Below are 56,980 nucleotides of genomic sequence, written 5' to 3'. Positions count from 1 at the left end.
GCCCGAATGGCTCCCGGGCTGCTCCTGATCCGGCCCTGCTCTGGCGGTTCGCGGCGCGCAACCGGGTCACCTTCTTCGGGTCGGGGGCGCAATTCTATACGATGTGCGCAAAGCAGCCGGTGGATTTCAGGGCGGTTGGCGACCTGTCGACCCTCCGGGCCCTTGGCAGCACCGCCTCGCCGCTGCCCGCTTCGGTTCAAATGGCGATCTCCGACCGTTTGGCGGGGGCTGGAAAGGCCGGCATCTGGTGGTTCAACAGTTCCGGGGGGACCGATATATGCGGTGCGTTCTGCACCGGGAACCGCGAGCTGCCGGAGGTGGCGGGGAAGATCCAGTGCCGCCAGCTCGGCGCCGCCGTCGAGGCGTGGAACGAGGAGGGCATGCCGGTGACGGGCGAGGTCGGCGAACTCGTCGTTACCAAGCCCATGCCGAACATGCCGCTGTTCCTCTGGGGTGACGAAGATGGCTCGCGGTACAGGGAATCCTATTTCGAACATTTCGAAGGGTGCTGGCGGCACGGCGACTGGCTGAAGATCGATCCCGACGGAACATGCGAGATATTCGGGCGAAGTGACGCCACCATCAACCGCGCCGGCCATCGCATGGGGACAAGCGAAATCTATGCGGCCATCGAGCAGATGGACGGCGTCGTGGACTCACTGGTCGTCGATGTCCGTGTGCATGACGCGGACAGCCGACTGCTGCTGTTCGTCGTGCCGGCCGGGGGGCGGGACGCCGGCGATGCGCTGGTCTCGCGCATTCGCGACGCGATCCGGACGTCGCTTTCGCCCCGGTTCGTGCCCGACGAGGTGATCTTCGTGTCGGCGGTGCCGCGGACCTTGTCATCCAAGAAACTCGAGCTACCCGTAAAACGGCTTTTCGAAGGTGCCTCCGTAGGCCGCGTCGTTGAGCCGGCCGCGATGGCTAATCCCGAGTGTCTGGAGGAGTATGTCACTCTGGCGGCCCGCTTTCGCGGATGACCGGCTTCCGACCATGGTGTCGATCACATCGCAATCATCTCGAATAAAGAATTTTTTCAAACTAATAAAATAGAGTTTGAAAAAAAGAATATTTTCTGACAAAACTGAACCTTAAGAGTGTGCGAAACAGCGCACCGGACAAGGGAGGAACAAGATGCCAGTGAAGTGGCTTTGGTCGGTGGCGCCCCTGGCCCTGCTGATCGGAAGTGGCGTGCAGGCGCAAACAACAGTGGGAACGGCACCTGCGCCTGATGGTGCATCTACGGTGCTGCTTGACGAAATCGTTGTAACCGCACGCAAAAGGGTCGAAACGGCGCAATCCGTTGCGGCAACGATCACTGTGGTGGACGAGGCGCGGCTGGCTGCGGCCGGGATCGTGAATTTCTCGGATATCTCCAAGGTCGTGCCGGCTCTGAACATCGCGGACTCACCGGACTCCAACCAGTTCGCGGTCACCATCCGTGGTCTGGGCTCGGCACCGGGCAACCCGTCCTTCGACAGTTCGGTCGCGACCTATATCGACGGGGCGTTCGTGTCCAGGGATCGCGAGTTCGGCGCTTCTCTGTTCGACATGAGCAGCCTGGAGGCGATCAGTGGTACGCAGGCCACCCTGCTGGGCAAGAATAGCAGTCTCGGCGCTGTCAACCTGGTGACCACCAAGCCGGGCACCGATGTGGCCTTCAATACCCGCTATAGTCACGAGTTCGAACTGAAGTCGGATCGGATCGAAGCGGGCATCGATGTGCCGCTAGCGCCCACATTGACGATGAGGATCGCCGGCTTCTATGACAGTCAGGGCGGCCCGCTGCGAGATGTAATCAGCGGCGAGAAATACCGCGACAGGAAGGGTGGCGGGCGCCTCACGGCAGTCTGGACGCCGTCCGATCTGGTCGATGTCACGGCATCCGCGCAGGTGACCCGGAACGTCTCCAAGGGGCCCAACGCGTCGGTCCAGCTCTATGGCGACGCGCCGGGGCGCCTGGCGGCCGCCTTCGGCTATCCGGGTACGCCCGTCAGTGCCTATGACCAGATCGCGGTCTACTCGCCGTCCATCGGCGGCGTCCGGCGCAACAGCCTGAATTCCGAACGGGGGGCCGTTACCGCGAATTTCCATCTCGGGGAAGGCACATTGACCTCGCAGACAGCCTATTCGGCTTCGCGTGGCGGCGTCGACCTGAACGGTGCCTATCTTCCGGGAGACGCGCACACCGCTTTCATCCACGACAACTCCAAACAGTTCACCCAGGAACTGCGCTATACGGGGGAGATCGGTCCACGGTTCGATTATGTGGCCGGCATCTTCTATCTTTACGGCACGTTCAAGCAGAAGGACGCGGAATATTTCGACTTTCCGGTCGGCACGACGCCGCTGCCGTTCCCCGTCGACGGCGCCAACAACACCGATTTCAAACAGACGAACAAGGCCTATTCAGGTTTCACCCAGGCGAACTTCAAAATCCTGGACCCCCTGACGCTGACGGGTGGCATACGCTATACAAAAGAGAGCAAGGACGCCGACTTTGCACGGACACTGCTTGTGCCTGGGATCTATTCCACGCTTCTCAGCCCGCCGGTCGCGCCGTTCTCGCTGTCGAACGACAAGGGCAGCATCGATGGAACGGTCGGTCTGAACTACGCCCTGACCAAGGATTTCCTGCTATATGTCACCTGGGGGCAGGGGACGAAGGCCGGCGGGTATGCCTCGGCCGTCAGCGACCTTTCGAAGTCCTTCTACAAGCCGGAGGTTGCGCAAACGGCGGAAGTCGGCTTCAAGTCACAATGGTTCGACCGCACGCTGACGCTGAACGGCGGCTATTTCGACACGAACGTCGACAATTTTCAGGTCGTTATCTATGACGGAACCGGGTTCGTCGTCTTCAACCAGAACGTCAAGACGAACGGCCTGGAAAGTCAGGTTTCGTTGAGGCCCGTCAACGGACTGCGGCTCTCCTGGAACAACATCTATTCCAACGCCCGCGATGCCGGCAACGGAACGAGAGTGCCACTTGCGCCACGCTGGTCGGGCGTGGTCGGGGCGGCGTACCAGTTCGACCTTTCCGCAGAGCTGGATGCCGATCTGGACGTCAATATGGACTACCGGTCCAAAGCGAATTCCCAGACGATCATCACCGGTACGCCCTATCTGTTGCCCAAGCTCGCCTCGTTGCACCGGCTGAACGCCAGTGTTGGTGTCGGGGACCGGGAGCAGGGCTGGGAGGTGCGGCTCATCGGCCAGAACCTTACAAACCAGCAGGTGTACGGTTTCAATTTCCCTCTGCCCTTCGTGACCTCGCCCCCCGGAACCCAGAGCGTCGTGCGATTCCCGATAAACCCGCGAACGGTGAAGCTTCAACTGAGCTTCAAGATGTGAAACCGTGTGGTCAGGAGAGAATAGATGTGGCTGATCCAGGCAATGGACGTTTGTAACTGTCTGGCAGGTTCCGGCATTCCTAGTGACGGCACCGGACCTTTCACCGTCCGTCATCAAGAGCGCGGGGGGATGTGACCGATGCCGCAGCAGACATCGGATCGCCCGGTGCTTGACGTCGATCTCTTCAGCGAGGCCAGCCTGCGCGATCCCTACGAGGATTATAAGGCGATCCGGGATGCTGGGCCTGCCGTCTGGTTGCCAGGCCTGTCAGTCTACGCCATCGGTCGCTTTGCCGATGTGCAGCGGGCGCTTCGGGCACCGGAACAACTGGTCAGTGGCCAGGGTAATGGCTTCAGTGACGTCTGGAATGCCGGCCGTGGCATGAACGTGCTTCAGATGGATGGCAGGCCGCATTCGCGGCTGCGCAATACCATCATGCGGCCCCTTTCACCGGCAAAGCTGCGCGAGGCCCGTCAGGACCTCAAACAGTTGGTCGTCAAGCGCGTGCAGTCCTTGCTGGGAGGTGACAGCTTCAATGCCATGCTGTCGTTGGCCGCTTTCCTGCCGGTGGAGGCGGTGTCGCATCTGGTTGGTTTGCCCGAGATCGGCCGCGAGCGCATGCTCGCCTGGGCGGCGGCAACCTTCAATCTCATCGGACCGGATCCGCATGCGGATGATCTTGCCGTCAGTGCCGAGGCGCGGGCCTTCATGAGCAGCCTCAGCGCGGATTCCGTTCGCGCCGGAAGCTGGGCCGGGGAACTTTTCGCGGCCGTGGACACCGGCCGGCTGACGCAGACCGAGGTTCTGCAGGCGATCAGCGCCTATGTGATACCCAGCCTCGACACCACCATCCTCGCCAAGGGACATTTGCTGCATGACCTTGCCGCCAATCCGGGCCAATGGGCGGCACTGCGGCAGAATCCGGGGAAGATTCCGGCGGCCGTCCTTGAAAGTGCCCGCCGGAACTCCGTGCTGCGCTTCTTCTCACGGGTTGCCATGGAGGATTATGATGTCAGCGGCGTTACGATCCCCAAGGGGGCGCGGGTGATGATCCTCTATGCCTGCGCCAATCGGGATGAACGGCGCTATCCCGATCCCGACCTTTACGACATCGACCGCGACCAGCGCGACCTGCTTGCCTGGGGCACGGGCCCGCACATGTGCGCAGGCATGAATCTCGCCAAGCTTGAGATGGAGGTCCTGCTGGAAGCCTTGGTCGAGGCCGACGCCGAACTTGTCGCCGGAACGCCGACCATGGGTCTAAACCGGGGTCTCTACGGCTATGCCGACCTTCCGTTCCAGATACGGCGGGCGGCTCGTGGGGTCCCGGCCTGACGGGGATCGATGGGACGGGGATGCGAGTGTAGGGTCAATCTATACGGCGGGCATTGGCGCGCGCGCCAGATGCTTTCAGGCCGATCGGATGGCGTGACCATAATCTGGGAAAGGATGTGTTGATGGACATTCACTATGAATCGGCCGACCCCTCCGCGGTCACGCCTGAATCTCCGCCGGCGATCGAAGTGGGGCGCAATCGTACTCCGCTGCCCGGCTCACTGCCCCCGTTGCAGCCGAAGGTTGACTACGAGACGTTGCGTCAACGCAGGCTGGCCGAGGTCGATGAAGAGACGCGGCTCATCAATCTGCCCTACGGCGCGCCGCCTCCCGACCTGATCCCCGCGCCCTTGCCCGATCCGCAAGTGCTGGCGCCCGGTCTCAAGGCCTGGAACGTGGAAATTCCGGGCCCCGCTGGGCCGCTGACGATGCGGATCTACAGACCCGAGCACCATGAGGGCCCTCTGGGCCTCTATCTCCATACCCATGGCGGCGGCTGGTGCATCTTCGGCGGTCTCGACGATATCGACACCCAGAACAGCAGCTATGCGATCGATTGGGGCTGTGCCGTGGCCCATGTCGATTTCCGCCTGTCCTGGCAGGCAAAATTTCCCGCGGCGGTTGAAGATTGCTTTGCCGCCTACAAATACATTGTCGATAATGCCGACGATCTCGGCATCGACAAGACACGGATCGGGATCGGTGGCGGATGCACCGGTGCCAATCTGGCAACTGTCGTTTCCCTTATGGCGCGGGACGCCGGCATTCAGAAGCCGGCCGTCCAATGGCTGTGGACGCCGTGCTTCGATGCAAGAAACAATACCGGCTCCTACGAGGAGTTCGCGAATTACAGTCTGACGCGCGACATCGCCGATGCGGTGACGCGACTTTACCTGAGATCGAAAGAGGACACGTTCGACTGGCGCGCCTCTCCATTGCTTGCTCCCAGCCTGAAGGGGCTGTCGCCAGCAATCATCTGGACGGGTGAGTGGGAAATACTGCGCGATGAAGCCCGTGCCTTCAGGAACCGTCTGGAGGAGGCGGGCGTGGAGGTGAACTTTATCGAGGGCCCACAGCAGCCCCACGCCGGTATCTACGCCATCAACCCCAGGACCGGCCAACTCACCCGCTATGCGCAGGAAACACTGCCAAAGATCAACGCGCTGATGCGCCGCTATATCGGGCCCGTATCCTGACATGGCTATATGTACGCCCGGGAAGAACGCCTCGGCCGGAACTGCAGGGGATGGACAGGAAGATACGGGGGCGGGAGGACGCCAGGCCGTGCCGCACCGCGGAGGGGGCTGCCCTTTCGCAGGGTGTCAATCGGCGCTGCCCGAGGTTTTCATCAGCTCCTGCCTTCCGCGCCTGAGCTCTCGCCCGTGATCATCTTCTTCCAGAAATGGAAAAGACTTCAATCTCATGTTTGCTGGTGAACAATGCCTGTTTTGACTGTCACCTCTCGCGACGGCACTGTCCGCGACATCGTTGGGGAGGCGGGCCTTTCTGTCATGGAAGTGGTCCGCAACGCCGGCCTCGACGAGCTGTTGGCTCTATGTGGAGGCTGCTGTTCTTGCGCGACCTGCCATGTCCATGTCGAAACCGCTTGGCTTTCCCGCCTTCCGCCGATCGATGAAGATGAAAATGCTCTGCTCGACAGTTCATCGAGCCGTACTGCTAATTCGCGGCTCGCCTGCCAGCTGTTCTTCACGGATGCGCTGGACGGGCTGAACATCACTGTTGCGGCAGAGGACTGACGCCGGACACATCGACTTCCCCTATGCCCTGGGCTTGCGGCGGGAGTACCCGCCGGTGCTGGACCTGCCGCCAGCGGATCAGCAGCCGCTGGACGCGCTCCAGAAAGAGCAGGACGCCCTGTCCCTGGCCCATGAGAGGCTGGATGAACTGCCGGCCGATGTCGAGGCCCTGCTGGCGGAACTGGATGGCGAGATCGACCGGCTGACGGCCCGCCAGCAGGCCTATGATCCCGACACCATCGCGCGCGGTGGCGCTTTCGTTGTGCTGGGTCACGACGGGCAGGCCCGCATCGAGCGGGGCTTCATCCGGCCGGACGATGAGAAGCCGGCGGAGCCGGAACCCGCAGCGGCCAGCGGAGAGGATGAAGCCGTCTCCCATTCGGGCGATGGCCGCGCGGAGGCCGCGCCGGCTCCCGATGGCGAGGATGAGGACATGGGCGAAGGCAAGCCGCACGGCCTCCAGGGCGACGGGGGAGATTTCCGGTGCCTTGGCATCGCGGCCGGCCTTGGTGGCGATATCGGCCAAGCCAAACACGCACATCCGGACGCAACCGGGATCATGAGCACCGCCAAGGAGCCGCCAAGGCCTTCAGCACGCTGACCGCCAATGCCGGATCAACAACGCCCTGCATTCGAACACACGTGCCGCCAGCCAGCGTGACCTCCAGTGTCGCGGGCACCGCCGGCACCGGCGGGTCCTGATCAACCGTTGGCTCCTTGCTGATGGACGGCGGCGGAACTGACGGTGCCGGGCTATCATCCAGCGCAACAGTCACGGGCAGAAAGCCCGTATCGTCAACCACCGCCTCCACCGGAACCGAAAGCCCTCGCCGCCAACGGTACAGCAGGCTTTCATGAATACCCAGCCGCCGTGCCGCCGCCGTAACCATAACGCCCGGACGGAAAGCCTCGTCCACAAGCCGGGCCTTTTCATCTCAGCTGTAAAACCGGCGACGCTCCGTGCCCGTCAGAAATTCCACACGCTGGTAAGACATGACGTTTGCTATTCGTTTGCGTCCGCGCGATGACGCGCCACACAAACATCAGCACATCCAGCAGGCCCTACAAGGCGGCCCTCACCGTAGGCTTACCACAAGATGGGCGATGTCCGCAGAACGCTCACAGGCACGCCACCACATGATCACCGGGCCGGACCGATCGCACGCTACCCACGGCGGCGACGATCCCAGCGGCCTCCTGTCCAAGTATAGTCGGTAAAGGACAGGGAACGTGTCCTTCTGCAAAGTGTAGATAAGAATGACAAGCCCCGATTGCCAGGTTGGCGTTGCGCACCTCCCGCGAACCCAAAGTGCTGAGGGTCACGTTCTCGATGGTCATCGGCTTGGCGATTTCACGCAGAATGACGGCTTTCATGGTCGATCAACCGTTTCCCTGGCTTGGGGGGTGTGGTTACACAACGTTAGTCAACAGGCGATGGCTTCCGGTCCGGTGAGGAGCCGACGCAGATCCTGGACAGCTCGGTAGGCATCACGAACCGCCTCTCCAATGCGTGCCACCTGGACGGCATCGCCGATGCGGATGATCGGAATGTCGAGCCCGACAAGACTGTCCGCAAGGCCGGTATCGGGCACCAACCCATGGGCCAGGAGCAGGGCGCAGGCCGGCTGGCGGATGGCTTGCCCGTCCCTGACCAACTCAATGTAATCGTCTGCCACGGCTTGCAGGACAGTCTTGTCCAGGATGCGGATGGCGTCATTCTCCCGCAGCCGCTGCAGCAGATGCATGCGGTATAGCGGCTCGGCATTGCGGGCGAGCTGGGCAGCCGCCGACCGGCTGACCAGCAGCACCTGGTGTCCGGCCTTGGCGAGGTATTCCGCGGTTTCCGTACCCGTCTCTCCGCCGCCGAAGATCACCACCGGGCGATCGGGACAGGACGGGGGCAGGGTAATGTCACCGATCAGGGCCGCATGTGCGGGTGCCGTCGGAAGGTTGCCCCGGCTTTTCAGTGGCAGTGCTGCCGGTCGCGAGCCATTGGCCAGGATCAGCACGTCGGGTGGATTGGCGGACAGCATTGCAGCATCGACCGTGATACCCGTGCGCACCGACACCCGGCTCCTGGCGATGCGACGCTGGAGGAAGTCATTATACCAGAACAGTTTTTCCTTGTTGGGCGGCGTGGCCGACGTGATGAGATTGCCGCCCAGCGTTGATCGCCTTTCATAGAGCGTCACCTCGAAGCCTGCCTGGTCCAGCATCAGTGCCGCCGCCATGCCGCCGGGGCCGGCGCCAACGACTGCCGCCCGGCGTCCGGCGCCGTAGGGGGCAATTTCCGGATCGGTCTCGTGACCGCAACGTGGGTTCTCAGCACAGGACACACCGCGGTTGGCCCCCGTTTCCTTGATGCACCAGTTGCAGGAGGTGCAGGGACGGATATCGTCAGCTTGACCGCGCTGGGCCTTGATCGGCCACATCGGATCGGCCAGCAGCGCCCGGCCGAGCGACACGCAATCGGTATCACCGTCGATAATGGCCTGCTCAGCTTTGTCGGGCCAGCGCATGACGCCCGCAGAAATGACTGGCTTGCCTGTTGCCTCCCGGATCCGCCGCGCCATCGGGAGACGCCATCCTTCCGGTACCGACATCGGCTCAACAATCACATCGACCCTGTCGAGTGACCCGCAGGAAATGTCGATGCCGTCCACCCCGGCCTCACACAAGCGCGGGGCGATGCGCTCGGAATCCTCCACCGTAAGGCCGCCTTCAATGAAATCCGCCACCGACATTCGGTAAAGCAGTGTCCGATCCTGAAGCACCGCCTTCACCGCCTTCACCACCGCTAGGGGGAATTGCAAGCGCCGTTCAAAGTCACCACCCCATGCGTCGTCTCGATGATTGACCAGGGGTGAGAGGAATTGCTGGAGCAGATAGCCATGGGCGCCATGAAGCATGACTGCATCATAGCCGGCGCTAACGGCCAGCCGGGCAGCATTGGCGTAGCTGGCGACGATGCGGCGGATCTCATGATCGTCCAGCGCGCGTGGAATTGTACTGAGATACGGACTGTTGAGTGGCACAGCGCTGGGAGCCACAGGCGTACGGCCCAGCACACTTTCGCGGGATTGCCGGCCGGCGTGCGAAAGCTGCAGACAGGCTTTGGCACCTGCGCCTTGAATTGCGGCCGCCAGTTTTCCGTGACCGGCGCGGTATCGTTCATTGTCGAGGCGCAGTTGCGGGGCCATTGAACTGAACCCATCGTGGCCATCGACACAGGTGAACTCGACCACGATCAGGCCGGTGCCACCGCGCGCCCGCTCACGATAATAGGCGATCTGTTCAGGACTGACCGATCCGTCTGCGTTCCCGAGATGGCTCTCCATTGGCGCCATCACCAGCCGGTTCTTCAGTTGGAGATTTCCGATCCGAAGTGGATCGAATAGGCGTGGATAGGCCATGTCCCTCTCCCATGCGACGATTGTGATTCTTGCTAGTGGTATAACTCATCCTGTTTGTCGGATAATCATTTCATATCGATACTCATTATACGTTGATGGTGGATAATCATGGATCGACTGGCCAGTTTCGAAGTGTTAGTGGCGATCGTTGATTGTGGGGGATTTGCCCGAGCGGCGGAGCGGCTCGGCATGTCACCCACGATGGTGTCCACACATCTCGCTCGGTTGGAAACACGCCTTGGCACTCGCCTGATTCACCGCAGTACCCGTCGTTTTGCGCTGACACCAGAAGGTCATCTGTTCGCCGACGAGACCCGGGCAATCTTGGAAGCGATCCGGATGGCGGAGAGTTCCATCCGAGGCGGGACTGCGGGGCCGAGCGGCAGGGTCGCCATCGATGCACCTGGGGCGATCGGTTTGCGCTTTGTGGTTCCTGCCTTACCCGAATTCAGGGCGCTGCACTCCCGGATCGCAATTGACCTGAATGTGGGGGATCGGAATTCGGCTTTCCATCCTCAGGGATTCGACATGCTTTTGCGTGTTGGTGTGTCGCCGGAAGGGAAGGGCGAGCTTGTCAAGCTCGGGCAAACACGGTTCGTTCAGGTTGCGTCACCGGACTATCTCGCGCGGCGGGGGTGCCCTTCCACGCCCGACGAACTGCATGACCATGACACCATCCTTTATGCCACGATGGAGCGGCCAATCGGCCAATGGCGGTTCTGGCGCGACGAAGTCAAGCGGACGCTGCGGCCGAGCAGCGTGGCCACGTTCAATCATGGCGATGCCATCGCCACCGCAGCGGCGGCGGGTGTCGGGATCGCACAAACCCTGGAGATGCTTGTCGCATCGGAACTCGCGGCCGGCACGCTCGTCCCGATCATGACGGACTGGAACCGGGACCCTGTCGATGTCCAGTTGTTCATCCCACAAGATCGAGCGCGTCGTCCGGCTGTCCGCGTCACCGCTGAATTTCTACGCGATCAGGTGAATTGGCAGAGCCTTATCTGAAAACGTCGCGCCAACAAGCGGTCAGAAAATTGTCCTGTCCATCGTCGCATCGATCGAGATCAGGATCTTACCGCGGGCATGGCCATCCTGGCTGTGTATATGGGCGCAAGCCGCTTCTTCCATCGCGAAAACACGGTCGATGGGAACCCGCAGTCTTCCTGTCGCCAGCAGATGGACCAGATGCAGAAGACGGCCGCCATCAGGCGCCACGGCGACGGTGGCCACCCGAACCTGTTGGGTCAGGGTCGGTTCCGGTGGGGTGGGGTCCAGTGTAACCAGCGTGCCGCCTGGGCGCAGTACGGCGATTGATCGCTGCCGAACGGTACCGCCGATGGTATCCAGCACCAGATCGACTTCCCCCAATCCATCGGCAAAATCCCCGACCCGATAATCGATGATTTTGTCGGCGCCCAGGGCCGCCACCATCTCCTTGTTGTCGGCAGAGCAGGTGGCAATCACATAGGCCCCGGCGATCTTCGCCAGTTGCACCGCCAGGCTTCCCACGCCGCCGGCCGCAGCATGGATCAGCACTTTCTGACCGGGCCGTAGCAGCCCCAGATCGAACAGGGCGGTCCAGGCTGTCAGTCCGGCCAGGGGCAGGCCGGCGGCTTCCTGCATCGATACGGTATCCGACAGGCGGGTCAGGGCGGGTGCTTTGACCGGGACCAGTTCCGCCCAGGCCCCGCCCTGCTGTACCGGGACCATGCCGGCGACACGCATGCCAGGTGCGAACCCAGCGGCCAGCGGACCGGCCGCGACAACGGTACCGGTGATGTCGGCCCCGGGGATGAATGGAAAAATCTGCGGCACCCATTCATTGAACCACCCGGCCCGAAGCTTCCAGTCGGCGGGGTTGACCGAACTGAACGCCTGACGGACCAGCACCTCATCCGGGCACAGTGTAGGGAGCGGAGCCTCTTCCAGCCGAAGCTGTTCCGGCCCGCCATGGGCTTGGTAGCGGATGGCACGCATCACTCACTCCTTCTCAACCGACGTCCCGGAAAAGCGCCTCCTGGCTGGTGGTTGCCACCAGCCGGCCCGACTGGTCATACAACAGCCCGCGCGCCAGACCGCGCCCGTCGCCGCCGGACGGCGTGTCGCAGAAATAAAGCAGCCATTCATCGGCCCGTGCCGGGCGGTGGAACCATATGGCGTGGTCCAGGCTGTTGATGGACAATTGCTGGCTGTTTGTGGACAAGCGTCCCGGGCCCACGGCGATGCCGGCAAGCCAATAATCGGAAAGGAAGGCCAGAAGTGCGTTCTGGTCGCGGTCTGCGGTGCCGGCGGCACTGGGCAGGCGTACCCAGAAGGCCCGTCTGGGGGCCTGCCCTGCTGCGAAGAAATAGGTTTCCGGTGCCACCAGCCGCAGTTCCAGGGGGAAGGGAGCCGTATAGTTCGCCACCGTTGCGTCGGGGAGCCGATCCGCATGCGATGCGACATAGGTGTCCAGCGGAAGCAGCGCCTCCGGTCCCGGCAGGTCGTCGGGCATGGGCTGGTGATGTGAATTGCCGGGTTCAGGGTCGTGGAAGGAACAATGCAGGTGGAAGATGACTCGCCCGTCCTGGCTGGCCCTGACCGTCCGCGCGGCGAAGCGCCGCCCGTCCCGAAGCCGTTCGACCTGATAGTCCACGGGCAGTTTCGCGTCACCGGCCCGCAGGAAATAGCCATGCAGCGAATGGGCGGGCCAGCCGGGCACCGTCCGCGTGGCAGCCGCCAGTCCCTGTGCCAGCACTTGCCCGCCGAACAGCGCGCCGGCGGGGTTGGCCTGGGTGTGGTGGCTGCGAAACAGATCGGGCTCGACGGTTTGCAGGTCCAGAAGCTGCGCCGCCGTGATGGGGGGCGGGCGCGTCACGCCAGGCCCAGCCGGCGTTGCGCCGCGATCACCGTGTCCATTTCTTCCAACCCGCTGCGTGGCACGTCATAGCGCGTGCGATCATCGATCTGCGCCAGATGGGCGGCGACATCCTCCACCGCGGGCGCCACGCTGCCGGGCTGATACCAGCCCTCCGTCAGGCCCACGAATATCCGGGAATATTTGCCCCCCAGGACGGAGTACATGTTCTGTGAACTGTCACAGGCACGGCTGGCCATGTAGCAGCCCATGGCAGCCACGAAGTCCGGCTGCATACCCTGAATGTAATGGCGGGACCGCTGGCCGGCGGCGGCCAGGAATTCCGCATCGGGCCGCACATCACCAGGCTTGCCGCCCAACCGGCCGCCAGTGGCGTTGGGGAACAGGCAGTTGACCGTGACGCCCGGCGGCGCTTCCTGAGCAATGACGTTCATCAGCCCGATCATGGCGGTCTTGGCGGAGCCGTAGTTGGCGCGGATGGGATTGCCAAAGATGCCCGACTGCGAACTGACCAGCACGATGCGGCCGTAGCCTTGTTTGACCATCTGTCGGTAGGCGGGCTGGGTGACGAAGAAGGTGCCCTTCACGTGCACGTTATAGACGGCGTCGATGTCCGCCTCCGTCAATTCCCCGAAGCGGCCGTTGCGCTGGTTACCGGCATTGGAGATGACGGCATCGACCCTGCCGAACTGGCGCAATGCCGTTTCGATAATGGCGGCCCCACCCGCCTCCGTCGCTACACTGTCGTAATTGGCGACGGCCTGTCCGCCAGCGGCGCGGATTTCATCGACAACGGCGTCGGCGAAGGTGGCGGACGATCCTTCCCCCGTAGTGCTGCCCCCCAGGTCGTTGACCACGACTGCCGCCCCCCGTCGCGCCAGTTCCAGACAGAAGGCCTTGCCCAGCCCGCCGCCGGCCCCCGTGACCACTGCGACTTGTCCGTTGAAATCGATCCTGTCCATCTTGATGTTCCCATGCGGCCTGGATGTTCATCCGGCCTGGACAGTAATGCCGCCCCCCGGCGGCGCCCGCGGTAAATGCATGCGGGGGGCACATTGTTCAAATCCGTGATGTTTGCACGGGCAGTTCCCAGGCCGATTGCCCTTGCGGCCGGCATTGGCTGAGAACAAGGCAATGCGTTCATGAACATGGAGAGGCCTTTCATGCTGCGGAAGAATATGCGCGTCGCCACCGGCGTCGACGGTACCCGGTCGGTCAGCCTGACTGTCTATGCGCCGGAAGATCCGGCCCGGTTCAGCGGGCGGGTGATCTACGCCTCGCCCGGCGGCGGCTATGGTCGCCTCTACTATGACATGCATTTCACCGGGCACGAGGGCTACAGCCAGGCCGCGCACCATGTGGAGGCAGGGCACATCCTCGTCGCCTATGACCATCTGGGCGTGGGTGAGAGCGACGTTTCGGAACTGTCAACGCTTACAATCGAGGATATCGCCGACGCCGACCACGCCGCCGTGCAACAGGTGCGCGACGGGTTGATTGCCGGGACACTGTTGGCGACCTATCCCCCGTTGCCCGACGCGGTGCATATCGGCATCGGCCAGTCCATGGGTGGCGGGGTCACCATCATCATGCAGGCCCGCCATCGCAGTTTTGATGCCATCGGCGTGCTGGGTTACAGCGCCATCCATACCGTGCTGCCGCAGCGCACGGAAGAACAGGCCGCCGCCGCCAAGGCGCAATACCAGTTCGACCGCCATACCGACCCGGCCGCCCTGTCCGTGGCCGCGACCGCCGCCGGGGTCGCGGATTTCATCTATCCGTTCCATTGGGAGGATGTGCCGGCCGACATCCTGAAGGCCGATATGGAGGGGGGCTATCCCATCCGCCGGACCGCCCCGCCGTTCGGCAGCCTGACTATCCCCAACTGTGTTGTGGCCATGATGGGACCGGGTTTTGTGGCACGGGATGCGGCTGTCGTGGATGTGCCGGTGTTCCTGGGCTTTGGCGAGCGCGATACCAGCGCTGATTTCCGTGAGGAACCCTCAGCCTACACCAACGCCGGCGACATCACGCTGGTGATCGTGCCAACCATGGCGCACATGCATAATTTCGCCTCCACCCGCGCCCGGCTTTGGGATCGGCTCAGCCATTGGGCGCTGGGTGTCGGTCGGCGCTGAATCAGGGCTGAATGCGCCCGTCTGCCAGGGGGCGGGCGTAGGAGATGTCCTGGCGATCACGACGGCAGGGACCAGTGGCGGCCAGGGCAGCAGCCCATTCCGGTGGCAGGGGCACTGCGTTGAAGGTTCCGACCTTTTCATTCACGCAAACCCGATGGGCGATGGCCCAGCGTCCGTTCCGTTTCTCGAACCGGTCGACATAGCGACCGAAGGCCAGACTGGGCGGCCCCTCCCGGTTCTCACCCCAGAAGATGTAATAGGTCTCGCCATGGGCCACGTCGCCATCCAGTTCGATCGTCTGGTTGGCGATGATGTGCTGATGGCGGGTCTGGAACTCCCCGTGCCAGCCGATGGCCCAGTCAACGAAGTCTGCGGCTACGCCTTCCGCAACCCCGTGCTGATCGATGGCGTCGGGATGATAGGCCGACAGCATCAGTTCCCGGTCGAAACGGTCCACGCCCCGTGTGTAGCGATGCAGGCAGTCCAGTATCTCCTGCCGGTCCTTCTGTTGCCGGATGAACGCCAGCGTCTCGGCATCGATGGTCAGTGCCCGGTCCATGTTCCTGTCCTCCCCTTTTTTGCTGTAGCGGATGCCCAGGCTCCAAGGGGATGCGCCGCCGGACAAGCCGGGATGCCAATTGTTCATGAATGCGATATCGCGCCCTCCGCCGCCGCCTTCCTGCGCCATGCCGTCGGGCTCAATCCGCAATGGGCCAGAAAGACCAGCCGGAAGGACCGGGGGTCACGGTAACCGACCATGGCGGCGATCTGCTCGATGGACCGGCCTGTGCGGGCCAACAGGCGCTGTGCCGTGCGGATGCGCAGGCGCTGGACATAGTCCTTGGGGCCTATGCCGATGGCGCGCGTAAAGCGTCGGGTCAGGGTCTGGTGGCTGGTGGCAAGGGCGTCGACAAGGTCGGCAATCCGCACATCCTGTGCAAAGTTCATTTCAAGCCAGATCTGGGCGTTGGCCACCATCGGGTCGGTGGAGAGGCCTTCTGCCACCACCCGGTCCACGCCGGTGACCGACGCCAACCAGCGCCCGGCCTCCGCATTGAAGATGCGTTCGATCAGGCGGACCATCAGGGCCGCCTCCGCCGCCGGCCCCGCGCCAAGAATCATCCCGCCCTCTTCGATCACGCCGCGCCGTTCGTCGATGGCCAGACGCGGGAACCGCTCCCGGCATAGCGGTGTCAGTGGCCGGGACAGCGGGATGGCCATGCCATCGACAAGGCCGGCGGCAGCCAGCAGGAACAGGGCCGATCCGCTGGCGGAAATCAGGGCCCCATCCTCCTTCTGCTGACGCAGCCAGACGCCGAAGGGGCCGCTTGCCGCCAACCTTTCATCCAGGGCGACGGCGGACCCGACGCGGAAATTGGCGACATGGATCAGGCTGAAGGGCTGTCGCCAGCCCCAGGGGCCATCGCAGGGCAACCGCCGTCCATCCGCCAGCCGCACCGCCTGCCCATCGGCGGTGAGCAGCCGCAGCCGGGTTTCCATGGTCAGTCCTTCAGCCGGGGCGAACATCTGTTCCACCTTCGCCCGCACGACGACAAAGGCGTCCATGCAGGCGCCCAGGCTGGCCAGGAAGGCGCCATCCGGCGCAACCAGGGCAATGTCTGCCATAGGATCTCCCATTTGTTCAAAATGACCATGCTTGTTGTTGAAAAGGACCATGGCTGTCATCTGCCAAGCTGTCCATCATGATCATGGACCGGGACCAACCCGGCAGCAGGCCCGGATACCGCCGATGCGGCCGGAGCCAGACAGGGAAGAAACGGGCATGAACATGCAGGCAAGGCCCCCCATGCCGGAAATGGGCGAACTGAACGTCTCCAACCACCTGTTGGGCGATCCGGCGGCCTTGGCGGCCACCTGGGACCGCGACGGCTACTGGTTCTTTCGCGACGTACTGGACAAGGCGGTGATCGCCGATATCCGACGGACCTATATCGATTACCTGATCGATATGGGTGTCACGGACCCCAATGATCCGTTTCATCGCTATAACGGCGCCGATTATTCGGCCCTGCCGATCAATTCAAACATGACGAGGATGAACGAACAGAAGGTCCATCGCCTGCTGCATGAGGCACCGACCATCAATGACTTCTTTCGGTGTCTCTTTGGATGTGAGCCTTTCTGGGTGCCGTTCACCGTCCACCGCACCAATCCGCCGGTGCAGGATGTCAGCCGCCCGCGTTTCGACTTCATTCATGATGACGGTTCCTACAATGAAGGGCTGGACTTCCTGATCTGCTGGGTGCCCATCGATGAGATTGACGCCGATGTCGGCGGATTGGCCGTGGTCGAAGGGCTGAACAAGCAGCCCAGCCTGCATCGCCGCGACGGTGCCCGCATCCTTCCCATCCAGGCAGAGGATGTGCCGCCAGGTACCTGGCGGCGCACGGACTATCGCCCCGGCGATGTGCTGTTGATGAGCTTGGCGACGCCGCATAGCGGCCTGTCCAACATCTCCCGTGACCGGTTCCGGCTATCGATGGACACGCGGATCATGCCCGGCGCCAGCCGTCTTCCCATTGCAGGTACCTTGGTGGAGGTCGGTGCCGACCGGGTTGGCGTCGCCGATGCGGCAGGGCGGCACGACCTGCGTGTCGATCCGCAGAGCTTTGTTCGCGGACATCGCGGCGACCGGCTGTCCATGGCCGATATTCCGGTGCGGTACAGTCCCGGCGATGCCGTGATCGTGGCCCATGCCGACGGGCGCGTCGTCAATATGCGTCCGCAGCACTGAACATGCCGGAACCGATCCTGACCGGCCGGCGGCTGTCCGGTCTTGCCGCCATCGTCACCGGCGCCGGGGCCGAGGGTGCAGAAATCGGCATCGGCCGGGCCGTGGCCCTGGTCCTGGCCGGAGAGGGCGCGCGCGTCGCCTGCATTGATCTTGACCTGGAGCGCGCGCAGGCGACTGCTGACATGATCCGTGAACGTGGCGGTGATGCCGTCGCCATTGCCGCCGATGTCAGCTTGCGTCCCGCCTGTGCCGAAGCCGTCTCCGCCGCACTGGACTGGATGGGACGGTTGGACATCCTGGTCAATAATGTGGGCATTTCCCCACCCTCCAGCCTGTCCGGGTTGGATGAGGGGCAATGGTCCCGCGTCATGGCGGTCAATCTGGACAGCGCCTTGTGGATGTGCCAGCGCTCTGTACCGGCCATGGTGACTGGTGGCGGTGGCTCCATCGTCAATATCGCTTCCATCGCCGGCATGCGCGCCCATGGCTCCCTGGCCTATGGCACGTCGAAGGCCGGTATGGTGCAGTTGGCGCGGGAGATCGCGGTGGCCCATGGCCGTGACGGCATCCGCGCCAACGCTGTCGCACCAGGTCACGTCATGACATCCCATATCGCCCGGCGCATGCCGCCCGGTATGCGGGAGGATCGTCGCAAGGTGGGGCCGCTAGGGATCGAGGGGGATGCCTGGGACGTGGCCATGGCCGTCTGCTTTCTGGCCAGCCCGGAGGCACGGTTCATTACCGGCGTGCTGCTGCCCGTGGATGGCGGGGTGACGCAGATCGGGCCGTTGCCAGCCCATGCCTTGATCCTGGGAGATTGACGGGGGCCACCGTCAATCCTCCAGCGCGATGGCGCGCAGGTCGGTTTCCCGGTCCAGCGCACGGCGCGTGTCCAAACGACGGCGGGCGGCGATCAGGGCCTTTGCCTGCATGAAATCCTTGGGATTGTTGATGCAGTCGATGGCGACCAGCCGGCTGTCCCGCAGATAAAGGACGGAGAAGGGGGCCTGACCGACTTCACCCCGGATCATGATCGTGTCCTGGCCCAGCGCCAACCCGGCCGACTGCATCTTCACGTCATACTGGTCGGACCAGAACCAGGGCAGGGCGGCATAAGGCCTGTCGCGGCCCAGCAGCGTATCGGCGGCAACCTTGGCCTGGTCGATAGCGTTCTGTACCGATTCCAGCCGGATATCGCTACCGGCGAACGGGTTGGGATGGCGGGCACAGTCGCCGATGCCCAGGATATGGGGATCTGACGTCCGGCAGAAGGCATCCACCTGCACCCCGTTGGGGCAGGCAAGACCAGCCGCCGCCAGCGGCTCCACATTCGGGATGATCCCGACGCCGACGATCACGATGTCGGCGGGCAGCTCACGGCCATCCACCAGCCTTACACCCGTGACACGCCCCTGGCCGGTCAAGGCCTCCACCTGCGCGCAGAGTTGTACATCCACCCCGTGCGACTGGTGCAGTTTCAAAAAGAACTGCGATACCGGCGGTGATGTGACACGGGCCAACAGTCGTCCCTGCGCCTCCAGAACCGTCACGGCCATGCCCATACCACGCAGGACAGCCGCCGTTTCCAGCCCGATATAGCCTCCCCCAATGATGACGGCACGGGCACCCGGCGCCACCTCGGCCTTCAGACCGTCGATATCGGCGATGGTGCGGATGGCATGGACGCCGCGCAGGTCGGCGCCGGAGCAGGGAAGCGGGCGCGGGCGTCCCCCGGTGGCCCAGACCAGATGACCATAGGACAGATGGCTGCCGCCGGCAAGGGTCACGCGCCGGGCGGCGGCATCGACGCCGGTGATACGGCAGCCGGTGCGCAGGTCGATCCCCTTTTCTGCCCAGAATTCCGGTTTGCGCAGCAGCAACCTGTCGGCATCGCGCTTTCCGCCCAGATAATCCTTGGACAGGGGCGGGCGTTCATAGGGGCCGACCGGTTCTTCCCCAAGCAGGGCGATGGTGCCGGCAAATCCCCCCTGACGCAGCGATTGCGCGCATTGCGCGCCGGCTTGGCCGGCACCGGCGATGATGATGTCGTAATGGTCTGATGGTGGCATAAGCGGCCCCCGTTCAGGATTGAAGCTGGGCGCGCAAGGCGAACTTCACCACCTTGCCCGTGCTGTTCATCGGCAGGGCATCGATGAAGGTAATGCCGCGCGGCACCTTGTAATTGGCGAGATTGGCCTTGCTCCAGGCCAGGACTTCCGCTTCGGTGAGGGATGAGCCGGCACTGCGCACGATAAAGGCGTGCCCGACCTCACCCAGCCTTGCATCGGGCACCCCGACCACAGCACAGGCCTTCAGGCCGGGCAAGGCGCCCATCTGGCGCTCGATCTCCGCCGGATAGACGTTGAAGCCGCCGACGATATACATGTCCTTCAACCTGTCGGTGATGCGCAGATAGCCCTGCGTGTCCAGGGTTCCGACATCGCCGCTGTGCAGCCAGCCATCGGCATCCAGCGCCGAATGCGTCGCCTGATCATTGTCCAGGTAATGCAGCAGCAGCTTTTCATCGCGGATCAGCACTTCGCCGGCCTCTCCCGGTGGCAGTATCTTCCCATCGGGGCCGGCGATGCGGATTTCCGTGCCGGGAATGGCGCAGCCAACGGTCTCTACGACCCTTTCAATCGGGTCGCCCGGTAGCGTCTGGGTCGCGGAACCGCAGCATTCCGTCATGCCATAGCCGGTGGACAGCACCTGGATCGGTGTTTCGTCACGCAGGCGCCGCATCAACTGGATGGGAATGGTGGTGGCACCTGTGGACAGGAACCGCAGGCAGCCAATATCCCAATCCGCCTTGTTAGGATGGTCCAGCACCTCTTGCCAGACGGTGGGTGGGGCCGGCATCACCGTGATGCGGTTGCCGGCGATCAGATCCAGGATGGCCGTACCATCATAAGCGTCCGGCCAATAAATGGTGGCCCCCGACATCAGGCCCGCCACCCAGCCCGCCTTGTAAGAGGCATTGTGGGAGAAGGGGCCGAAGACGCAATAGCGGTCATCGGGTCCGAGGCTGGAGATGCCGCACCAGGCCCGGCCGCCGCCCAGCGACCGTTTATGATCGAACACCGCCCCCTTCGGCAGCCCTGTCGTCCCGGAGGTGAACATGATGTCCGCCAGATCATCCGGCCCGACATCCTCGGCCCGCGCCGCCAGTTGTTCCGCACTGATGGCGCTGCCCAGTGCCAGGAAACTGTCCCAGCCCTGTTCAATGCCACGCAACTTCGTACTGTCGGGCCGCAGAACGATGGTTCGGCGCAGGTCTGGCACCGCCTCCCCCCGCAACATATCGGGATAGTGACGGCCCAGGAAATCGCCGATGCTGAACAGATGGGTGATGCGGGCGCGGCGGACGATATCCGCCACCTCTCCACCACGCAACCGCGTGTTCAGCGGCACCAGCACGCCGCCGATACGCTGGGCGCCGACAGCGGCAGCCACCCATTCCCACAGGTTGGGCGCCCAGATGCCGACCCTGTCGCCCTTCCTCAATCCGTCAGCCAGCAGCGCGCGGGCGACGCGGTCGGCCCAGGCATCCAGCGCCGCGAATCCGATGGCGCCATCCTGGGTGCTGCTCAAGGCGGATTTGTCACCGAAGCGGCGGGCGGCCTGCCTTAACAGGGCTGGGATGGTAATCGTCATGGGTCAATGCTGGCTGGCGGGGATGCGGATGACAATGCCGTCAAGGGCGGCGCTGACCTTGATCTGACAGGACAGGCGGGAGGTTTCCTGTGGATCGACGGTGTAGGTCAGCATCTCCTTTTCCTCGTCGCCGGGATTTCCGGCCGCTGCCGACCAGATCGGATCGACATAGACGTGGCAGGTCGCGCAGGCGCAAGCGCCGCCGCAATCCGCCTCAATCCCAGGCACGCCGTTCTGGACGGCGACCTTCATCACAGACTGACCATCGTCGGCCTCCAGCACATGGGTCTGACCGTCGGGATCGATGAAGGTGATCTTGGGCATTTACCCTTCTCCGCTGTTCTCGGGCACGGCGTTGTTGCCGCCATTCGCCTTCCTTATGCCTGTGCCGGACGGCCCCTGTCGCGGCCCTGATCAATCTTATCAAGCATACGATCCCTTTGATGGAACCTCGTCCCGCCTTTGGACGCGGTGGGTTCCACGCTCCTAATCTCTCGCATATCCCCATTCAACACACCGGACACGCGCGCGAAAGCTGCGTGCCGGCAGGAGGTCGCCTCATGCCCGCCTATGCCATGAATATGACGGTTCCCGATCATGTCCCGGCAGAACTGGTCTTTGACTATGATGTCTACGCACCCGGTCCGGCCGGGTCCGATTTCTTCGCGGAGCTGTACAGGCTGAAGCACGCGGCTCCGCCGATTTTCTGGACGCGGCACAATGAAGGTCATTGGTACGTCAATGACGCCAAGCTGGCTGCGCGGGTGCTGAAGGACAGCGACAATTTCTCTTCCCGCGCCCTGGTGGTGCCGAAGTCGAACAACCCGACGGGGGAAGGGTTCACACCCATCCATCTCGACCCGCCTGAACATACCAAATACCGCCATCACCTCTCCGTCGCTCTGTCGCGCAAGGGTGTGGCGGAACTGACGCCCGGCGTGCGCCAGTTGGCCATAGACCTGATCGAGGGGCTGAAGGAAAAGGGAAGCTGCGAATTCATGGCCGATTTCGCCTTCCAGCTTCCCATCATCGTCTTCCTGCGGCTGGTCGACCTACCGGAAAGCCATCGGCTGGGCCTGCTGGAGGAGGTGGCGAAGATCATCCGGCCCGGCAGCAACAAGGCCGACGTGATCCGGGGGCTCGCCGCCTATCTGGCCCCCATCATCAAGGAACGACGGGCCAACCCCGGCAGCGACCTCATTAGCTGGCTGTCACAGCAGGAGGTGGATGGCGAGCGCATGCGTGAGGACAAGCTGCACTCCATGTGTACGCTGTTGCTCATTGGCGGCCTGGATTCCGTGGCCAACACGCTGGGCTTTTTTGCCCGCTTCCTGGCGGAGAATCCTGACCACCGCCGCCAGATCATCGAGAACCCGGCCATCATCAGCGCCGCGGTGGAAGAATTGTTGCGCCGCTTCCCCACCGTCACCACCGGCACGGGCCGCATGTGCGTGAATGACAGCCAGGTGGGTCCTGCCCTGATCAAGGCGGGGGAGATCATCATGTCACCCCCGGCCATGATGAACCTGGATGACGAGGCCTATCCTGATCCGCTGAAGGTCGATTTCTCCCGCCGCATTGCCAGTGTCGGCACCTTCGGCCAGGGGCCGCACCGCTGCGTGGGGGCCAATCTGGCCCGTTCCGAACTGACCATCTTCCTGGAGGAATGGCTGAAGCGTATCCCCGATTTCCGTCTGGCCGATGACAGGCTGACCTTTCAGGCCGGTGTGAACATCTCCTACGGGTCGGTGCCGCTGGTCTGGGATGTGGCGGCCTGAGACTGCGTCTGCTGACAGGGAACAGGCCCGGACGGGGATACCATCCGGGCCTGTTCCCTGTCAGCGGTTGGTGAAGGTGGGGCGGCGTTTCTCGACGAAGGCTTTGCGCTTTTCCGCCGTATCCTCGGTCGACTGGCTGATGAAAATGGCGCGGCTTTCCATCTCTATGGCGGCTTCCAGGCTGGGTGCCGTTTCATTGAGCCACAGGGACTGTTTGGTCAGCGATGTGCCGATGGGGCTGTTGGCCTGGATGGTCCCGGCCATGGACAGGGCTTCGTCCATCAGGGCTTCGTCCGGCACTGATTTCAAAATCAGGCCGATGGCGGCGGCTTCCTCCGCCATGACGGCCCGGCCCGTCAGCAACAGTTCGGCTGCCCTTGCGGCCCCGACACGCCGGGGCAGCAGGTAGGACAGGCCCATCTCATGCCCGGTACCGGCATTGTGGAAGGCGTTGACGAACTTGGCCGATCGCGCTGCGATGGTGATGTCGGCAGCCACGGCCAGCGGATAGCCGGCCCCGGCCGTCACGCCATTGATGGCGGCGATGATGGGTTGCGGCAGGGACCGCATCAGGGGGGTGATCGCCCCCAGTTTCGCCATCACGGCCCGCATCTTCTGTGCCTTGCCCAGGTTGGGTGCCACCCAGGAAGGCTCCCCCGCCGCCCGCAGGTCGTGGCCTGCGCAGAAAGCGCGGCCGGCGCCGGTCAGGATCACAACCTGGGTGGACGGATCATAGCGGATATCCGTCAGCAGCCTGACAATATCCTCATACATCGCATAGGTCAGGGCGTTGAGCGCATCGGGCCGGTTCAGGGTCAGGCGGCAAATGCCGGGTGCCGGTTCATCGCGCAGGATCTCTGTCATTGGCTCCTCCCATCCTTTTCCTGATCACCCTCTATGCCCGCCTGTGCCGCCGGACCAGACCAGCGGGCACCTGAACCCCCTTCCATCAGGTCTGTGATGGAAGGGGGCCGATGGGTTCCCGTCGTCGCTCCCGTGCGGGCCGCCACCTATCATGCGAGCGCAAAACCAATGGAGGGGAGGAAGGGATGGATCATCCCGGCAAGTGGCTGAAATCCACGACATGCATCCGGTTCGAGGTTGCCGAAGGGGTGGCCGTGCTGACATTGAACCGCCCCGACAAGCGCAATGCCCTGTCGGCGGCGATGCTGCGCGAAATCCATGATGCGCTGCTGGAGGCGGATGACCGCCGGGACGTGAATGCGATCCTGTTGCAGGGCGAGGGGCGGGATTTCTGCGCCGGCTATGATCTGGGTGACAGCTATGGCGGGGGCGGGGCTGCCCCGGTCGATCATGATCCGGCCCTGTATCGGAGCCGCAGCGCCACGCTGGATGACGATATCTGGCACCTGGAACGCCAGCAGGACCTGACCTTGCTGATGCTGGACCTGCACAAGCCCATCATCGCCAAGGTCCAGGGCAATTGCCTGGCTGGCGGGACTGATCTGGCTTTCTGCGCCGATATCGTCCTGGCCGCCGATGAAGCGAAGATCGGTTTCCCCGCCGCCCGCGCCAATGGCACGCCGCCCACCAATCTCTGGCTCTATCATTGCGGCCCGCAATGGGCCAAACGCATGCTGTTCACGGGCGACACGATCAGCGGCCTGGATGCCGCCCGTATCGGCCTGGTGCTGGAAGCCTATCCGGCGGCGGCGATCGATGCCCAGGCGCTCGATCTGGCCCGCCGCATCGCCCATGTCGACGCGGAAATCCTGTCCGCCCATAAAAGGGTGATCAACATGCAGATGGAACTGGCCGGCGCCAAGCTGTCTCAGCGCTATGCCGCTGAACTGGACGCGCGCGCGCACCTGTCCCAGGGGCCGCGCCGCAGCCGGTTCAAGCAGGACATGGCGGAAGCCGGCCTGAAGGAGGCGCTGGGCAACCGCGACGCCCCGTTCGGGGAAGGGCGCATCCGCCTGCGCGCGCGCCGTCCCGACTGACCCCGATCAGGAGAGCATGTGATGGAATTGCTGACAAACGAGGCCCGCGCCGAATGGCGGGCCCATTGGCGGGTGGTGGTGGGTACCGGCATCGGCATGGCCAGTTGCTATGCGGTCTTTTCCTTTGTGGCCAGCCTGTTCGTCCAGCCTTTGCAGGACGAGTTCGGCTGGACGCGGGGCCAGCAGGCATTGTCGCATAATGCCAATCTGGTGGCGGCCTTCCTGGCCCCGTTCATTGGCGCCTATATCGACCGGGTAGGGGTTCGCAAGGTGCTGCTGCCCGCGATCCTGCTGGTTGTCCTGTGCTATGTGGCGCTGGCCAACCTCACGGCGTCGCTGGTTCATTTCTATGTGGCGATGAGCGCCCTGGTCCTGATCGGCATCGCCACCACGGGCCTGTCCTTCACCCGCGCGGTGACAAGCTGGTTTGACAAGTCGCGGGGGCTGGCGCTGGCGGTGTCGCGGGCCGGACTGACCATCGCGGGCGCCCTGTTACCCATCCTGCTGTACGCAGCCATTGAACGCCACGGCTCACGCGGTGGGTTCTATGTGCTGGCGGCCGTCGCCTTGTTCATCAGTTTCCCCGTCACCTGGGCCCTGGTGCATGATCGCCGGCCTGACGCGGGGGAGGTGGTGCGGTCAAAGGCTGTCGCGGGCTGGCGTCTCTGGCCCCGCCTGCTGCGCGATCGCCGCATCCTGTTGCTCTGCGTGGCGGCCGGTTTTACCTATGGCCCGGCGGTGGGACTGTTATCGCAGCTACAGCCGCTGCTGGTTTCAAAGGCGTTGGAACCGAAGATGGCGGCGGGGCTGGTCAGCTTGCTGGCCGTTTCCACCTTCGCCGGTACCGCCATCACCGGCCTGCTGATCGACCGGGTCTGGGCGCCGGCCCTGGGGTTTCTGTTCACCATCGGGCCGGTGGTTGGCTGTGCCGTACTTTATGCTCTGGACGCGCCCGGCGTGCCGCTGGCGGCCGTCTGTATCGTGCTGATCGGATTGGCGCAGGGCGCGGAGATCGACCTGGCCGGATTTATCATCGCCCGCTATTTCGGGATGCGGGCCTTTGCCGCCATCTATGGTCTGACCGTGCTGGCCATCGGCAGTTGCGCTGCTGTTGGCGCCATCCTGGTGGGGCTGGTTCATGACTGGTTCGGCAGCTACGACATCGCGCTGCTGTCAGCGGGGGGCTGTTTTCTTGTGGCGGCGCTGGCCTATCCGTTCCTCGGGCGCTACCCCGACCGACCGGATATCGATCTGGACTGAAGGAGGGGGCGCTGCTGAGCGCCCCCTGCCATTTCAATCAATCGACCAGCCGCTTGACCTTGCGGTCCCGGTCCAGCGCCGGGTCAAGGTAGCGGCCGACCTTGTAATCGCCCATGATGGTCGTGCGCATGGCCCTGCGCCGGCAATGCAGCGGCACGCCGCGTGCAGAATGGATCACGCGCCAGTTGTCCCAGACCAGCATGTCGTCCCGGCCCCAGGAATGGTAGTAGGCGAACCGATCCTCTACCAGGTGATCGGCCAGTTCCGTCAGCAAGGCATCGCTTTCCGCCCGGTCCATGCCGAGGATGTAGCGGGCGTGCATGGGGGACAGTTTCAGCACTTTGCGCCCCGTTTCCTGCTGCGTGATGACCAGCGGATGCACCACGGGCGGGAAATCGTACATCTTGCCCGATGTCGGCGGCGACCCGCCATAAACGGAAATGTCCCTGGGAAAGCCGAACTGGCCCGACACGAAATCGGGATTGAACTCGTAAACGACCTCCAGCCCCTCGATCCGGGCTTTCATGGCATCGGACAGGCGATCATAGGCGCCGATGGCATCAATGAACCCGGTTTCTCCCATTTCCGCCGCCGGATGGGTCATGCGCAGTACGGCGCCCCGGACGATGGTGGGCATGAAACTCTGGTCCCAATGCCAGCCCAGCCAGCCGGCCCGCGTGATGCCGTCAACCACATAATGGCGGTTGAACCGCGCCTTTGTATCGTCAGGGTCATAGGCCAGGACCATCAGATAGGGATTGTCGGGACTGTTCATGTCGGCCGTGGCCGCCGGTTCCATGTCGCCGAAGATGCGCGACACCCGCATCTGGATATCGTCGCTGGTGCCGGCACCCCGGAACAGCAGCAGGCCGCTGTCGATCCAGGCATCCCTGATGGCGGTCTGTGTTGCCGGGTCGATGTCGCGCGACAGATCGACGCCCAGCACTTCCAGGCCCAGATCAGGTGACAGCGGACGGGTTTCTAATCCCATGATGCATCCTCCCAATGATTTTTGTGGATGGAGAAGCGATAGCACCAGTGGGATCGTCGAATAATATGCTTTGATGTGAAGTTATGATTCCGGATTATTGAAGAATGATGCCATCCCTGATCGAATTGCAGGTGTTTGCCGCCATCGTCGACGCCGGTTCCCTGGCCCGCGCCGCGGCTCATCTGCGAATGTCGCCCTCCATGGTGACCACGCATCTGGCGCGACTGGAGGAGGGGTTGGGGGCTTGCCTGCTGAAACGCAGCACAAGGCGGTTGGACCTGACCGACAGTGGTCGCGTGTTCCTGGAGCATGCGCGCGCCATTCTGGAAGCCGTCAACCGGGCACAGGAAGCGGTGCAGCGTGGCGACGGTCAGCCGGTGGGTCATGTCCGTATCGACGCGCCGGCGGGTGTCGGAACCGTGCTGGTGTTGCCACTGCTGTCCGAGTGCCGCGACCGGTTTCCGGGCATCGTCATCGATCTGGGGCTGGGTGACCGTGGTACGCTATACCGGGCGGATGGGGCGGATATTCTGATCCGCGTTGGTGCCGCACCGGCGGATGCCGGCCGGATTGTAACCTTGGGCACGGCTCATCATTTTCTGGTCGCGGCCCCCGCCTATCTGTCGCGCCGGGGCATCCCACTGGTGCCCCGGGACCTGGAGGGGCACGACGGCATTCTCTACGCCAGCCGGGAAACACCCGATGGGCGGCGCTGGCAGTTCGTCAGGGATGGGGAGACGCAGTGGCTGCGTCCCCGCCCGGCCCTGACCTTCAATGACGGGCTGGCCCTGACATCGGCCTGTGCCGCCGGCGCAGGGCTGGCGCAGACGCTGGACATTCTGGCGGCACCCTTTCTGGCAAATGGGGGTCTGGTCCGGTTATTGGCGGACTGGACACCCTTGTCCACGCCCATCACGATGACCTGCCCCGGCGTGCGGGCGGGGGATGCCGCCGTGAAGGCTGTAGCGGGTTTCCTGTCGGAACGGGTGCCGGCCATCTGGCCAGATATCGCATCCGTGTAGAGATGACATGGTAGGGCGATGACACGGCTCCGGCATGGTGCGCTGGCGGGCGCAGCGGCTATGATGGGCCGAATTTATCGCTCGCCCGTTGCGGCATGATCGCCGTCCGCCCCTTCGGGTCCAGGGCCGACAGGCTTTGCGGGCAGCCAGGGAGGAAGAAATGAGCCAGCATTATGATCTGCTGATCCGTGGTGGACGGATCGTTGATGGCACCGGGGCGACAGCCTTTGAAGGCGACGTTGCGGTCCGGGGCGACCGGATCGTGGCGGTGGGCGTTGTCGACGGCACCGCCGATCAGGTGATTGACGCCAAGGGCATGGTGGTGACACCCGGGTTCGTCGATGTCCACACGCATTATGACGGGCAAGTGACCTGGGAAAACCGGCTGGCCCCCTCTTCCGACCATGGGGTGACGACGGTCATCATGGGCAATTGCGGCGTCGGCTTTGCACCCGTCCGCGCCGGGGATCAGCAGATGGCCATCAAGCTGATGGAAGGGGTCGAGGATATCCCCGAAGTGGTGATGGCGGAGGGGGTTCCCTGGAACTGGGAGAGCTTCCCCGACTATCTGGATGCGTTGTCGCAACGTCAGACCGATATCGACTTCGCCGCCCAGTTGCCGCACAGCCCGTTGCGCGTCTATGTCATGGGCAAGCGCGGAGCCGACCTGGAGCCGCCGACGGGGCAGGATCTGGCGGAGATGCGCCGTCTGACGGCCGATGCGGTGAAGGCGGGCGCGCTGGGCGTTTCCACCTCCCGCCAGTTGGCCCACCGCTTCCGCGATGGCCGCCCGGCGCCGTCCACCCAGACGGAGGTGGAGGAGTTGAAGGCACTGGCGGCCGGTCTGAAGGATGCGGGCACGGGCGTTTTCCAGTTGATACCCAATACCAGCAACGCGTCGGAGGCGGAATTTGCCATCATCCGTGAACTGGCCGAGTTCTCCGGTCGGCCGGTGAATTTCAGCTTGCTGACGGGGGACCAGATCGCGGGCGGATGGCGCGGCTATCTGAACGGCCTGACCCAGGCGGCAGCAGACAATCTGCCTATCCATGGGCAATATTATCCGCGTCCCATCGGCATGCTGTTCGGGCTGGACCTGTCCTACCACCCCTTCTCGCTGAACCCATCCTACAAGGCGATCGAGAACCTGCCGCTGGCGGAGAAGGTGGCGGCGATGCGCGATCCGGCGTTCCGCGCCCGGCTTCTGGCGGAGGAGCCGCAGGACCCCAACCCCTTCTTCCTGTGGGTCGTGCAGCAGACGCATCTGCTGTTCCCGCTGGGTGATCCGCCCAATTACAACCCCTCGCCCGAAGACAGTGTCAAGGCGCGGGCGGCCCGCCTGGGCATCGGAGAGCGGGAACTGATGTATGACGAACTGCTGCGGCAGAATGGGCGTGCCATCCTGTACTGCCCCATGGGCAATACGGAGAATGGCCGCATGGATGCCGCCACGGATCTCTTCGGCCAACCGGGCACCGTCCTGGGCCTGGGGGACGGCGGGGCGCATTACGGCATGATCTGCGATGCGGCCTTCCCGACCTTCGTGCTGGCCGAGTATGTGCGCGATCAGAAGCGTCTGCCTATCGAGAAGGCCATCAGCATGCTGTCCCGCGAAACGTCGGCCAGCGTCGGTCTGCTGGATCGTGGGGTGCTGAAGCCGGGCTATAAGGCCGACATCAATATCATCGACATGGAACGACTGGCCCTGTATGCCCCCCGGGTGAAGCGCGACCTGCCGGCCGATGGCCGTCGGCTCAGCCAGAAATCCGACGGGTATGAGGCGACGATCGTGTCGGGCCAGGTGACCTATCGTAACGGGCGCTCCACCGGTGCGCTGCCGGGTCGTCTGGTCCGTGGTGCCCGTGCGGCCGTAGCGTAAAAAGGATAGCCGACATGAGCCTTGATGAGAAATCGGAACGCGGCCTTGCCGTTATCGGCGGCATGATGGGGCCGAAATTCAGTGACGCGCTGCGGGCGGCAGCGACGTCGGGCAAGTTCGGATCGGCCATCTCCCAGATGGCCGTGAACTATGCCTTTGCCGATGCCTGGGGCCGCGACGGGCTGGAGAAGAAGCAGCGCAGCCTCGTGGTGATCGGTATCCTGATCGCCCAGCGTCAGACCGCCGAACTGAAGAACCATGTCAAGATCGGCGTGGCTAACGGGTTGAGCGTGCGGGAACTGGAGGAGGTACTGATCCAGTCGGTTCCCTATGTTGGGTTCCCCTGCATCGCGTCCGCGACGACGGCGGTGATTGAGGCGCTGCGGGAGATCGGTATGGACCCGAATGTCCAGACGTCGGAGGAACGCGGGCTGCTGTAGGCTGGGTGTCGTAGAGCGGACCCGTGTTTCGCCGATCCGCTCTACCATCACGCGTCAGTCAAACAGTGCCGGATCGGCCAGCCTACCGGCGATATGCCGGACAAAGCGCGCGGCGTCTGCGCCATTGATGACGCGATGGTCATAGGACAGCGACAAAGGCAACATCTGTCGCCAGACGATGCCGCCATCCGGTCCAGGTGTGGCGACAGGCCGGGCGCGGGTGACGCCCAGGATGGCCACTTCCGGGGCATTCACGATCGGGGTAAAGCCGGTCCCGCCGATATGGCCGAGCGAGGTCAGGGTCATGCAGCCACCGGACATGTCGGCCATGGGCAGCCCCTTGGTCCGGGCACGCTCCGACAGGGCGGATATCTCAGCCGCGATGTCGGACACGCTTTTCCGGTCGCAGTCGCGGATAACGGGGACCAGCAGGCCGCCGGGCGTGTCCACGGCCACCCCGATATGCACATAATCTTTCAGAACCAGCGTCTCCCGGCTGCCATCCAGGGAGGCGTTGAACTGCGGATAGGCCCGCAGGGCCGACGCCATGGCCTTGACCAGCAGGGGTACCGGCGTCAGCTTTACGCCGCCCCCGGCACTATTATGGGCCAGCCGTCGTGCTTCCAGGTCAGTCACGTCGGCATCGTCCTGATGCGTGACATGGGGAATGGCGACCCAGTTGCGGCCCAGGAAGGCCCCGACCAGCTTTTGTATCTTGGAGAGTTTGCGCGTCTGCACGGGGCCGAAGGCGGCGAAATCCGCCTGCGGCCAGGGCGCCAGACCGTCAAGAAGGCCGGTCATCGCTGCCTCACTCGATCACGGCCAGAAGCGCACCCACCTCGTAGGTCTCGCCGACCTCCGCCTTGATGCGCAGGGTGCCGGTGGCGGGGCTTTCCACCTCCTGCGTGGATTTTTCGCTTTCCAGTTCATACAGCGGCTGGCCCTCGGTCACGGTTGCACCGTCGGCCACCAGCCAGCCTTGCAGGACACCTTCATTCATGGAAAAGCCGATCTTCGGCATCAGAACGTCGAAAGCCATAGGGTCACCTGTTCAGTCTTGTTGATTTACGCTGCGACCAGCGCCTGCGCCGCCGCCACGATGTCGGCGGCCTGCGGGGCGAAGGCCGTTTCCAGCGGCTTGGAGAAGGGAACGGGGCAGAAGGCGCCACCCAGCCGTTTCACCGGAGCGTGCAACTGCCGGAACAGCTTTTCATGCAGGACGGCGCTGATCTCGGCCCCCACCCCGAACGGCGTCACGGCCTCATGCACCACCACCGCCCGGCCCGTACGGGCGACGGACGCCAGGACCGTTTCCTGGTCCCAGGGTGCGATGGAACGCAGGTCGATCAGTTCGGCGCTGATCCCGGCTTCGGCCAGTTTGGGCAAGGCGGCCTTCGCCTCGTTGACCATGCGGGCATAGGCGATGATGGTGACGTCGCGCCCCTCGGCCAGCACGTTGGCCTTGCCCAGTGGCACGCGGAAACCCTTTTCCGCCGGCTCGTCCGGAAGCCAGTAGGTGGGCAGGTTCTCGATGAACAGGACGGGGTCGGGATCGTCGATGGCGCTGCGCATCAGGCCATAGGCATCGCGGGGGCTGGACGGGGCCACCACCTTGATGCCGGCGGTATGCGCAAACCAGGCCTCCAGATAGTCGCAATGCTGTCCGCCCGTGCCGAAGCCCGTACCCGTCATGGTGCGGATGACGATGGGGACATGCGTCTGCCCACCCGACATGAAGCGCAGCTTGGCGGCATGGTTGACGATCATGTCCATCGCCACGGTCGTGAAGTTCATCAGCATGATCTCCGCCACCGGCTTGAATCCGACCAGCGACGCGCCGATGGCTGCACCGATGATGGCCTGCTCGGAGATGGGGGTGGAGCGCACGCGTTGTTCACCAAAGCGGGTGGAGAGGCCGCGTGTCACGCCCACAACACCGCCTTCCTCCGGGTCGGCGACGTCCTCGCCCAGTACCAGCACGCTGTCGTCGCTTTCCATCGCGTCGGCCAGGGCGCGGTTGATGGCCTGCAGGATATTCTCCTTGGCCGCCTTCTTCGTCGTCGCGCTCATCACACGGCTCCTTGCGCGAACACGTCGCGGGACAGTTCCTCAACTCCCGGCCAGGCACTGGCGAGGGCATACTCAATGGCATCGTCCAGCGCGGCCTCGATCTCCGCCTCCATCGCGGCTAATTCGGCCTCTGTCGCCACGCCTGTATCGATCAGCAATGTCCGGAAACGCGGCACGGGATCGGCATCGATGGCGGCCTGCTTGCGTGCCTTGTCCATGTAGGCATCGGCATCGCCCAGCACATGGCCATGGAAGCGGTAGGTCATGGCCTCGATCAGGGTTGGCCCGCCGCCGGCCCGCGCCCGGTCGATGGCTTCCTTCGCTGCGGCATACATGGCGAACGGGTCGTTCCCGTCCACCCGCACACCCGGCATGGAATAGCCGTGCGCCCGGTCGGCGATCTGTCTGGCCGACGTCGCCTTCTCATAGGACGTGTGCTCGCCCCACTCATTGTTCTGACAGACGAAGATGACGGGCAGCTTCCAGACCGACGCCATGTTCAGGCTCTCGTGGAAGGCACCGATATTGGAGGCGCCATCGCCGAAATAGGCGACCGTCACCCGCCCGTCGCCCTTCAACTGCGACCCCCAGGCCAACCCGTTGGCGATGGGCATGGAGGAACCGACGATACCCGTGGTCACCATCACGCCCGACTTCGGGTGGGTGATGTGCATGGGTCCGCCTTTGCCCTTGCAGGTGCCGGTGACGCGGCCGGCCAGTTCGGCCCAGAGGTCGCGCAGCGGCACACCCTTGGCCAGCATGTCGTGGGTGCCGCGATAGATGGTGCAGATATAATCATCATCGGTCAGGTTGACCGAAATGGCGCTGGGGATCACCTCCTGGCCGCGCGGGGAGTAGTAGGGCATCACCACGCGACCCGCATGGATCACCTTGCGCGACCGCTCGTCATTGGCCTTGATCAAGGCCATCCGGCGGTAGATGTCGCGTTGCGTCGCGGCATCGGGTACTGCCTTGTCCGTCATATCCACCCCGGTCTTCGCTATATCCGCCACCCTGCCGGGCGGCGTGCTGTTTCTGCTGTCGCATGTTTGGGCGGGGGACGCATCCGTTCCGTTCGCACCCATGACAGGATATCGAGGTTGTGAAGGGTTGGGGTCATTCCGACGCAACCGCTCGACCTTTTGCCATTGGCGCAGGACAAGCGATCGGAATGTCTTTCAGGCGAAGGGAAGTGCCATGATCCGGTCCCTGGGCGACCTTGTCCGTCGTAACGCCCGTTTCTTCCCCGACGATATGGTCACCGTTCATGCCGGGCGGCGGACAAGCAACCGCACGCTTCTGGCGCGGGCGGAGCGGCTGGGTGCCGCCCTGTTGGCGAGCCGCTGTCAGCGGCAGGACCGGGTATCCATCCTGGCCATGAACAGCGACACCTATCTGGAGGTGATGGCCGGATGCTGGTTGTCGGGCCTTGTGCTGGCCACCGTGAATTTCCGGCTGGCGGCGGCGGAGTTTGGCCATATCCTGAACGACACGCGCCCGCGGGTGCTGATCTTTGAGGCGACCTACGCCCCCGCCATCGACAGTATCCGTGACCGGCTGGATATCGCGCTTTATGTCTGCCTGGACAGTGACGCGTTTGACTGGGCCATTCCCTATCATGCCCTGATGGAACAGGAGACCGACCGTCTGCCTGACCAGCAGGTGCGGCCCGACGAACTGGCCACGCTGATCTATACCAGTGGCACGACGGGGCGTCCCAAGGGGGTCATGCGCTCGCATCTGGCGGAACTGACGCTGGGGGAGCAGATGGCAATGATGTTCGACTTCCGCACCGGTGGCCGGTCGCTGGTGGTGATGCCGCTGTTCCATGCCGGCGCGCAATCGTCCAGCTATGCCCAACTATGGCGCAGCGGCACGCTTTATATAGAACGCGCCTTCGATCCGGCCCGTGTGCTGGAGATCGTGGCGGCGGAGCGGATCACCAACCTGCATTTCGTGCCCCAGATGCTGCAATCGGTCCTGGACGTGGCCGAAGGGCGGGAAGTGGACACCAGCAGCGTGGAGACCATCGCCTATGCCGCCGCACCCATGTCGCCGGCCCTGCTGCGCCGGGCGTTGGCCCGCTTCGGCCCCGTTTTTGTCAATGGTTGGGGGATGAGCGAGGGAAATGGCACCAGCCTGCCTAAGCACAAGCATGCCCTGACCGGGCCGGACGCGGGCCTGCTGGCCTCCATCGGCCAGCCCAACGCCAAGGCTGACATGCGCATCGTCGCGGAGGATGGCAGCGACTGCCCGCCGGGTGTGCCGGGTGAATTGTGGCTGCGCAGCGCGTCGGTAATGACGGGATATTGGAACAACAGCGTGGCCACGATCGAGGCCCTGCGCGATGGCTGGCTGCGGACCGGCGATGTTGGCTATGCCGATCCGGCGGGCAACATCTTCCTGGTGGACCGCAAGAAGGACATGATCATTTCCGGCGGGGAAAATATCTATAGCCAGGAGGTGGAGCGGGCGCTGGCCGAACATCCCGGCGTGGCGTCGGTCGCGGTCATCGGTGTTCCGGATGCCCGGTGGGGCGAGACGGTGATGGCCATCATCGTGCCGAAGGCCGGAACAAGCCTGACGGCGGACGAGATTATCACCCACAGCCAACGCCTGCTGGCCAGCTACAAGAAGCCGCGCCATGTGCGCTTTGTGGAGGCGTTGCCGCTGTTGCCCAGCGGCAAGATCGACAAGATCAGCCTGCGCCGCCAGTTCGCCGGCGGGACCGGCATCATCCAGGGGGAAACCAGGACATGAGTGGACGTTCGATCATCGTCACCGGCGGCTTCGGCGTGCTGGGCCGGGCCGTGGCCGCCGCCTTTGCCGCGACAGGGGACCATGTGACGCGCGTGGATTTCGCGGCGACGGCACCGGATACCAATGAAGGCGGCCTGGATATCGGTGGTGTCGACCTGACCGACGGGGCCGCCGCCGCCAGGGTGGTGGCCGATGTGACGGCGGCGTTCGGCGGCATTGATGTGCTGGTCAATGTCGCCGGCGGCTTTGCCTGGCAGACCCTGGGCGATGGCGATATTGCCGGCTGGCAACGCCTGTACGCCATGAACGCGGTAACCTGCGCCACGATGACCAAGGCTGCGCTCCCGGCCCTGAAGGCGGCCGCTGCGGGACGCGTCGTCAATATCGGTGCGGCATCCGCTTTGGTCGCCGGGGCCGGCATGGGTGCCTATGCGGCGTCGAAGTCGGCGGTACACAAGTTGACAGAGAGCCTTTCGGCGGAGCTGGCGGGAACTGGTGTGACGGTGAATGCCGTCTTGCCCAGCATCATCGACACCCCGGCCAATCGGGCCGACATGCCCGACGCTGATGTCAGCACCTGGGTGAAACCGCAAGCCATCGCCGAAATTATCGCCTTTCTCGCTTCCCCTGCCGCCCGCTGCATCAGTGGCGCGCTTATCCCCGTGACGCGGGGCGGGTGACCGGGCGTCAGCCCCCTATCTCCAGCAAGGCGGCGGCCCCCATGCCGCCACCGATGCACATGGTGACGACGGCGCGTTTCGCCCCCAGCCGCTGACCGGCCAGCAGCGTATGGCCCACCATGCGCGATCCCGACATGCCGAACGGATGGCCGATGGAAATGGCGCCGCCATCGACATTCAGGCGTGACAGGGGGATGCCCAGGCGGTCACGGCAATAGATCACCTGCACCGCGAAGGCTTCGTTCAACTCCCACAGGTCGATATCATCGACGGTCAGCCCATGCTTGCGCAGCAGCTTCGGCACGGCCAGCGCTGGGCCGATCCCCATCTCCTCTGGCGCACAGCCCACCACGTCGAAGCCGACCAGTCTTCCCAGGATGGGTAGACCACGCCGCGCCGCCGCGTCCGCCTCCATCACGACGCAGACCGATGATCCGTCTGAAAGCTGGCTGGAATTGCCGGCTGTGGTCGTACCACCCTCATAGACAGGTTTCAGCTTGGCCAATGCCTCCAGGCTGGTGCCCGGGCGGTTGCCTTCGTCGCGGGAAAGCGTCACCTCCTCCTGTCCCGTGAGGGCGCCGGATTTGTCCGTGACATTGCGCATGGTGGTGAGGGGCACGATCTCCGCGTCGAAATGGCCGGCACGCTGTGCTTCGTCGGTGCGGCGCTGGCTTTCCACCGCATATTCGTCCTGCGCCTCCCGGCTGATGCCATAGCGGGCGCCAACCAGATCGGCGGTGCGGATCATGGGCCAGTAGAGGGCAGGCACATGGACGGCCAGCCATTCATCCTGGTTGCGGAACTTGTTGCGGTGGGGATCGACCAGGGAAACGGTCTCCACCCCGCCCGCGACATAGATCCCGCCTTCCCCGGCCCGGATGCGCTGGGCGGTGAAGGCAATGGTCTGCAGGCCGGAAGAGCATTTGCGGTCCAAGGTCACGCCCGCCACGCTTTGCGGCAGACCGGCGCGCAAGGCCGCCTGACGGGCGATGTTGGAACCGACGGCGCCTTCCGCCCGCGCGGTCCCCAGCAGCACATCCTCCACCTCCGCCGGATCGATGCCGGCACGGCGTACCGCTGCCTCGATCACATGGCCGGCCATGCTGGCGCCGTGGATGTTGTTCAACGATCCGCGATGGGCCTTGCCGATGCCGGTGCGGGCCGTGGCGACGATAGCGGCTTCTTTCATGTCCATATGCCCATGTTGGGGAATTCTTCGCCCACAGGTACGGGATCGTGGGGGGAACGCGCCATCCGGGCAGGGGAAAGCATCACGTTTGCGATGATAGCGGCTTCTTTCATATCCATATGCCCATGTTGGGGAATTCTTCGCCCACAGGTACGGGATGGTGGGGGGAACGCGCCATCCGGGCAGGGGAAAGCATCACGTTTGCGATGTCATGGCCGGCACCTTGACCCCTGGCGTCCGCATGGCTGAAACCCGCAGTCAGACAAGCAACGGGAGCCCTCCCATGACCATCGACGTCGAACGCCGCGACGGCATCGCCATCGTCACCCTGAACCGCCCCGAAACCAAGAACGCCATCACGCAGGAGATGCGCCGCCAGCTTTGGGAGGCGTTCGAGGAGATCGCCCTGGACCACACCGTGCGCGCCGTTGTGCTGACCGGCGCCGGGGGTGATTTCTGCTCCGGCATGGATGTCGGCAATATGGGGGTGGGTGGCATCAACGGATCGCTGGACCGGATGCACACGCTGCACCGCATCGCGCGGTCCATCTATCACCTGAAGAAGCCGACCATCGCCGCCATTCCCGGCGTCTGTGTCGGTGTGGCCTGGGCCTATGCGCTGTGCTGCGACATTGTCCTGGTGTCGGAACGGGCGAAGTTCGCGCAGATCTTCCGCAATATCGGCCTGACGCCGGACGGCGGCTCCGTCTGGTTGCTGCGCCAGCATGTGGGCGCCATGCGGGCCAAGGAGATCGCCTATTCCGGCCGCATGGTCCGTGCGGACGAGGCGGTACAACTGGGCCTGGCGCTGGAAAAGGTGGAGGGCGAGCGGCTGATGGAACGGGCCCTGGAACTGGCGCAGAGCCTCGCGTCCGGCCCCACAGTGGCGCTCGGGCTGGCCAAGCGCCAGTTCGACCTGGCGGCCAGCAGCAGCTTCGACCAGTTCCTGGACATGGAGTACACCATGCAGCCCATCGCCAGCCGCACGGACGACCATCACGAGGGGCTGACCGCCTTCAAGGAGAAGCGCCCACCCGCCTTCAAGGGAGCCTGAGCCATGATCCAGCCCGAGGCGGAATGGCGTGCCTTTCTGGCGCTGGGCCGGTTTATGATCCAGCGCAGCCCATCGACGGGGGCCTTCGTTTTCCATCCCCGTGTCGCCGCTCCCGGCAGCGGGGCCGACGACCTTGAGTGGGTGGAGGCGGCGGGAACGGGGACCGTGTATGCCGTCACCACCATCCTGCGCCGGGACCCGGCTGAGAATTACAATGTCGTGCTGGTCGACCTGGATGAAGGCCCAAGGCTGATGAGCCGGGTGATGGAGACCGCTGCCGACGCCGTTGCCATCGGCCAGCGCGTTCGCGCTCGCATCATCCAGGAGGGGGACCAGCCATTGCTGGTTTTTGTGCCCGCATGACCTACGTTAACGGATTTCCGCGCGGCGCCGCCTGTATCGTGGGGGCGGCCACCTTCGGCATCGGTCGCTGCCCCGGCGTCAGTGCTGTTGACATGGCGGCCAAGGTTTCGCTGATGGCGCTGGCCGATGCCGGGCTGAGCCTGGCCGACGTCGATGCGCTTTATACCTCCGCGCCGTTCGAGGCGTTGGGTGGTATGGAATTGGCTGAATATCTGGGCATCACGCCCAAGGTCACCGACTGCAACCGCACCGGTGGCTCGGCGTTCGAGGTCTATGTGCAGCAGGCCGCCCTGGCGCTGGCAGCCGGCCTGATCGACTGTGCCCTGATCGCCTACGGTGCCAACCCCGCCAGCAATCCGCCCAAAACCGTGGGCATGACCAGACCCTCCCCGTGGGAGGCGCCGTACCAGCCGCTGGCCCCGGTTTCGTCCTACGCCCTGGCGACCAGCCGGCACATGTACCAGTATGGCACGACCCGCGAACATCTGGCGGCCGTGGCCGTGGCGGCACGCGCCTGGGCGCAATTGAACCCCGAAGCCGCGGTGCGCGATCCGCTGACCATCGATCAGGTTCTGTCGGCGCGTATGGTATCGACGCCGCTGACGGTACGCGATTGCTGTCTGTTTAATGACGGGGCGGCAGCCATCGTCATGGTGCGGGCCGATCGGGCCAGGGACCTGCGCAAGGCGGCGATACCTGTGCTGGGAGCGGCTCATGCCGTCACCCATCGGGAAATTTCCGGGATGCCGGACCTGACCCGTACGGGTGCCGTCTTCTCCGGTACGCAGGCCTTCGCACAGGCGGGGGTGACGGCCGCCGACATCCGGCTGGCCATGCTGTACGACGCCTTCACCATCACGCCGATCCTGTTCCTGGAGGACCTGGGATTCTGCGCCAAGGGTGAAGGGGGGCCGTTCGTCAGCGGCGGGGCCATCGCACCCGGCGGGCGGCTGGCCGTCAACACCAATGGCGGCGGCCTGTCCTGTGTGCATCCCGGCATGTATGGGCTGTTCCTGCTGGTGGAGGCGGTGCGGCAATTGCGCGGAGAGACGGGGGAACGACAGGTGCCGGCGCTGGACCTGGCCGTTGCCCATGGCAATGGCGGGGTGCTGTCCAGCCAGGCCACCGTTGTGCTGGGCAGAATGGATTGCCTTTGAGGGCTGGCGCTGCCCCAACCCATCAGATGGGTGATCACTCGCCCTCTTTGCCCGGCAGCCCCCTGTCAGTGCCGTCATGCTCTGCTAAATTTCCAACAGCAACAGCCTCCCGCTAAATAAGCGTTCGTTCTCAGAGGCTTGTAAGCATGCAGGAAGGAAAAACATGACCAGCCAGGCAGCAATCAAGCCAGGGGCGGCAACCCCGCGCTACCAGGGCCCCATCTTCGATGCCGACACCCATTACTGGGAAACGGAGGATGCGTGGAGCGCCTATCTTTCCGACGATGCCAAGAGTAAGTATGGAATCACCTTCAAGAAAGGTGATGATGGCCAGTTCGCCATGTATGTCGGTCCCCGCAAGGTTGAGATCAGCGCCGATCACCTGCACGAGGATGGTCGTGTGCCGGCTCCCGGCAAGCTGCATGAATGGCTGCGTGCCATGAAGGAGGGCAAGGCCGACATCGACCTGCATGTGCATAAGACGGCTGACATGATGGAACCAGCCGCCCGGCTGGCCCGCATGGATGAATGGGACGTGCGGGGCGCGATCATGTTCGTTGGCAACATGATTACCGCCATTTCCTATCTGGACCAGCCAGCGGCGGCGCACGAGGTTCTGGGCGCCTATAACCATTGGATGCTGGATCACTGGAAGTTCAACTACAAAGACCGGATCTTCACCGCCCCCATCATCACGCTGGCTGATTTGGACAAGGCCTGCGAGCAGGTGCGCTGGTGCATTGAACAGGGTGCCCGCGTCATCCTGATGCCGATGGGGCCCTATAATGGCAAGGCGCCGGCCCATCCCGACCATGACCGGTTCTGGGCCATCGTGAACGAGGCGAAGCTGCGCGTGGTGTTCCACGTTTCCGAAGCCATCTATATGAAGGACCACATGGCCGTCTGGGGTGAGCCGGTACAGCAGTCCCGTATCAAGCAGACGGCCTTCGTGTGGATGCACGGCTATTCCGAGCGCCCGGTGGTCGAGACCCTGTCCAGCTTCATTTTCTGGAACTTCTTCGAGCGGTTTCCCAACGTGAAGCTGCTATCCGCAGAGAACGGCGCCGAATGGGTGCCGGCCATGCTGACCAAGATGGACAAGTGCCGTGGCATGGCCAAGAACGGCTATTGGCCCGGTGGGCAGTTGAAGGACAGGCCCAGCCGCATCTTCGCCCGCAATATCGCGGTCGTCGCTTATCCCGAGGATAATATCAAATCCATCATCGATCAGGTCGGCAGTGCCGACTGGATCCTGATGGGATCGGATTACCCGCATGCGGAGGGTGTCGAGCAGCCGCGAGACTTCGCTGATGAGGCCTGCAAGGGGATCAGCGATACCGATACAGCCAAGATCATGTACGAGAATGGCATGCGTTTTATGGGCCTGACGCCCTGAGACTGTTTCGGCCGGTTCCTCCCGGCTCGCCTTGGGCGGCACCCGTCGGCTTCTTTGGGAGCAGGCGGGGCCGCCCTTTCTTTTGTCGCCTTGCTGCGGCAAGCCCAACGCATGGAGCAGGGGGCCGCTCAAGCCGGATCGGGCGGTGGCAAGCCCGATGCCAGTCGGCCAAAATGCAGGACCTTGCCCAGCAGCGTCTCAAATGATGCCCGCAGCCTGGTCAGTGGGGCGGCAACGATCAGGGCGCCGATGACCATATCGCTGGCGTCGAAGACGGGAACGGCGATGGCTGCCGTGTCCTTCAGCATTTCACCGAAACTGGCGCAATAACCCAGGCGCCGGATGGATTCCAGGCTTTCCAGCAACTTGTCCGGGGTCGTCCGGGTGGATGGCGTCAAGGCGCGGAAATGGCCGCGGCCAAGATAATCCTGGCATTGCTCGGTCGATGAATAGGCCAGCAGCACGCGCCCGGCGGCGCTGGCATAAAGCGGTGCGCGGATGCCGGCGCGCATCGCGTAATGTACGGGCTGGCGGCTGTTGACGGCATCGGTGAAGATGGCCTGCCCGATGTCCCAGTCAGCGATGGCGAAAGCGACGGATTCACCGGTCGCATCGGCCAATTCATGGACATAGTGGCGCACAATTTCCGGCTGCGACCAGGCCATGATGATGTTCCCGGCCAAGCGGTAAGCGCAGGGCCCGAGGCGATATACATTATCCTCACAGATCAGGAAGCCATCGGTGACCAGCCCGCGCAGGCTGGCCAGAAAGGTGCTTTTGGCGACACCCATGGCCTGGCTCAACTCCGACAAGGTCATCCCCGACCTGTTTTTGGCCAGAAGATCGAACAGGCGTAACACGCGCGTCATCGCCCGCGGACCCGATGCATTGGCGCCGCGCCCGTTTTCTTCCTGTTCGAGCAATTGTCCGAAACGTGTCATTCGCCGACAGATAAGGTGGGTGATGTGTCACGGGGTGGCTGCCACAGGGCGTGGCACCGACTGCGACCCGTTATCACTATTGTGCCCACAAGCGGTATGACACTGGATCTGTTGCAGGGGAGTGTGCGGCGGATATCATGAATGTGATGGATGCCGTTCGGATAATCGAACGGAGTTCGGAAAATCTTGTGCATCAGATGGGCGATGGCATACCGTTTGTCCCAAGGCCGCACACATACAATGGTGGCCAATATGGGAAGGAAAGCGAGATGAGCAGCAAAGACGGCCGCACCATCAAATCCGCCTATCGTGTTCTTGAGATTCTGGAATATTTCGACCGGAAGAACCGGACCGCGACGGTCATGGATCTGTCGCGGGCATTGGAATATCCGCAATCGAGCACGTCTGAACTGCTGCGTTGTCTGACAAAACTCGGTTACCTGCATTATGACCGCTTCAAGCGGACCTATAGCCCCACCGCTCGTGTTGCCCTTCTGGGCGCCTGGGTTGAGCCGACGCTGTTCCGTGGCGGCGCCGTGGTGACGGTACTGGATCGCGTTGCGGATGCGCTGGGGGAGACGGTCGTTCTGTCCACCGCCACCTCTTATGTTGTCCAGCACCTGCATGTCATCGACGGGCTGCATGATCACGCCGTTGTGGAACATGCTGGCAATACCGACTGCCTTCTGCACAGCCCCCAGGGCAAGTTGCTTCTGTCCACCTACAAGGATACGCATGTGCGTTCCGCTCTTCACCGCCTGAATGCGGAGGAGCAGGATCCGACCCGCCGGGTGAAGGTGGCGGAACATATGGATGAGTTGGTTCGCTTGCGGGAGCGTGGCTGGATTGCAACCGCGGACCATGGGGATGGCACGGGATCGGTTGCGGTGCTGCTGCCGCCGCGATGTGGCAGCGACCGTCTGGTATTGAGCGTTCTGGCACCAACAGCCATCATTCAGGCCCGGGCCGAAGAGATCGTCGCCATCGTGCAGGAACAGCGCAAGGGAGTATTGCCCATGCCGCGCCCAAAGCCCGCCGCCCGTCCTGAGGCGCAGATGTCGACGGCCAATGGTCAGCAGGTTCCGGCGTGGCCCATGGGATATACCCGCAAGATCATTCCGCGTACGGCAACCGCTTCGTAACGATGGCGATCCGGGTTGTTATCGACGGGCCGGGGGCGCAACCCCGGCCCTTTTATATTCGGGGATGTCCACCAACCCGACCAGCGGCATGTCCGGTCTTCCCATCCGACAATATCGGCCATGTGAAGCCTCTGGGTCTTTGCACCGGCGTGCGTTGACCAGTTCCCGCTCTGCGGCACATTTCTGGCAGCAAGCAGAGCGGGATGATGACCATGAATCTGGATTTCACCGATGCCGATCGTGCGTTCCGCCAGGAGGTGCGCGATTTCCTGGCTGAAGCCCTGCCGTCGGACCTGCGTCGCAAGATGGTGGAACGCAGGCACCTGGGCAAGGACGACATCGTGCGCTGGCAGCGTATCCTGAATGCGCGGGGTTGGGCCGTGCCGGCCTGGCCTGTGGAATGGGGCGGCCAGCCCTGGACCCCGACCCAGCGTTACATTTTCCAGGAGGAGATGGCGCTGGCCCATGCGCCGGAAGGGTCCCCCTTCAATGTCAACATGATCGGTCCCGTCATCGCCCGTTTTGGCACGGACGAACAAAAGCGCCGTTTCCTGCCCCGCATCGCCAATATCGACGACTGGTGGTGCCAGGGCTTCTCCGAACCCGGCGCGGGGTCCGATCTGGCGGCACTGAAGACCAGTGCCGTGCGCGATGGCGATGATTACGTGCTGAACGGCCAGAAAATCTGGACCACCCAGGCCCAACATGCCGACTGGATGTTTGCCCTGGTCCGCACGGACAATAGCGGCAGGAAGCAGCAAGGTATCACCTTCCTGCTGCTGGAGATGCGCACGCCAGGCATCACCATCCGCCCGATCCCGTCCATCGACGGCATTGCCGATCTGAATGAGGTGTTTTTCGATGATGTCCGCGTGCCCGTCGCCAACCGCATCGGGGACGAGGGGCGTGGTTGGGATTATGCCAAACAACTGTTGGGTCATGAGCGTAGCGGCATCGCGCGCATCGGCCTGTCGAAGGAGCGGCTGTCGCAATTGCGGCACCTGGAGGCGGACCTGCATGAACGCGGCATCCTGTCGGATGCCGAGCGGCAGCGTCTGCGCCGACGGCTGGCCGAGGTGGAGGTGGAGCTGCGCGCCCTGGAACTGACGCAGTTGCGCGTTGTCGCCGCTGACAGCCATGGCGGCGGCGCCAATAGTGCGGCGTCGATTCTGAAGGTCCGGGGCACGGAGCTGCAGCAGCGCATGACGGAGTTGACCCTGGAACTGGCCGGGCCGGCTGGCTTGCCGATGCCGGACCATCACCATCATGACGATAGGGGCGCGGATGGCTGGCTGGAAGCGTCAGCCCCCTTCTATTTCACCATGCGCAAGGTTTCGATCTTTGGCGGGTCCAACGAGATCCAGAAAAACATCATCGCCAAGACCGTACTTGGCCTGTGAGGAACATCGGCAATGGATTTCGACCTGAATGACGAGCAGCGGCTTTTGTCTGAAAGCGTCAACCGCTTCATCGCCGACCGCTATGATTTCCACGCCCGTGAAGCGGCCATGAAGCAGCCCGAGGGGTTCAGCAGAGAGATCTGGGCCCAGATGGCCGAGATGGGTCTGCTGGGTCTGCCGTTCGCCGAGGCGGATGGCGGTTTCGGCTGTGGTCCTGTGGAGACCATGCTGGTGATGGAGGCGCTGGGCAAGGGACTGGTGCTGGAACCCTATCTGGCCACCGTCGTGCTGGCCGGCGGCATATTGCGCCGGGTTGCCAATGAGGCGCAGCGAGCCGAACGGGTGCCGGCCATTATCACGGGCGACCATGTCATGGCGCTGGCGCATCAGGAATGGCCCGGCCCCCGCCACACAACCAACCGCTTGATGACAAGGGGTGTTCCCGTTGATGGGGGGTGGCGGCTGAGTGGCGCCAAGGTCGCTGTGATCGCCGGACATGCCGCCGACGAATTGGTGGTCAGTGCGGCGACACCGGATGGTGTAGGGCTGTTTTTTGTCGATCCCCGCGCCGACGGTATCGTGCGGACCACCCGGGCTGGTTATGACGGGGTGCGGCTGGCCGATATTGCCTTCGCCGATGTGCATCTGAAGGCGTCGGCCCTATTGGGGACGGCCGGCGGCGGGGGCGCGGTGCTTGACGCGGTGTTCGAGGAGGCCAATGCGGCCCTGGCGGCGGAGGCGGTGGGCATCATGCAGGATGTCCTGGGCATGACCGCCGACTATCTGCGCACCCGCACACAGTTCGGCGTGGCCATCGGCAGCTTCCAGGCGCTGCAGCACCGGGCAGTGGACATGCTGATGCAGGTCGAGTTGTCGCGGTCCATGGCCATGCTGGCGGCAATGTCGCTGGACCGGCCGACCGGCGAACGCCGGCTGCACATCGCCGCCGTCAAGGCCAAGATCGGCCAGGCCGGGCGTTTCGTGGGGCAGCAGGCTGTCCAGTTGCATGGTGCCATCGGCTTGACCAATGAATACAAGATCGGTCATGGGTTCAAGCGCCTGACCGCCATCGATGCGCTGTTTGGCGACAGCGACCACCATCTGGATATGCTGGCCGAGGCCGGGGGCGTTCCTGCCATTGCCTGATACGGTACCGAAATGAAATAGCCGTCCGGTTCGCTACCGGACGGCATTTGTTTCGAAGCCGAATGGAACGTTACTCTGACAGCGCCCGCAGCAGCCGCAGCACCATCGCATCCTGGTGACGGGCGATGTCTGCAATGGGACGATGGCCGTTCGCCTCGATCACCTGGGCTGTCAGTTTCGTCTGCAGCGCTGGGTCGGCCAGATCCGGATCTGTCATGGTCCGCCAGCGGTTCATGATGCCGGGGGCGAAATGGCGTAGGAAGCCTTCCATGCCGGCATCGCCGCCACCGGTATGAAAGGTGGTGAACTGCCCTTGCACGGCCCATTTCAGGGCCGGACCGAAGCGGATGGCCCGGTCCACGTCCGCCACCGTCGCATAACCTTCGGCCACCAGGGATACGGCTTCCCGGAACATGGCGCTGGTCAGCCGGTTGGCGATGTGACCCACAATTTCCCGGTGCAGGCGCACCGGTTCCTTGCCCATGGCGACGTAGAAATCCGTCGCGGTGTCTATGGCGGCCGGATCGGTCAGTTCACCACCGCCGAGTTCCACCAGCGGCATCATGTGCACAGGATTGAACGGATGGCCCAGCACGCACCGCTGCGGATGCCGGCAATCCCTCTGCAACAGGCTGATGGGCAGGCCGGACGTGCTGCTGGCGATGATCACATCGGCCGGCAACAGGTCCCCCAATCGTGCGTAGAGTTCGGCCTTCACGTCCGGCCGTTCCGGCGCGTTCTCCTGCACGAAATCGACGCCATCCAATGCGATGGCCAGATCGGCATGGAAGGTCAGGCGGTCGGGACTGGCGCCTGGGGACAGCCCCAGACTTTCCAGGGCCGGCCACGCGGCCTCCACCTGCGCCCGAAGCCGGGCTTCGGCATCCGCAGAGGGGTCCTGGACCGAGACATCATAGCCCCGGCCCAGGAAAGCGGCGACCCACCCCCCGCCGATCAGGCCGGCACCGACCACGCCGACCTTCCGGATCTGATCCAACCCCCGGTAGGCGCCGGTGTCAGAAGCCCTGGAATTCGGGCTTGCGCTTTTCGGCGAAGGCATTCGTGGCCTCCTTATAATCCTGGGTCAGCATGGTCAGGGATTCATAGGCGATCGACAGTTCCAGGATCTGGTTCAACTGCGCCTTCAACTGCTTGTTGACGGCCGCCTTGGACCAGCGCACGGCCCAGATCGGGTTGCCCGCGATCTCGGTGGCGATCTTGTGTGCTTCGGCCAGCACATCCTCCTTGGGGAAGGAATAATTGACCAGGCCCATGCCGGCGGCTTCGGCGCCGCGTAGCAGCTTGCCGCGCATCAGGAATTCCTTGGCGCGTTGCGGCCCGACCAGCAGCGGCCAGACCACGGCCCCACCATCACCGGCCACCAGCCCGACCTTGACATGCGTGTCGCCGAGGCGGGCATCGTCGGCCACGATGCTCATGTCGCAGAACAGCGCCATGGTCATGCCCAGGCCGATGGCATCGCCATTGACGGCGGCGATGACCGGCTGCGGCGTCAGCAGCATGTGCTCGAAGATACGCAGCGTGTTCTGTGGCACGCGCAGGGCGTATTTCAGCCCATATTCGGTGCCGGCACGGGCAGCCATCTTCTTGATATCGCCACCGGCGGAAAAGGCGCGGCCGGCACCGGTAAAGATGATGGCCTTGATGCTTTCATCCTGGGCCAGATCGACCCAGATATATTCCAGTTCCTTGTGGTTCTCCGGCCCGACCGCGTTCAGCTTATCGGGGTCGTTCATGGTGACGGTGGCGACGCCGTTGGCATCGATCTCAACCTTCAGGAACTGGTACTTGCTGTAATCGACCATGCTTTTTTCTCCATTGTCCGCGCCCTCTCATATCAGGCGCGGCTTTTCTGCCATTCTGCGAAGGTTGAGCCCTGCTCGGCCAGCATGCGCAGCAAGGCGGCCGGTTCCAGGGACTGATCGTCGGTGTCGGCGCGGAATGCGTCAAGCCGTGCCACGATGGTGGCCAACCCCACTTCGTCCGCGTGAAACAACGGGCCGCCGCGCCAGCGCGGCCAGCCATAGCCGTTGACATAGACGACGTCGACATCGGACGGGCGCAGGGCGATGCCTTCTTCCACCACCCGTGCCGCCTCGTTGATCAGCGGGTAGAGCAGGCGTTCGGTGATCTCGTCGCGCCCGATCACGCGGCGTGTGATGCCCAGCCGGGACGATGTCTCCAGGATCAGTGCTTCCACATCGGGATTGGGCAGGGGCGTCCGGCTGCCCGGTTCATAGCGGTAATAGCCCTGGCCCGTCTTCTGTCCGAACCAGCCGCATTCACAAATCCCGTCCGCAATAGGGAAGGGCGTGCCGCGCCGTTTGCGGATCGACCAGCCCACATCCAGGCCCGACATGTCGTTGATTTCCAGCGGCCCCATGGGAAAACCGAACGCCTTCAGCGCCCCGTCAATATCCGGCGGCAGGGCCCCTTGCTGCAACAGGCGTTCGGCGGCGGCCGATCGTTTGGCGATGATGCGGTTGCCGATGAAACCGTCACAATTGCCCGACAGTACGGGCACCTTGCCAATGCGCTTGCCCACGGCCATGGCGGTGGCGATGGCCTGCTGGCCTGTCTTCGCGGCTCGCACCACCTCCAGCAGCTTCATGACATTGGCCGGCGCAAAGAAATGCATGCCGAGGAAATCCTCTGGCCGCGTCAGGACCGAGGCGATCTCATCCACGTCCAGGGCAGAGGTGTTGGAGGACAGGACCGTGCCGGGCCGGGTGACGGCATCCAGTTCGCGGAAGATGGTTTTCTTCAGATCCATGTCCTCGAACACGGCCTCCACCACCAGATCGACATCGGCCGCCGCCGCCCGCTCTGTCGCACCGGTCAGTAGCGCCATCTGCGCATCCATGCGGGCCTGTGACAGCGATCCGCGCTTCACCGAACCCGCATAGTTGGCGCGGATACGGTCGATGCCACGATCCAGCGCCTCCCGCGTGGCGTCGATCAGCAGGACGGGAATGCCGGCGGCTACGAAGCTCATGGCGATGCCGCCGCCCATCGTGCCGGCGCCGATGACGGCGACCTTGCTGACGGGGCGCGGCGTGATATCGGCCGGAATGTCGGGGATCTTTGCTGCTTCCCGCTCCGCGAAGAACTGGTGGCGCAAGGCCCGTGATTGGCTGCCGGCGATCAGTTCGGCGATGGCGGCGGCATCTTCCGCCAGGGCCTGATCTATGGGCTGAGTGAAGGACCGGCGCACCGATGCGATATTGGCGGCAGGCGCCGCCTGTCCCTTGGTTCTTTTGCTCCAGGCCGCTGCTGCGGCTTCGAACGCGGCGGGATCGGCCCGGGTGGCGGCCAGCTTCTCCTCCCGGTCGCGCACGGGCACGGCGGGCAGGGCCTCGTCAATGGCGCGGCGGGCGAAGGCCAGCCCAGCCTCAATCACATCCCCGTCGGCAACATGATCAATGATGCCCAGGTCCAGGGCTTCCGCAGCACCCGCCGGCTTGCCCGACAGACAGAATTCCAACGCCTTTTCCGGCCCGATCAGGCGTGGCAGGCGCTGGGTGCCACCGGCAGCGGCCAGCAGGCCCAGGTTGATTTCCGGCAGGCCGACCTTTGCCGCGGGTACCGCCACACGGAAGGCGCAGCCCAGCGCCACTTCCAGGCCGCCGCCCAGCGCAGTGCCATGAATAGCGGCGATCACGGGACGGATGGAGCTTTCCAGGGCCGCGATGACGGATTGCAGCACCGGCTCACGCTTGGGTTTGCCGAACTCCGTAATATCGGCACCCGCAAAGAAGGTGCGGCCGGCGCAGGCCAGAACGATGGCGCGGACTGTGGAATCGGCGTTCAGTTCCTTCAGCGCCCGGATCAGCCCGTCGCGGACAACGAAACCGAGGGCATTGACCGGCGGGCTGTCCGATATGATCACGCCGATATCGCCGTCGACACGGATGGAGATGACTTCGTTGATGTATTTCATGGCGTGTACGGCCACTTCCTGCGGTGGAGCTGTGGGGGTGCAGAGCATCGCCCATACCCTTCACCAGCGGTCCGTCAACCCGAACTGTCAAGAAACGCCCGGCCGGATGGCGGCACCCATCGCGGATGTGAAGGCTTGCGCCTCGGCTGCTGTCATCACTCGCCCGTTCGGGTTTCAGGGCCTATGCAGAATTCCGACCTGTCGCCGCAATCAGGGTGGCGCATCCTTCGCATGGGATCATTAGAATGCATTTCAATCTGACCGAGGAGCAGACGCTTTTCCGGGATTCGGTAGCGGCCTTTGCCCGGCGCCATCTGGCTGACGGTGCCCTGGCCCGCGCCCATGCCGATGATTATCCCTGGGATGTCGCCCGCGCCATGGCCGAACAGGGTTTGCTGGGCATCACGATTGAGGAGGAGAAGGGTGGTGTCGGTGGTTCCCTGATGGATGCCGTCCTGGCCATCGAGCAGGTGGCGGCCGTCTGCCCGCGATCGGCCGACGTCATCCAGGCCGGAAATTTCGGCGCCATCCGCACCTTTGCCGGCTTCGCCTCCCCCCAGCAGCAGGCGGAGTATCTGCTGCCGCTGCTGAAGGGCGACGGTCTGATCGCGGTTGCCATGACGGAGCCGAATGCCGGGTCGGCCGTGACGGAGTTGACCACCACCGCCGTACCCGATGGCGACGGATTCCGCGTCACGGGGCAGAAAATCTTTACCACCCATGGCCTGCACGCGACGGTCTTCCTGGTCTATGTGCGCTATGGTCCCGGTACGGGCAATATCGGCTCCGTGCTGATCGAACGCGGGCAGGAGGGCTTCACCTTCGGCAAGCCGGTGCGTTTCCTGTCGGGTGAAGAATGGAACCCGCTTTTCTTCGACAATGTCTATGTGCCGAAGGAAAAGGTTCTGCTGGGGCCGGGCGGCTTCAAGAAGCAGATCGCCGGCTTCAATGTGGAGCGTATCGGCAATACCGCCCGCAGCCTGGCCCTGGGGCGATACGCCTACAATGCCGCCATCGAGCACGCCAAGACCCGCAAGCAGTTCGGCAAGTTTCTGTGTGAATTCCAGGGCTTGCAGTGGAAATTCGCGGAGATGAAGGTGAAGCTGGATGCAGCCCAGCTCTTGCTCTATCGCGCCGCCACCAATGCCGATGCCGGCTTTCCGTCGGCGGAGGAAACAGCCATCGCCAAGGTTGCCTGTAACCGTGCCGGTTTCGACTGCGCCAACGAGGCGATGCAGATCATGGGCGGCTCGGGGTTCGGCGAGGATGCGCTCATCGAATATTGCTTGCGCCGGACCCGCGGCTGGATGATCGCCGGCGGCACCATCGAAATCCTGCTGAACCGCATTGCCGAGAATGTGCTGGAGCGGCGGTTCTCCCAAGGCGCGTGAGCCGTCTCGGTCACAGGCACAGTCGCAGAAATATTTCCCTTGGAACCGCCGGGACGGATACCGGACAGTGCCATGCATAACAGGGAGGAACACACGAATGGATGAGAAAGTGCAGCGGACGGTTGATGGTGAGCCGGTGCGGCCGGATTTTGTGCCGGCCGCAGCCTATATCTCGCCCGACTATGTCCGACTTGAAAAGCAGCGCCTGTGGCCAAAAGTCTGGCAGATGGCGTGCCGGGAGGAGGAAATCGCCGAACCCGGCCATTATTACACCTACGAGATCGCCGATGAGTCGATCACCGTCGTCCGCCAGCAATCGGGTGACATCGCCGCCTACTACAATGTCTGCCCGCATCGCGGCCGCCGCCTGACCGAGGGTTGCGGCAAGATGGGCCGGTTCCATTGCCGCTACCATGGCTGGAAATGGTCGCTGGAGGGGCAGCCGGTCGAGGTGGTGGACCGTCAGGACTGGGGCGACTGTCTGAAGGACGAGGATATCGGTCTGGTCTCCGTCAAGGTCGGCACCTGGGGTGGCTGGGTCTTCATCAATATGGACCCCGAGGCGGAGCCGCTGGAGCAGTTCCTGGAACCGGCCAAGTCCATGCTCGACGCGTTCGAGTTCGACAAGATGCGCTATGTCTGGCGCAAGAGCGTCGTCATGCCCTGCAACTGGAAGGTCGCGCTGGAGGCCTTCAATGAAGGCTACCATGTGCAGACCACGCACCGGCAATTGCTGCCTTATTTCGACGACATGACCTACAGCGCCGCCAAGGGCAAGCATGGCATGTTCGGCTATGCGCCCACGGCGCTGTTCGGTTTGCCCAGCCCGCGTCTGGGACCGGTGAAGGGCGATATCCGCAAGGGGCTCTACCAGTTCAACAAGGAGATCTGGGACACGCTGAAGGCCACGACGACGGAGGAGATGCTGGCGGCGGGCCGCCGCCTGCTGGAACTGCCCGAAGATAGCGATGTCTACACCGTCTATGGAGCCTTTGCGCAGTTCCATCGCGAGGAGGCGGCGAAGAATGGCCGGCCCTTCCCCGATGTGCCGATCGAGACCTTGATGGCTGCCGGCATCGACTGGCACATTTTCCCCAATCTGGTCTTCCTGCACCAGCCGACCAACGTGCTGTTCTACCGCGCCCGCCCCAATGGCGACGATCCGGACAGTTGTATCTTCGAGATCAATGTCATCGAACGCTTCGCCGAAGGGGCGGAACCGGGTGTGGAGGTCGAACATGGCGCCGATTGGGCCAGGGTCGATTGGGGTCTGATCCTGGAGCAGGACTTCGCCAATATGGGTGAGGTGCAGAAGGGCATGAAGTCGCGCGGCTTCAAGGGCGCCCGGACCAGCCCCGTTCAGGAACGGGCCATCAGCAATTTCCACGCGACGCTGCATCATTATCTGGCGGACAAGAACTGATGACGAACCAGACCTGGGACGAAAGTGCTGATTTCATCATCGTCGGTTCCGGCGGCGGGTCGATGGCGGCGGGGCTTTATCTGAAATCCATCGGCAAACAGCCGCTGATTCTGGAAAAGACCGACAAGATTGGCGGGTCGACGGCCATGTCGGGCGGCGTGCTGTGGATACCCAACAATCCATTGCAGGCCCGCGAGGGGATCGAGGATAGCGAGGCGGCGGCCCGGACCTACCTCTATCGTGTCGTCGGCAATGATGCGGGACCGGGTTCCACGCCGGCCCGCAAGGAAGCCTTCCTGAAGGCCGGGCCGGACATGGTGCGCTTCCTGGAGGGGCAGGGGATGAAATTCATCCGTGCGCACGGATGGTCCGATTATTACGACGATCTGGAAGGCGGCTGTCCGGAAAGCCGGTCCCTGGCCGCGCCGATGCTGCATGCCAGGGACATGGGGCCCTTGTTCGACAAGCTGCGGATGGGACCGATGGTCATGCCGCTGCCTGTGGATCAGACCCGCAACATCACCCTGGCCACCCGCACGCCGCGTGGCATGTGGGAGGGCGTGAAGCTGCTATGGCGTCTGCGTCAGGCATACAAGACCGGCAAGCCCATGCTGTCCTTTGGCGGGTCCTTGCAGGGACGCATGCTGATGCTGGCCGATGCCAAGGGCGTGCCCATCCGCACGCGGACTGGCGTCACGGAACTGGTGGCGCAGGATGGCCGGATCGCCGGTGTCGTTGCCCAGGGACCGGACGGCACAACACGGCGTATCCAGGCCCGCGATGGCGTGCTGATCAATGCCGGCGGCTTCTCCCATAACCCGAAAATGCGCGAGCAATATGGGCCAAAGCCGGCCTCCACCCAATGGACCAACGCCAATCCCGGCGACACCGGGGAGATGATCGAGATCGCGCAGGCGCATGGCGCCGCCCTGGATCTGATGGATCAGGCCTGGTGGGTTCCCGGCACGTTGCCGCCCTCGGGCGAGGTCTATATGCATGTGACCGACCTGTCGAAGCCGCATGTCATCGTGGTCGGGCAGAACGGCCGGCGTATCATGAATGAAAGCCAGTCCTACATGGCCAATGGCCATGCCCTGTACAAGGCCGGTGTACCGGCCTGGGTGATCATGGACAGCCGCCATCGCCAGCGCTATGCCTGGGGTACCCAGCCGCCGGGCAAGACCCCGGCCGATTGGGAGACGAGCGGTTATATGATCAAGGCCGACAGCATCCGCGAGTTGGCCGTCAAGATCGGACTGAACCCCGACACGCTGTCGCAGGAGGTTGCCCGGTTCAACGGGTTTGCTGCTGCCGGCAAGGATCTGGACTTTCACCGTGGTGAACGGGCCTATGACAACTGGTTCGGCGATCCGTGGACCAAGCCCAACCCCAATCTCGGCGCGATCGACAAGCCGCCCTTCCTGGCCTTCAAGATGGTGCCGGGTGATGTGGGCACGGCCGGCGGCATCGTCACCGATGAACATGGCCGGGTTTTGCGCAGCGATGGCGATGCGATCCCCGGATTGTATGCCACGGGCAACAGCACGGCGTCGGTCATGGGCCGCGTCTATCCGGGGGCCGGCGCCAGCATCGCAGCGTCTTTCGTCTTCGCGTGGTTGGCAGCCAAGCATGCCTGCGGCTAAGTTTTGGCCGGGGCAGGCATGAGAAAAGGGGCCGGACGCGACATCCGGCCCCTTTTCTCATGCCCCCTCAGGCGCCGGACGCCCGCATCCACGGGCTTGGCTTGCGGCGCACGAGCGCCGGGCAGTCGCCGGTGCTATGAACTCGCCCGGATCAAATCCGACGCCTTCTCCGCGATCATCACCGTTGCGGCATGGGTGTTGCCGGAAACGATGGTGGGCATGACCGAAGCATCGACGACGCGCAAACCCTCCACGCCGCGCACACGTAATTGCGGGTCCAGAACCGACCGTTCATCGGCCCCCATGGCACAGGTCCCCGACTGGTGATAACCGGTCGACCCCGCCGCCCGGCAGAAGGCCAGCAAACCGTCATAGCTGTCGGCCTGGGGACCGGGCGTCAGTTCGTGGTCGAAATACCGGGCCAGTGCCGGCTGCCGCATGATCCTCCGTGCCCATTCCAGGGCGGCCACGGTGGCGCGCTGGTCTGCCGGATCGGACAGGAAGCCCGGCCGGATCGCGGGATGTTCGGCCGGATCGGATGAGCGGATATGGATGGACCCGCGCGACCGGGGGCGCATGACATAGCCGCCGATGGTCATGCCAGGTTCCGCTTCCATGCTGATCTGCCCGCGTTCGGCCAGGGCCTTGAAATCTACCGTCCCGGCACTGGCGAAGAATTGCAGGTCCGGCAGGTCCAGCGCCGGGTCCGACCGCAGGAAGGCGGTCAGGTTGGACCCGCCCAGGGCCAGCAGACCGCCGCGTGTCGTCGCATAGCGCAGAAGCTGCCCGATCAGGCCCAATCCACGGGACAGGCTGTTCAGGCTGGGGCTTCCTGGCTTCAGGCGCGCACGGACCATGGAGGCATAGTGATCCTGCAGGTTCTCACCCACGCACGGGCTGTCGACCAGGGGCGTGATACCAACCGAGGCCAGGTGCGACGCATTGCCGATCCCGGATAATTCCAGCAATTGCGGGGAATTGATGGCGCCGCCGGCCAGGATCACCTCCCGCCGGGCAGTGGCACAATTCACTTCCCCATCCTGGACATAGTAGATGCCCGTCGCCTTCCGCCCCATGAAGCGGACATGGGTCGCCAGCGCCCGGGTCACTACCATCAGGTTCGATCGCCGCATGGCCGGATGCAGGTAAGCGACGGCGGCTGATTTGCGCAGACCCCGCCGGGTATTCAGCCGCACGGGAGAGACGCCCTCGCGGTGATCACCATTCAGATCGTCGCTGCGCGGCGCCCCGGCTTGGACGAATGCCTCGATGATGGCCTGCTGAACGGGATGGCGCAGGGGAACATCGCCGACATCCAAGGGACCGTCTGTGCCGGCAATGCTGTCAGCGTCGGTGCGGCCGGCCTGTTTCTCGATACGTCGGAACAAGGGCGCGACATCTGACCAGGACCATCCGGCACAGCCCATCTGCCGCCAGCCGTCGTAATCCTCCGGCAGGCCCCGCACATACAGCATTCCATTGATCGAGGAAGAGCCGCCCAGCACCTTCCCGCGCGGAAAATGGTGCTGGCGGCCATTGCTGCCCGGATCCGGTTCCGTCTTGTAGTTCCAGTTGATCTTCGGGTCGGCGAGCATCCGCGTGAAGCCGGCGGGCAGATGGATATTGACGTTGCTGGAGAACTGCGACAGTTCACGCAGCGGCCGGTCATCACCGCCCGCTTCGAGCAGCAGCACGCGTGTGCGACCATCGGCCGATAGCCGGTTGGCCAGGACGCAACCGGCGGAACCGGCCCCGACGATGACATAGTCCGCTTCGAGCTGTTTCATGCTGCGCCTTATTCTTGGGTCGTCAATGTCGATCATTGTGCAGGGGCCCGGCAAAGGTCCGGAAGTCCCCTTGTGCTGATCCGGTACAGCAGCCGCTGCTTCCCCGGCAGGTCGGAATAGTCGATGGGCGTGGCACTGTGGACCGTGGAGAAGTTATCCCACAGCACGATATCGCCAGGTGCCACCTTCCAGGTGATGCGGAACTGATCCTCGGCGACATGTGCTCGCAGGCGTTGGATCAGTGCGCGTCCTTCGTCTGCGGGCATGCCGTCGATGGCAAAGGCCGTACCAGAGGCATAGATCGCCCGCCGCCCCGTCACCGGATGGCGGATGATCAGGGGGTGGCGCTGATAGGGCATCTTCCGTTTTGGACGGCTGGGGTCCGGCACGGTCTCACCCGCAATCCACGGGGCAGCGCCCAACTCGTGGATCGCCACTCGTTCCAGCAACTGCGCCTGCATCGTCGGGGGCAGGGCGTCGAAGGCGGCGGCTGTGTTGGCGAACAGTGTTTCACCACCTTCATCGGGTGCAAGTCGACCGTAAAGCATGGTCACCGCGGCGGGCTCCGCTTCGTAGCTGCCATCGGAATGCCAATGTACCGCCCCGTCACGCATGGCGGGTGGCGTCGCGGGATCATTGGAGATGGTGATCATTTCCGGATGGTTCTGACCGCGATGCTCGGCGATGAAGAATTCAAGTGGGTTGCCCCAACAGCGGCCGAAGCGGATATACGCGGCATCGTCCAGCCGCTGCCCGCGGATCACCAGGACACCACGCTGATGCAGCAGGCTGATCAGCCGGGCCATGGTCGCGTCTTCCCAGCCCTCCGACAGGTCCAGTCCTTGAACGAGGCTGCCCGTATGGGGACTGATCTCCTCCACCC

Annotated in this window: 52 protein-coding genes (1 of these 52 cut by a window edge); 28 read left to right on the top strand and 24 right to left on the bottom strand. The window is 63.8% G+C overall.

Features of this window, described 5'->3' with window-relative positions; genetic code table 11:
- From KBA48_RS07655 to KBA48_RS07630, 6 genes are all read left to right on the top strand, one after another.
- Positions 1–980 carry the final stretch of an acetoacetate--CoA ligase gene (locus tag KBA48_RS07655; RefSeq protein ID WP_292904860.1) on the top strand. The gene continues 1,006 nt to the left of window position 1, outside the view, so 980 of the gene's 1,986 nt are visible here — the last part of the coding sequence; the start codon falls outside the window, past its left edge; the stop codon is at positions 978–980.
- Between the two features lie 178 nt (positions 981–1,158).
- Positions 1,159–3,351 carry a TonB-dependent receptor gene (locus tag KBA48_RS07650; RefSeq protein ID WP_292904858.1) on the top strand — a complete coding sequence of 731 codons (2,193 nt, stop codon included), beginning with the start codon at positions 1,159–1,161 and terminating at the stop codon, positions 3,349–3,351.
- A 138-nt stretch (positions 3,352–3,489) separates the two neighbouring features.
- A complete protein-coding gene (locus KBA48_RS07645; RefSeq protein ID WP_292904856.1) occupies positions 3,490–4,686 on the top strand; it encodes a cytochrome P450 in 1,197 nt (398 codons plus the stop codon).
- A 122-nt stretch (positions 4,687–4,808) separates the two neighbouring features.
- Positions 4,809–5,882: an alpha/beta hydrolase gene (locus KBA48_RS07640; protein ID WP_292904854.1), complete on the top strand. Its 1,074-nt coding sequence runs from the start codon at positions 4,809–4,811 to the stop codon at positions 5,880–5,882.
- Positions 5,883–6,125: 243 nt separating this feature from the next.
- Positions 6,126–6,443, top strand: coding sequence for a 2Fe-2S iron-sulfur cluster-binding protein (locus tag KBA48_RS07635; protein WP_292904852.1), 318 nt, complete (start codon positions 6,126–6,128; stop codon positions 6,441–6,443).
- Positions 6,427–7,044 carry a hypothetical protein gene (locus KBA48_RS07630; protein ID WP_292904850.1) on the top strand — a complete coding sequence of 206 codons (618 nt, stop codon included), beginning with the start codon at positions 6,427–6,429 and terminating at the stop codon, positions 7,042–7,044. Before KBA48_RS07635 ends, KBA48_RS07630 begins: the two co-directional genes overlap by 17 nt.
- On the opposite strand, the gene KBA48_RS33015 is transcribed toward KBA48_RS07630, so the two are convergent.
- From KBA48_RS33015 to KBA48_RS07620, 3 genes are all read right to left on the bottom strand, one after another.
- The gene (locus KBA48_RS33015; protein ID WP_367273819.1) at positions 7,001–7,360 is read right to left on the bottom strand and encodes a transposase; all 360 of its coding nucleotides are present in this window, start codon (positions 7,358–7,360) and stop codon (positions 7,001–7,003) included. The genes KBA48_RS07630 and KBA48_RS33015 overlap by 44 nt on opposite strands.
- 202 nt (positions 7,361–7,562) lie before the next feature.
- Positions 7,563–7,817, bottom strand: coding sequence for an alcohol dehydrogenase catalytic domain-containing protein (locus tag KBA48_RS07625; RefSeq protein WP_292904848.1), 255 nt, complete (start codon positions 7,815–7,817; stop codon positions 7,563–7,565).
- 50 nt (positions 7,818–7,867) lie between these two features.
- Positions 7,868–9,856 (bottom strand): FAD-dependent oxidoreductase, encoded by a 1,989-nt coding sequence (locus KBA48_RS07620; protein WP_292904846.1) that lies wholly within the window; start codon positions 9,854–9,856, stop codon positions 7,868–7,870.
- 108 nt (positions 9,857–9,964) lie between these two features.
- On the opposite strand from KBA48_RS07620, the gene KBA48_RS07615 reads away from it, so the two are divergent.
- Positions 9,965–10,864, top strand: coding sequence for a LysR family transcriptional regulator (locus KBA48_RS07615; RefSeq protein WP_292904844.1), 900 nt, complete (start codon positions 9,965–9,967; stop codon positions 10,862–10,864).
- Positions 10,865–10,885: 21 nt separating this feature from the next.
- Here KBA48_RS07615 and KBA48_RS07610 read toward each other — a convergent pair whose 3' ends face one another.
- Genes KBA48_RS07610 through KBA48_RS07600 form a run of 3 tightly spaced genes read right to left on the bottom strand, consistent with a single transcriptional unit; the run spans position 10,886 to position 13,678 of the window.
- On the bottom strand, positions 10,886–11,836 hold the full coding sequence (locus KBA48_RS07610; protein ID WP_292904842.1) for an NADP-dependent oxidoreductase: 951 nt from the start codon (positions 11,834–11,836) through the stop codon (positions 10,886–10,888).
- Between the two features lie 13 nt (positions 11,837–11,849).
- A complete protein-coding gene (locus KBA48_RS07605; protein ID WP_292904840.1) occupies positions 11,850–12,716 on the bottom strand; it encodes an acyl-CoA thioesterase II in 867 nt (288 codons plus the stop codon).
- Entirely contained in the window at positions 12,713–13,678 is a 966-nt protein-coding gene (locus tag KBA48_RS07600; protein WP_292904838.1) for an SDR family NAD(P)-dependent oxidoreductase, read from the bottom strand. Before KBA48_RS07600 ends, KBA48_RS07605 begins: the two co-directional genes overlap by 4 nt.
- Before the next feature lie 201 nt (positions 13,679–13,879).
- Between KBA48_RS07600 and KBA48_RS07595 the strand changes: the two genes are divergently transcribed.
- Positions 13,880–14,854, top strand: coding sequence for a hypothetical protein (locus KBA48_RS07595; RefSeq protein ID WP_292904836.1), 975 nt, complete (start codon positions 13,880–13,882; stop codon positions 14,852–14,854).
- A gap of 1 nt (position 14,855) precedes the next feature.
- Here KBA48_RS07595 and KBA48_RS07590 read toward each other — a convergent pair whose 3' ends face one another.
- A complete protein-coding gene (locus tag KBA48_RS07590) occupies positions 14,856–15,413 on the bottom strand; it encodes a nuclear transport factor 2 family protein (RefSeq protein WP_292904834.1) in 558 nt (185 codons plus the stop codon).
- An 83-nt stretch (positions 15,414–15,496) separates the two neighbouring features.
- Positions 15,497–16,480: a GlxA family transcriptional regulator gene (locus KBA48_RS07585; RefSeq protein ID WP_292904832.1), complete on the bottom strand. Its 984-nt coding sequence runs from the start codon at positions 16,478–16,480 to the stop codon at positions 15,497–15,499.
- A 157-nt stretch (positions 16,481–16,637) separates the two neighbouring features.
- Here KBA48_RS07585 and KBA48_RS07580 point away from each other — a divergent pair, with 157 nt between their 5' ends.
- Together KBA48_RS07580 and KBA48_RS07575 are read left to right on the top strand one after the other, a co-directional pair.
- Entirely contained in the window at positions 16,638–17,609 is a 972-nt protein-coding gene (locus KBA48_RS07580; RefSeq protein ID WP_292904830.1) for a phytanoyl-CoA dioxygenase family protein, read from the top strand.
- A gap of 2 nt (positions 17,610–17,611) precedes the next feature.
- Positions 17,612–18,430 carry an SDR family NAD(P)-dependent oxidoreductase gene (locus tag KBA48_RS07575; RefSeq protein ID WP_292904828.1) on the top strand — a complete coding sequence of 273 codons (819 nt, stop codon included), beginning with the start codon at positions 17,612–17,614 and terminating at the stop codon, positions 18,428–18,430.
- Positions 18,431–18,442: 12 nt separating this feature from the next.
- On the opposite strand, the gene KBA48_RS07570 is transcribed toward KBA48_RS07575, so the two are convergent.
- From KBA48_RS07570 to KBA48_RS07560, 3 genes are read right to left on the bottom strand one after another with little or no spacing between them, the layout of a single operon-like run.
- Positions 18,443–19,678: an FAD-dependent oxidoreductase gene (locus tag KBA48_RS07570; protein ID WP_292904826.1), complete on the bottom strand. Its 1,236-nt coding sequence runs from the start codon at positions 19,676–19,678 to the stop codon at positions 18,443–18,445.
- Positions 19,679–19,691: 13 nt separating this feature from the next.
- Positions 19,692–21,263: an AMP-binding protein gene (locus KBA48_RS07565; protein WP_292904824.1), complete on the bottom strand. Its 1,572-nt coding sequence runs from the start codon at positions 21,261–21,263 to the stop codon at positions 19,692–19,694.
- A 3-nt stretch (positions 21,264–21,266) separates the two neighbouring features.
- Complete coding sequence (locus tag KBA48_RS07560) at positions 21,267–21,587, bottom strand: 2Fe-2S iron-sulfur cluster-binding protein (RefSeq protein WP_292904822.1); 321 nt, start codon at positions 21,585–21,587, stop codon at positions 21,267–21,269.
- A 236-nt stretch (positions 21,588–21,823) separates the two neighbouring features.
- Between KBA48_RS07560 and KBA48_RS07555 the strand changes: the two genes are divergently transcribed.
- A complete protein-coding gene (locus tag KBA48_RS07555) occupies positions 21,824–23,041 on the top strand; it encodes a cytochrome P450 (protein WP_292904820.1) in 1,218 nt (405 codons plus the stop codon).
- Between the two features lie 60 nt (positions 23,042–23,101).
- Here KBA48_RS07555 and KBA48_RS07550 read toward each other — a convergent pair whose 3' ends face one another.
- Entirely contained in the window at positions 23,102–23,905 is an 804-nt protein-coding gene (locus tag KBA48_RS07550; RefSeq protein ID WP_292904818.1) for an enoyl-CoA hydratase-related protein, read from the bottom strand.
- Between the two features lie 185 nt (positions 23,906–24,090).
- Here KBA48_RS07550 and KBA48_RS07545 point away from each other — a divergent pair, with 185 nt between their 5' ends.
- Together KBA48_RS07545 and KBA48_RS07540 are read left to right on the top strand one after the other, a co-directional pair.
- A complete protein-coding gene (locus KBA48_RS07545) occupies positions 24,091–25,002 on the top strand; it encodes a crotonase/enoyl-CoA hydratase family protein (RefSeq protein WP_292904816.1) in 912 nt (303 codons plus the stop codon).
- 21 nt (positions 25,003–25,023) lie between these two features.
- Positions 25,024–26,262, top strand: coding sequence for an MFS transporter (locus KBA48_RS07540; protein WP_292904814.1), 1,239 nt, complete (start codon positions 25,024–25,026; stop codon positions 26,260–26,262).
- A 37-nt stretch (positions 26,263–26,299) separates the two neighbouring features.
- On the opposite strand, the gene KBA48_RS07535 is transcribed toward KBA48_RS07540, so the two are convergent.
- Positions 26,300–27,253: a TauD/TfdA family dioxygenase gene (locus KBA48_RS07535; RefSeq protein WP_292904812.1), complete on the bottom strand. Its 954-nt coding sequence runs from the start codon at positions 27,251–27,253 to the stop codon at positions 26,300–26,302.
- 104 nt (positions 27,254–27,357) lie between these two features.
- Between KBA48_RS07535 and KBA48_RS07530 the strand changes: the two genes are divergently transcribed.
- The 3 genes from KBA48_RS07530 to KBA48_RS07520 all read left to right on the top strand — a co-directional run bounded on the left by KBA48_RS07530 (position 27,358) and on the right by KBA48_RS07520 (position 30,594).
- A complete protein-coding gene (locus tag KBA48_RS07530; protein WP_292904810.1) occupies positions 27,358–28,275 on the top strand; it encodes a LysR family transcriptional regulator in 918 nt (305 codons plus the stop codon).
- A 160-nt stretch (positions 28,276–28,435) separates the two neighbouring features.
- On the top strand, positions 28,436–30,154 hold the full coding sequence (locus KBA48_RS07525; protein WP_292904808.1) for an amidohydrolase family protein: 1,719 nt from the start codon (positions 28,436–28,438) through the stop codon (positions 30,152–30,154).
- Between the two features lie 14 nt (positions 30,155–30,168).
- Entirely contained in the window at positions 30,169–30,594 is a 426-nt protein-coding gene (locus KBA48_RS07520) for a carboxymuconolactone decarboxylase family protein (protein ID WP_292904806.1), read from the top strand.
- A gap of 54 nt (positions 30,595–30,648) precedes the next feature.
- On the opposite strand, the gene KBA48_RS07515 is transcribed toward KBA48_RS07520, so the two are convergent.
- The 4 genes from KBA48_RS07515 to KBA48_RS07500 are packed head-to-tail and all read right to left on the bottom strand — an operon-like array spanning position 30,649 to position 33,647.
- Entirely contained in the window at positions 30,649–31,395 is a 747-nt protein-coding gene (locus KBA48_RS07515; protein ID WP_292904804.1) for a 2-oxo acid dehydrogenase subunit E2, read from the bottom strand.
- A 7-nt stretch (positions 31,396–31,402) separates the two neighbouring features.
- Positions 31,403–31,633, bottom strand: a complete 231-nt coding sequence (locus tag KBA48_RS07510; RefSeq protein WP_292904802.1) for a biotin/lipoyl-containing protein — start codon at positions 31,631–31,633, stop codon at positions 31,403–31,405.
- A 26-nt stretch (positions 31,634–31,659) separates the two neighbouring features.
- The gene (locus KBA48_RS07505; protein ID WP_292904800.1) at positions 31,660–32,664 is read right to left on the bottom strand and encodes an alpha-ketoacid dehydrogenase subunit beta; all 1,005 of its coding nucleotides are present in this window, start codon (positions 32,662–32,664) and stop codon (positions 31,660–31,662) included.
- Positions 32,664–33,647, bottom strand: coding sequence for a thiamine pyrophosphate-dependent dehydrogenase E1 component subunit alpha (locus tag KBA48_RS07500; RefSeq protein WP_292904798.1), 984 nt, complete (start codon positions 33,645–33,647; stop codon positions 32,664–32,666). Before KBA48_RS07500 ends, KBA48_RS07505 begins: the two co-directional genes overlap by 1 nt.
- 214 nt (positions 33,648–33,861) lie before the next feature.
- Here KBA48_RS07500 and KBA48_RS07495 point away from each other — a divergent pair, with 214 nt between their 5' ends.
- On the top strand, positions 33,862–35,424 hold the full coding sequence (locus tag KBA48_RS07495) for a class I adenylate-forming enzyme family protein (protein ID WP_292904796.1): 1,563 nt from the start codon (positions 33,862–33,864) through the stop codon (positions 35,422–35,424).
- On the top strand, positions 35,421–36,104 hold the full coding sequence (locus KBA48_RS07490) for an SDR family NAD(P)-dependent oxidoreductase (protein WP_292904794.1): 684 nt from the start codon (positions 35,421–35,423) through the stop codon (positions 36,102–36,104). The genes KBA48_RS07495 and KBA48_RS07490 overlap by 4 nt, the downstream gene beginning before the upstream one ends.
- A gap of 7 nt (positions 36,105–36,111) precedes the next feature.
- On the opposite strand, the gene KBA48_RS07485 is transcribed toward KBA48_RS07490, so the two are convergent.
- Positions 36,112–37,293, bottom strand: coding sequence for an acetyl-CoA C-acyltransferase (locus tag KBA48_RS07485; protein WP_292904792.1), 1,182 nt, complete (start codon positions 37,291–37,293; stop codon positions 36,112–36,114).
- A gap of 283 nt (positions 37,294–37,576) precedes the next feature.
- On the opposite strand from KBA48_RS07485, the gene KBA48_RS07480 reads away from it, so the two are divergent.
- The 4 genes from KBA48_RS07480 (at position 37,577) to KBA48_RS07465 (ending at position 41,263) form a co-directional block, all read left to right on the top strand.
- The gene (locus tag KBA48_RS07480) at positions 37,577–38,347 is read left to right on the top strand and encodes an enoyl-CoA hydratase/isomerase family protein (protein ID WP_292904790.1); all 771 of its coding nucleotides are present in this window, start codon (positions 37,577–37,579) and stop codon (positions 38,345–38,347) included.
- Between the two features lie 3 nt (positions 38,348–38,350).
- Entirely contained in the window at positions 38,351–38,710 is a 360-nt protein-coding gene (locus KBA48_RS07475) for an OB-fold domain-containing protein (RefSeq protein WP_292904788.1), read from the top strand.
- On the top strand, positions 38,707–39,867 hold the full coding sequence (locus KBA48_RS07470) for an acetyl-CoA acetyltransferase (protein ID WP_292904786.1): 1,161 nt from the start codon (positions 38,707–38,709) through the stop codon (positions 39,865–39,867). Before KBA48_RS07475 ends, KBA48_RS07470 begins: the two co-directional genes overlap by 4 nt.
- Positions 39,868–40,030: 163 nt before the next feature.
- Entirely contained in the window at positions 40,031–41,263 is a 1,233-nt protein-coding gene (locus KBA48_RS07465) for an amidohydrolase family protein (protein WP_292904784.1), read from the top strand.
- 128 nt (positions 41,264–41,391) lie between these two features.
- Here KBA48_RS07465 and KBA48_RS07460 read toward each other — a convergent pair whose 3' ends face one another.
- Positions 41,392–42,132 carry an IclR family transcriptional regulator gene (locus KBA48_RS07460; RefSeq protein WP_292904782.1) on the bottom strand — a complete coding sequence of 247 codons (741 nt, stop codon included), beginning with the start codon at positions 42,130–42,132 and terminating at the stop codon, positions 41,392–41,394.
- Positions 42,133–42,473: 341 nt separating this feature from the next.
- Between KBA48_RS07460 and KBA48_RS07455 the strand changes: the two genes are divergently transcribed.
- From KBA48_RS07455 to KBA48_RS07445, 3 genes are all read left to right on the top strand, one after another.
- Complete coding sequence (locus KBA48_RS07455; protein ID WP_292904780.1) at positions 42,474–43,346, top strand: helix-turn-helix domain-containing protein; 873 nt, start codon at positions 42,474–42,476, stop codon at positions 43,344–43,346.
- 203 nt (positions 43,347–43,549) lie between these two features.
- Positions 43,550–44,746 carry an acyl-CoA dehydrogenase family protein gene (locus tag KBA48_RS07450; protein WP_367273816.1) on the top strand — a complete coding sequence of 399 codons (1,197 nt, stop codon included), beginning with the start codon at positions 43,550–43,552 and terminating at the stop codon, positions 44,744–44,746.
- A 12-nt stretch (positions 44,747–44,758) separates the two neighbouring features.
- On the top strand, positions 44,759–45,892 hold the full coding sequence (locus KBA48_RS07445; protein ID WP_292904778.1) for an acyl-CoA dehydrogenase: 1,134 nt from the start codon (positions 44,759–44,761) through the stop codon (positions 45,890–45,892).
- A 70-nt stretch (positions 45,893–45,962) separates the two neighbouring features.
- Here KBA48_RS07445 and KBA48_RS07440 read toward each other — a convergent pair whose 3' ends face one another.
- From KBA48_RS07440 to KBA48_RS07430, 3 genes are read right to left on the bottom strand one after another with little or no spacing between them, the layout of a single operon-like run.
- Entirely contained in the window at positions 45,963–46,889 is a 927-nt protein-coding gene (locus tag KBA48_RS07440; protein WP_292904776.1) for a 3-hydroxyacyl-CoA dehydrogenase NAD-binding domain-containing protein, read from the bottom strand.
- 19 nt (positions 46,890–46,908) lie between these two features.
- Positions 46,909–47,718 carry an enoyl-CoA hydratase-related protein gene (locus tag KBA48_RS07435; RefSeq protein ID WP_292904774.1) on the bottom strand — a complete coding sequence of 270 codons (810 nt, stop codon included), beginning with the start codon at positions 47,716–47,718 and terminating at the stop codon, positions 46,909–46,911.
- A 32-nt stretch (positions 47,719–47,750) separates the two neighbouring features.
- Positions 47,751–49,853, bottom strand: a complete 2,103-nt coding sequence (locus tag KBA48_RS07430) for a 3-hydroxyacyl-CoA dehydrogenase NAD-binding domain-containing protein (RefSeq protein ID WP_292904772.1) — start codon at positions 49,851–49,853, stop codon at positions 47,751–47,753.
- 245 nt (positions 49,854–50,098) lie between these two features.
- Here KBA48_RS07430 and KBA48_RS07425 point away from each other — a divergent pair, with 245 nt between their 5' ends.
- The 3 genes from KBA48_RS07425 (at position 50,099) to KBA48_RS07415 (ending at position 54,310) form a co-directional block, all read left to right on the top strand.
- A complete protein-coding gene (locus tag KBA48_RS07425) occupies positions 50,099–51,244 on the top strand; it encodes an acyl-CoA dehydrogenase family protein (RefSeq protein ID WP_292904770.1) in 1,146 nt (381 codons plus the stop codon).
- 97 nt (positions 51,245–51,341) lie between these two features.
- A complete protein-coding gene (locus tag KBA48_RS07420; RefSeq protein ID WP_292904768.1) occupies positions 51,342–52,667 on the top strand; it encodes an aromatic ring-hydroxylating dioxygenase subunit alpha in 1,326 nt (441 codons plus the stop codon).
- Entirely contained in the window at positions 52,667–54,310 is a 1,644-nt protein-coding gene (locus tag KBA48_RS07415; RefSeq protein WP_292904766.1) for an FAD-binding protein, read from the top strand. Before KBA48_RS07420 ends, KBA48_RS07415 begins: the two co-directional genes overlap by 1 nt.
- A gap of 134 nt (positions 54,311–54,444) precedes the next feature.
- On the opposite strand, the gene KBA48_RS07410 is transcribed toward KBA48_RS07415, so the two are convergent.
- Both KBA48_RS07410 and KBA48_RS07405 read right to left on the bottom strand, forming a co-directional pair.
- On the bottom strand, positions 54,445–56,097 hold the full coding sequence (locus KBA48_RS07410; protein ID WP_292904764.1) for a GMC family oxidoreductase: 1,653 nt from the start codon (positions 56,095–56,097) through the stop codon (positions 54,445–54,447).
- A gap of 32 nt (positions 56,098–56,129) precedes the next feature.
- Positions 56,130–56,980: TauD/TfdA family dioxygenase (locus KBA48_RS07405; protein WP_292904762.1), on the bottom strand; the 851-nt coding region annotated here is incomplete at its 5' end.

This window comes from Niveispirillum sp., assembly GCF_017996735.1.
Classification (GTDB): Bacteria; Pseudomonadota; Alphaproteobacteria; order Azospirillales; family Azospirillaceae; genus Niveispirillum.
This window is presented reverse-complemented; position numbering and strand designations above follow the sequence as displayed.

Coding starts and splice junctions, on each gene's coding strand:
- KBA48_RS07475 (WP_292904788.1), top strand. CDS start 38,351: ATGATCCAGCCCGAGGCGGAATGGCGTGCCTTTCTGGCGCTGGGCCGG.
- KBA48_RS07610 (WP_292904842.1), bottom strand. CDS start 11,836: ATGCGTGCCATCCGCTACCAAGCCCATGGCGGGCCGGAACAGCTTCGG.
- KBA48_RS07580 (WP_292904830.1), top strand. CDS start 16,638: ATGAACATGCAGGCAAGGCCCCCCATGCCGGAAATGGGCGAACTGAAC.
- KBA48_RS07500 (WP_292904798.1), bottom strand. CDS start 33,647: ATGACGGACAAGGCAGTACCCGATGCCGCGACGCAACGCGACATCTAC.
- KBA48_RS07640 (WP_292904854.1), top strand. CDS start 4,809: ATGGACATTCACTATGAATCGGCCGACCCCTCCGCGGTCACGCCTGAA.
- KBA48_RS07525 (WP_292904808.1), top strand. CDS start 28,436: ATGAGCCAGCATTATGATCTGCTGATCCGTGGTGGACGGATCGTTGAT.
- KBA48_RS07430 (WP_292904772.1), bottom strand. CDS start 49,853: ATGAAATACATCAACGAAGTCATCTCCATCCGTGTCGACGGCGATATC.
- KBA48_RS07485 (WP_292904792.1), bottom strand. CDS start 37,293: ATGAAAGAAGCCGCTATCGTCGCCACGGCCCGCACCGGCATCGGCAAG.
- KBA48_RS07635 (WP_292904852.1), top strand. CDS start 6,126: ATGCCTGTTTTGACTGTCACCTCTCGCGACGGCACTGTCCGCGACATC.
- KBA48_RS07505 (WP_292904800.1), bottom strand. CDS start 32,664: ATGAGCGCGACGACGAAGAAGGCGGCCAAGGAGAATATCCTGCAGGCC.
- KBA48_RS07480 (WP_292904790.1), top strand. CDS start 37,577: ATGACCATCGACGTCGAACGCCGCGACGGCATCGCCATCGTCACCCTG.
- KBA48_RS07535 (WP_292904812.1), bottom strand. CDS start 27,253: ATGGGATTAGAAACCCGTCCGCTGTCACCTGATCTGGGCCTGGAAGTG.
- KBA48_RS07420 (WP_292904768.1), top strand. CDS start 51,342: ATGGATGAGAAAGTGCAGCGGACGGTTGATGGTGAGCCGGTGCGGCCG.
- KBA48_RS07550 (WP_292904818.1), bottom strand. CDS start 23,905: ATGACAGAGATCCTGCGCGATGAACCGGCACCCGGCATTTGCCGCCTG.
- KBA48_RS07560 (WP_292904822.1), bottom strand. CDS start 21,587: ATGCCCAAGATCACCTTCATCGATCCCGACGGTCAGACCCATGTGCTG.
- KBA48_RS07570 (WP_292904826.1), bottom strand. CDS start 19,678: ATGCCACCATCAGACCATTACGACATCATCATCGCCGGTGCCGGCCAA.
- KBA48_RS07595 (WP_292904836.1), top strand. CDS start 13,880: ATGCTGCGGAAGAATATGCGCGTCGCCACCGGCGTCGACGGTACCCGG.
- KBA48_RS07555 (WP_292904820.1), top strand. CDS start 21,824: ATGCCCGCCTATGCCATGAATATGACGGTTCCCGATCATGTCCCGGCA.
- KBA48_RS07435 (WP_292904774.1), bottom strand. CDS start 47,718: ATGGTCGATTACAGCAAGTACCAGTTCCTGAAGGTTGAGATCGATGCC.
- KBA48_RS07465 (WP_292904784.1), top strand. CDS start 40,031: ATGACCAGCCAGGCAGCAATCAAGCCAGGGGCGGCAACCCCGCGCTAC.
- KBA48_RS07625 (WP_292904848.1), bottom strand. CDS start 7,817: ATGAAAGCCGTCATTCTGCGTGAAATCGCCAAGCCGATGACCATCGAG.
- KBA48_RS07450 (WP_367273816.1), top strand. CDS start 43,550: ATGATGACCATGAATCTGGATTTCACCGATGCCGATCGTGCGTTCCGC.
- KBA48_RS07445 (WP_292904778.1), top strand. CDS start 44,759: ATGGATTTCGACCTGAATGACGAGCAGCGGCTTTTGTCTGAAAGCGTC.
- KBA48_RS07520 (WP_292904806.1), top strand. CDS start 30,169: ATGAGCCTTGATGAGAAATCGGAACGCGGCCTTGCCGTTATCGGCGGC.
- KBA48_RS07510 (WP_292904802.1), bottom strand. CDS start 31,633: ATGGCTTTCGACGTTCTGATGCCGAAGATCGGCTTTTCCATGAATGAA.
- KBA48_RS07590 (WP_292904834.1), bottom strand. CDS start 15,413: ATGGACCGGGCACTGACCATCGATGCCGAGACGCTGGCGTTCATCCGG.
- KBA48_RS07600 (WP_292904838.1), bottom strand. CDS start 13,678: ATGGACAGGATCGATTTCAACGGACAAGTCGCAGTGGTCACGGGGGCC.
- KBA48_RS07540 (WP_292904814.1), top strand. CDS start 25,024: ATGGAATTGCTGACAAACGAGGCCCGCGCCGAATGGCGGGCCCATTGG.
- KBA48_RS07415 (WP_292904766.1), top strand. CDS start 52,667: ATGACGAACCAGACCTGGGACGAAAGTGCTGATTTCATCATCGTCGGT.
- KBA48_RS07615 (WP_292904844.1), top strand. CDS start 9,965: ATGGATCGACTGGCCAGTTTCGAAGTGTTAGTGGCGATCGTTGATTGT.
- KBA48_RS07410 (WP_292904764.1), bottom strand. CDS start 56,097: ATGAAACAGCTCGAAGCGGACTATGTCATCGTCGGGGCCGGTTCCGCC.
- KBA48_RS07470 (WP_292904786.1), top strand. CDS start 38,707: ATGACCTACGTTAACGGATTTCCGCGCGGCGCCGCCTGTATCGTGGGG.
- KBA48_RS07645 (WP_292904856.1), top strand. CDS start 3,490: ATGCCGCAGCAGACATCGGATCGCCCGGTGCTTGACGTCGATCTCTTC.
- KBA48_RS07495 (WP_292904796.1), top strand. CDS start 33,862: ATGATCCGGTCCCTGGGCGACCTTGTCCGTCGTAACGCCCGTTTCTTC.
- KBA48_RS07425 (WP_292904770.1), top strand. CDS start 50,099: ATGCATTTCAATCTGACCGAGGAGCAGACGCTTTTCCGGGATTCGGTA.
- KBA48_RS07585 (WP_292904832.1), bottom strand. CDS start 16,480: ATGGCAGACATTGCCCTGGTTGCGCCGGATGGCGCCTTCCTGGCCAGC.
- KBA48_RS07460 (WP_292904782.1), bottom strand. CDS start 42,132: ATGACGCGCGTGTTACGCCTGTTCGATCTTCTGGCCAAAAACAGGTCG.
- KBA48_RS07620 (WP_292904846.1), bottom strand. CDS start 9,856: ATGGCCTATCCACGCCTATTCGATCCACTTCGGATCGGAAATCTCCAA.
- KBA48_RS07545 (WP_292904816.1), top strand. CDS start 24,091: ATGGATCATCCCGGCAAGTGGCTGAAATCCACGACATGCATCCGGTTC.
- KBA48_RS07515 (WP_292904804.1), bottom strand. CDS start 31,395: ATGACCGGCCTTCTTGACGGTCTGGCGCCCTGGCCGCAGGCGGATTTC.
- KBA48_RS07455 (WP_292904780.1), top strand. CDS start 42,474: ATGAGCAGCAAAGACGGCCGCACCATCAAATCCGCCTATCGTGTTCTT.
- KBA48_RS07490 (WP_292904794.1), top strand. CDS start 35,421: ATGAGTGGACGTTCGATCATCGTCACCGGCGGCTTCGGCGTGCTGGGC.
- KBA48_RS07565 (WP_292904824.1), bottom strand. CDS start 21,263: ATGACGATTACCATCCCAGCCCTGTTAAGGCAGGCCGCCCGCCGCTTC.
- KBA48_RS07575 (WP_292904828.1), top strand. CDS start 17,612: ATGCCGGAACCGATCCTGACCGGCCGGCGGCTGTCCGGTCTTGCCGCC.
- KBA48_RS07530 (WP_292904810.1), top strand. CDS start 27,358: ATGATGCCATCCCTGATCGAATTGCAGGTGTTTGCCGCCATCGTCGAC.